The sequence below is a fragment of the Melioribacteraceae bacterium 4301-Me genome (assembly GCA_041538185.1).
Lineage (GTDB): Bacteria > Bacteroidota > Ignavibacteria > Ignavibacteriales > Melioribacteraceae > Pyranulibacter > Pyranulibacter aquaticus.
The window spans coordinates 230,686-288,356 of sequence record JBGORM010000004.1; the positions used below are offsets into that span (position 1 = coordinate 230,686).

Below are 57,671 nucleotides of genomic sequence, written 5' to 3' on the forward strand. Positions count from 1 at the left end.
TGATAGGCTTTAGTCATTGCAGTTCCTGTAACACTCGATTCTGAATGAGTATTGCCTACAAACGGACCAAAATCATTTAGGATTTTGGTTTCTATCGGCTTATACAAGCGACCGCTGGCTATCCAATCAGCATAAATAATTTTCTTTAAGCCGAATGGGGTGTAGAACTCCTGGTCTATGCCAATAATATTATTCCTAAATTGATAAAAATATTCTTCTAATTTTGTCATTTATTTTAGCTACTTTGTTGAAAATTATTCTGTAATATATAAATTTTTATCCTGTTATTAATGCAGCCTGCACTAATATTACTTTTTTAGGTAATGGACAAATACTATTTTTATTATAAAAAAGGATTAAAAAATGGCAAGACGAGCTGAAATAACTTTGTACGTAGACTTGGATGATAATCAATATCCTGAAAAAATAGCATGGAAAGCTACAGATTTACCTAATGAGTCACTCCAATCTTGCAATGCTTTTTTATTATCAATTTGGGATTCAAATCAAAGGTCTACATACAGCATTGATTTATGGACGAAGGAAATGCTAATTGACGATATGAAAGATTTTTTTGCTCAGACTTTCTTGAAATTAGCTGATACTTATTACAATTCTACTAGGGATTCACGAGGCGCTGATATGATTAAAATATTTGCAAATAATTTTAACAAGAGCATATAAAATATATTTGCTTTTGCAAATCGAAGAGATGAATGTATGTGGGACTTAATTAAAAAGGGCTTGCTAAAAGTAAGTTCATCAAGAAAATTACTTTTTTAGCAAGCCCGTATTCTATTATCCTAAGTAAGTTTTTAAATTTTTACTTCGATTGGAATGTCGTAATCTGATTAGGGCTTTCTCTTTAATTTGTCTAACGCGTTCACGGGTAAGATTAAGTTTTTCACCAATTTCTTCAAGAGTCAATGAATGTTCTTTTCCTATTCCGAAATAAAGCCTGATTACCTCAGCTTCCCTTTCAGTTAAAGTAGAAAGTGACCTTTCAATTTCCTTCTTAAGAGATTCCTTCATTAAATGATTATCTGGAGAAGGTTGGTCCTCATTAGGCATAACATCTAAAAGGCTGTTGCTGTTATCTTCACTGTGTGCAAAAGGCGCATCAACTGAAACATGTCTTCCGGCAATTTGCATTGCGTAAGTAACGTCATCCACGTTCATATCAAGTTGAGCTGCTATTTCTTCTGGATTAGGTCTTCGTTCATATTCTTGCTCTAATTGACTTAAAGCTTTACTCATCTTGTTTAGTGCGCCTACTCTATTAAGAGGAAGACGGACCATTCTTGATTGTTCAGCAATTGCCTGCATAATTGATTGCCGAATCCACCAAACTGCATAGGAGATAAATTTAAATCCTCTGGTTTCATCAAATCTTTTACCAGCTTTTATTAAGCCAAGATTTCCTTCATTAATTAAATCACCTAATGGTAAACCTTGATTTTGGTATTGTTTTGCAACACTAACAACAAATCTTAAATTTGCTTTAGTTAATTTTTCTAAAGCAGCTTGATCACCTTTTTTAATCCTTTTAGCAAGCTCTATCTCTTGCTCTGGAGTTAACAAATCGACCTTACCAATCTCTTGTAGATATTGGTCTAAAGACTTACTCTCTCGATTTGTAAATTGCTTTGTTATTTTCAATTCTATCACTCCTTTAATTTTTGATGTTTTTCAACTGATTAGATGATTAATTAGTTCCAAAAGTTGTTCCAAAGTTATCAAGGAAATTTGGAATAAAAACTTGTTCCTTTTTGATATTAATATTTTGTGCTTTTATTGGAATAGCAGCGAGGTATGTACCTTTTTTTTGTCGAATCAAGTGGCTTATAAAAATAATTTATCCACGCAAAAATACGGCATTTTTCTAAAAAATGAAAAAAAATTATAAAATTTTTTTAGTCATTTATTCTTCTCTATACCAGTTAATTAAATTATTAGGTAAATTTTATTAAAAAAGTAAAAATCTAATATTTCTTATCAGTAGTCCTTCAAAATCTCATATTTTGTTTAAGTATTTTCTTAAAATGATACGAATTAGCCTGGATTTGATGCACATTTTATATCAAGCTTAACTTTTTGTACTTAGTTGTTAGCTTTTAATTTCCCTAAGTTTGTTAGCAGTGCACTTTTTGCTAAATGATAGATTTTCTTGCTGAAAAATTCTGGATAAAATTAAACCTGTTTGCCGACATGCAGATGTGCGGCTCTATTCTATTTCTTTATTGTTCAATAAAATGCTTTCTATAGCTTCAATTAATGTTTCTTTTGGCAATGCACCTACAGCCATCTGAGGCTTATCATCTTTTGGAATAAACAAAAGAGAAGGGATACTTCTTATACCAAAAATTGCAGCAAGTTCTTGTTCTTCTTCGGTGTCGACTTTATAGACATTGATTTTGTCTTTATAAGTTTCAGAAAGTTCTTCTAAAATAGGAGCCACCATTTTACATGGTGCGCACCAGTCAGCGTAAAAATCAATTAATGCTGGCAGTTCACCTTTATAATTCCATTCAGTGTTATTTTCATAATCAAAAATTTTTTCTAAAAAATCTGCTTTTGTGATATGAGTAGTCATTTTTTACCTTTTTTATATTAAAGACTGATGTAAGATGCTTAAAAAAGAATTAGGATTCAATGTTTGCAGAATTAATTTTACTTTTTTTCTAAAAATATTTTAGTGGGACTAATTTTTATTAGTGAATATGATTAACTTTACCATAGAAATTAAATTGAAAAGAGGAAAAAATGAAAATCAAACCATTATATATTTACTTAGGATTATTTATTGTGGCAATAGCTTTGGTTATAGTGCTTGATGCGAAAAAGGGAAACGAAATAAAAAATGAGAGCTTACAGCAAAATATTCCCAATGATGAAATTCATAAAGGTCTTACGGGCGACCAAGCGCCATCGAAATCTAATTTGCGTGAAAGCGCAATAAAAAAAATGGAAGAACTAAGAAAAGCAGTAGAAGCAAATCCAAATGATACTGCAAAGGTTAAAGAATACGCAATGATGCTTGCAATGGGTCATCAACCTCAAAAAGCTATTGAACTGTTTGAAGGTATACTTGCAAAAGATTCAAAGAGAATAGACATATTGTTAACTTTATCTTTTTTGTATTATAACCAAGGAAATTTTGATAAAGCCGAACAAGCCACACAAAAGATATTGGCAATTGATAAAAACCAACAAGAAGCTAATTTTAATTTGGGAGTAATTGCGGAAGCGAAACAAGAAACACAAAGAGCTAAAGAGATATTTGAAAATGTGATAAAAAAGTTTCCCAATACAGATGTTGCTGTTCAGGCTCAACAAGCGCTTGAGCAACTTAAGGCTAAAAAATCTTCTAAATAATAAATTAGTTCGAAATTATTCTTGTGATTAGAGATTTTGGAATTTCTTCAAAGTAGAGATTTTCTATAAAGAGATGCGGATGCTCATAAGTCCAAATCTCTTTTTTATTTTTAAGTGTCTGTTCAAATTGATTTGTCATCTTGAATTTGTTTTTATCTGCTAAAACGTAGAAGGGTTTCTTGTAATATTTGCATGCAAAAGCCAAAGACTTGCTGCCCATTTTATTTACCACAGAATAATTTTTAAGTATTGCATCTGCGCCAATTAAAGCACAATCTATTTTTTTTACAACTTCAGGTATCATTGCTTCAGTAATAAGCTGAACATTGATATTCTTTTCTAATAGTTTTTTTGCTAAAATACGCCCTTCAAATTTTGGACGGGATTCTGAAATAATTACTTCTAAGTTTTTGTTTTTACCTGCATAATACTCTAAAAATGCAAGAATGGTTTTACTATTTGATATGGTGATTATAACATTATAATTCTTTAATACTCTGTAACAATTTTTAATTAGCTTAGATATTCTTTCATGAAAAATTAATTCGTAATCTTTTAATAGCTGTCCTAATTTATCCATGCTCTTTTTTTGCATTGCAAGACATTTTTTTAAGTACTGTTGAACAATTTCAAATGTTGTAAATTCTTTCAGTAGGAAAGAAATAATTTGTTTTATATTCTTACTGGAATCATACTTTTTTAATAAATAATTATTTATTGATAGCAAAATATCTGTACTACCGGAAGTCTTGTCAGAGATGATTTGCTTGAGCTGTTTATCAACTGTAAATGCCATCGGCTATTTTGGGTTATTATTAAATTGAAATCCTTTTATAGGTTCTCTTAAGGTTAGGACTGGGCAAGGAGCTTTTCTTACGACTTTTTCCGCTGTGCTGCCGAACAATAAATGTTCAACGCCGGTATGACCGTGCGTAGCAATTATAATCAAATCCACATCTTTTTCTTTGGCAGTCTCGTAAATTTCTACAAAAGGTTTGCCTGTTTTTATAATTGTTTCAACTTCTAATTCTGTACCCACGAAATTTTTAGCTAAAGAATTTAACTCCTCTTCAGCTCTTTTGTGAATATCAATATTAATAGTTGGTATTGCTACTTGTCCCATGCTAAAATCTGCTGGGTAAACTATTGGTTCAATTACGTAAATCAGATACATCTTAGCATTGAAGTATTTTGCAAAGTTTACTGCGTACTTCAATGCATTTTTGGAATAATCGGAGAAATCGATTGGGACTAAAATTTTTTTTATCATTTTTTATACCTTTTTTATTTTGCTCTAATGCTGTTATATAAATTAAAATAATCTTGGTTGAGTGTACGAAGTCTTGTTGCGATTATTTGAGTAATGCCTCTAAGTATTTGGATCCCTTCTTTTGGATGAGCTTCAATGAATTCATCTAAGTCAGGCTTAAAAATTACTGCCAATTGAGATTCCTTTAACGAGAGGGCTGAAGCAGAGCGTGTTTCTTCATCGAGCAAAGCGACCTCACCAAAAAAATCACCACTTTTTAGTAAAGCAATATCAAACCTCTCGCCATCGTCTGTCGTTTGGGTAATTAAAACTTCACCACTAATTATTATATATAAGCCAATGCCCGGGTCACCTTGATAAAAAATGTACTCATTTGCAGAATAAGCTCTATTATGGATTAGTCTCAACAAAGAGCGAATCAATTTTTGGTTTAACTTTTTAAACGGCGGCATAGAACAAATAATGCTTTCAACTTCGCTTTTTTCTGCAGGTGGCTTAAATAAGTTACTCCAAAAACTTCCAATTCTAATTGGTTCATTCATAGGACGACCATAGTTTTAGTATTATTAAGTTATTGAAATATCCCATGTTCAGCAACACGCCAAATTTTTTGACAGGGAAATTTATTTTCGTAAAGTGCTCTTCCAATGATTACAGAGTCAACATAATCTTTTGCTTCGTTTTGAAGTCTAATTAAATCGTGATAACCGCCTATACCACCAGAATGAGTTACCTTGCATTCTGAGACTTCAGCAATTCTTTTCGAAAGCTCAATATTTGGTCCGGATAACATTCCATTAGTTTTTACATCAGTAACAATAAACCTTTTTACACCATATTCTTTCAATTTAGCTGCAAATTCTTCAGGCTTTAAGCCAGTTTTATACTTTCTGCCGTAAACTACTACTTGATTATCTATCACATCAATTGCAGCTACAATTTTATTAGGTGAAAATTCTTCTAAGAGTTTTACGAATAATTTTGGATTTTCGTAAGCCATAGTACCTAATACTACTCGAAATACACCTAAACTAAAAGCTTCATGTACATCTTCCATCGTTCTTAAGCCCGCACCAAATTCAACTGGTATAATTACGGATTCACATATTTTTCTTATGATGTTAAAATTAACATGGGAATGTTCAGATGCAGAGTTGAAATCTACAACATGAATTATTTTGGCATTTTCCGCACGCCATATCATTGCCATTTCAACTGGGTCATTACAATACTCTGGACAATTTAGTTCTGGTATTCCTTGAACTACTCGAACAGTTTTACCATCTCTTATGTCAATCGATGGAATAACTAATAAGCTTGACATTTCTCCTTTACCTTTTATTACCTATTGTCATTCTAAATAATTGTTAAAATAATAATAAGAAAAAATAACTAATTGAATATATAAAGAAAATTTATTAGCCGAAGCATAGGGTTTTGAGTGGAATTAAAAATCCGCAAAATTATTGACTTTTCTTACCCTTATAAGCATATTTGAAAATATGAGTACGGACTATAATCTTATAACAACCGATGGTCAGAAAATTCAAATTACTACATTTGGCGAGGAAAATACAAATCCAAAGAATTGTCTTATATATGTTCATGGTTTTAAGGGTTTTAAGGATTGGGGTTTTGTACCGTACACCGCAAAATATTTTGCTTCAAAAAATTTTTATGTAGTTACTTTCCACGAAGTGGTGGATTCTCATAATTTTTCTCATAATGGAATTGGTGAAAATAAAACAGAACTTACCGAGTTAGAAAAGTTTGCGAACAATACAATAAGCAGAGAGATAAGCGAGCTTAATGAAGTAATTAACGCAACATTAAATGGTTTTTTGGGATTTAGCTCCATAAGAAAAATAGGATTAATAGGGCACAGTCGAGGCGGTGCAGTCGCTTTAATAGCAGCATCTCAAAGAGCCGAAATAAGTGCTGTGGCAACATGGTCAGCTATCTCCAAATTTAACCGTTATACAGATAGACAAAAAGAACAGTGGAAGAAAAATGGTTATATCGAAATCTTAAACACACGCACTAATCAATTAATGCGTTTAAATTTGAGTTTATTGGAAGACATAGAAAAAAATTCTAATGGTTTACTAAATATTCAAAGAGCTGTGGAAAATTTAAACAAGCCATTACTCATTGCGCATGGAATGCAAGACCTTACAGTTCCTATTGCCGAAGCGGAGGATTTATATAATTGGTCAAATAAATCTTTAACCGAATTTTTTACTTTAGGTGCTACAGGTCATACTTTCGATATTAAACATCCCTTTGAAGGCTCAAATGAGAAGTTTGAACAGCTCTTAAACAAAACTTACAATTTCTTTAAGCACAATTTAAGTTAAATAAGAGGTTAGCATGTTTTCTTTTGAAAATGTTAATAAAAATACTGTTAAAGAAGTTTTCTTGGCAGCAAAACAAAATAGTCTATTTCATGTTCTTAGCTTTACGCTACTTACTGCTTTGTCTGCTCAAGTTATTGTTCCTGTTGAACCAGTGCCATTTACTTTGCAAACAATGTTTGTAGTTTTATCCGGTGCATTTCTTGGCGCTAAAAATGGGTTTTTTAGCCAAAGCATATATTTAATTTTAGGAATTATTGGTTTTCCTGTCTTCGCTGGTTTTTCATTTGGACTTACAAAAATATTTGGTCCCACAGGCGGTTACTTGTTATCATTTCCTTTCGCAGCTTATCTGGTAGGTTATTTTGTAGAAAGAAATAAATCCAAATTTAATGTAGTATTTTCTATTGTACTGGCTAATATTTTAATTTTGTTTATTGGTGCTGCTTATTTGGCAGTATTTTTCGGCGGCAATTTCTCAAAAGCTCTTTTTAGCGGTGCTGTAATTTTTTCTGTATGGGATATTATTAAAATGTCTGCCGCAATAAGTATTTATTTTGCTTTTACTAAAAAATAAGCTGGTTGTTAATCTTATGGGATTAAAAAATATCATTTTCATTATTGTTTTTATTCTTTCCTTCTCTTTTTTGTTTTACAATCTAAATAGAGTAATAAAATTCCTTAAGCTGGGTCAAAAAGAAAACAGGTTCGATAACATTTATGAAAGAATTAAAAATGTTCTTAAGGTTGCATTTGGACAATCAAAATTGCTTCGTGACCCAATAGCAGGTACAATTCACTTTTTAATTTTTTGGGGATTTGTACTATTTCTCTTTGCTGTTGTCGAGTCTATTATTCAAGGATTTTACTCACCTTTTAGTTGGCAATTTTTAGGACTCTTATACTCACTTATTACTATTGTTCAGGATATATTTGGTGTATTAGTAATAATTTCTTGTCTCTATGCTTTGTTTAGAAGATTTGTTCAGAAAGTTCCCCGTCTTAACGCCGGCAAAAAAGAAAGTATTGATGCGGCAATTATTTTAGTATTAATACTATTAGTTGTGATGTCAATGTTTGGACTTAATATTTCACACATTGCAGAAAGAGGTTTTATTTTATCGAAATACGAGTTAAGACCTTTAAGTGAAATTTTAAGTCAATCTTTCTTTAAGTTAAACAGCAGCAATGCCAGTTCATGGTACGAAATTTTTTGGTGGATGCATATTTTATTTGTTTTTGGTTTTATGAATTACCTTCCTTATTCAAAACACTTTCATGTAATTACTTCTATACCGAATGTATACTTTAATAAGGTTGGCAAAGAGAAATATGTTCTCAAGAAATTAGATCTTGAGGATGAAAAAATTGAGCAATATGGTGTTTTAGATTTTGAACACCTTACATGGAAACAAATATTAGATGGCTTTGCATGTACTGAATGTGGAAGATGCACTGAAGCTTGTCCTGCTGCAAACACTGGCAAGCCACTATCACCAAGAAAAATTATTGTTGATATCAGAAAAAGGACAGAAGAAAAAGCACCACTATTGTTGAATCAAGATAATGAAAACGAAGATATTTTATCTAAGACACTTGTGCATTACTATATAAAAGATGAAGAACTTTGGTCGTGCACAACTTGTAATGCTTGTGTTTATGAATGTCCAGTTACCATTGAACACGTTGATTCAATAATTGATATGCGAAGAAATTTGGTGTTAATGGAATCCAACTTCCCAGCTGAACTAAATACTGTATTCAAAAATCTTGAAACTAATTTCACACCTTGGGCTTTTAATGCAAGCGATAGGGCAAATTGGGCAGAAGGAATGGGTGTAAAAACAATGGCAGAAGATCCAAGCTGTGAAATTTTGTTTTGGGTAGGATGCGCTGGCTCCTTTGATGCTCGTTATCAAAAAGTGACTAAATCTATTGCAAAATTACTGCAAATTGCTAATATTAATTTTAGAATACTTGGCAATGAAGAAAAATGTAACGGTGATACCGCAAGAAGACTTGGAAACGAATACCTTGCACAACTGTTAATGAAAGATAATGTTGATAAGCTAAATAGTTATAATGTTAAAAAAATAGTTACTGCTTGTCCACATTGTTACAATTCTTTGAAAAATGAATACCCGCAATTTGGTGGTAATTATGAAGTAGTTCATCATACTGAATTGATTCTTCAGTTAATAGAGGAAGGGAAGATTAAGATAAATCATAATCAGAATAAACAAAAGGTAACTTACCACGATTCCTGTTATTTGGGACGTTATAATAGTATATATGAACAGCCAAGAAAGTCGCTGAGTAAAATAAAAAATCTTGAAATTGTAGAAATGAAACGAAGCAGAGATAAAGGTTTTTGTTGTGGTGCGGGCGGAGGCAGAATGTTTTTAGAAGAAACTATAGGTACACGGATTAATATTAATCGAGCCGAAGAAGCAATTAATACCGGCTCGGATGTAGTTGCTTCGGCTTGCCCGTTTTGCATGACAATGTTGACAGATGGAATAAAATCTTTAGAAAAATCAGAAACAGTTAGTGTGAAAGATATTGCTGAAATTGTTCTTGAAAACATTAATTAATAAACCAATATTAACACAAGGAGGATTAATATGAGTCAAAAGTATCAGCAATTAGTAGAATATTTAAAATCTCTTGAAGTAGATGTTCAAAAATTCTACGAAAAGGGACAAGCAGCTGCGGGTACGAGACTCCGTAAGGGTCTAAGTGAACTTAAAAGAATGGCACAAGAAATTCGAAATGAAGTTCAAGAGATTAAAGCCCAAAGAAAAAATCAAAAATCTTCTAGTGGTGAAAATTAAAAATTATATTCACTCTGTATAAGCTTAGTGTATAGGCTGGAAGACTGGTTCTCCAGCCTAATTTTTTAAAAATTGAATTCTTAAAATAAGCACAGATAGACTACATCCCTTTAGTGCAAAATCTATAAGATGTTTTTAAAATTTATGTTTTTATAAAAAGACTTTTTCATTTGAATACAGCTTTAGATTTATTTCTTATAATTAGCCGTTCAAAATTAGCCGAGGTTTATAAACCTTTGATTTTGCTTCAACTAAAATAATCACAATAATTATCATCGTGATATTTAACTGATTTTTAAATGAAGAGAATTTTTTCAATAATACTGTTCGGATGCGTTTTCACAATATCCTCTGCTAAAAATCAATTGGATTCATTGAGTATCGTAACTATCTCAGCAGTTGGAGATTTAATGTGCCATTCGGTGCAATGCAATTATGCAAAAACTAACAACGGCTCTTTTGATTTTAATCCTATTTTTAAGTTTATCACAAAATTCATTCAAAATTCTGATTTATCTTTTGGAAATTTGGAAACTGTAATTTCTGGCAATAAAGAAAAATATTCTGGTTATCCATTATTTAATTCTCCAGTTGAATATTTGCAAGCAATTAAAAATGCAGGCTTCGATATTCTTTTTACTTCGAATAATCATTGCTTGGATAAAGGCGAAACAGGCTTAATTAATACGATTGAAAAAATTAAAGAAATTGGATTGATAAATGTGGGAACCTTTGTTAGTCAAAAAGATCGTGATTCAATTAGGCTAATTAATTTAAAAGGAATAAATATTGCCGTACTTGGTTATACTTTTAGCACAAATGGAATCCCTCTGCCAAAAAACAAGAACTTTCTCGTAAATATTATCGACACGAATTTAATTAAGAGTGATATCAATAATGCAAAAGCAAAAAAGGCCGACTTAATTTTAGTTTATTATCATTTTGGTGATGAATATTCAGGAAAGCCTTCAAAGTTTCAAGAAAAAATTGTAAAAAAGTCAATTGCCTACGGTGCAAGCATAATTTTAGGTAGTCATCCGCACGTTATACAAAAAGTTGAAAAATTTAAGTGTAATTATGGAAATATTGATACTGGTTTTGTTGCTTATTCTCTCGGGAATTTTGTTTCAAATCAAAGATGGCGATATTCTGATGCTGGTATGATTTTACAATTTACAATTGTTAAAAATTTTTCGGATGATTCAATAAAAATTGTAATGTTGTCCTATGTGCCAACTTGGGTTTATAAGGGAGAATTAAACGGTAAAAAAGAATTTGTCATTTTGCCTTGTGACAGTGCTTATTACAAACAATATGATTTTTTAAATTATTATGACTGGCATTTGCTAAAACAGAGTCTCTCCGATACGAAGAAGGCATTAAGTAACATCAGGCCACATTGATTGCTTTTTTTCACGGAAAGCTTCTGGAATAATTTTTACCGCAATTGATTCAACAATTCCTTTATTATTTTTTTATTTTTGCACAATTATTTTGAAATTTCGTATGAATAAAAAAGCGTCTCTAACAGTTATTTTCATTACAATATTCATTGACTTAATGGGTTTTGGAATACTAATTCCCATACTACCCACTTTTGCAAGTAAAAGCCTGGGGATTTCAGATTTTGGGATAGGGATCATTATTGCTTCATATTCTTTTATTCAATTTATTTTTAGTCATACTCTTGGCAGGCTTTCGGATAAAATAGGAAGAAGACGGATTATTCTTTTTTCACTTTTGTTTACAATTACCTCATATATTGTTTTTAGTTTTTCGTCCTCATTTATTTTGTTACTATTTTCTAGAGTTTTGGGTGGAATTGGAGGTAGCAATATTGGTGCTGCTCAAGCCTATATTGCTGATATTACACCAAAAGAAGAAAGAGCAAAAGGGATGGGGGTAATTGGCGCTGCTTTTGGCTTAGGTTTTGTCTTTGGTCCTTTAATAGGAGGTTTCCTCTCTGGCTATGGTTATCAAATTACCGGCTTTGCAAGTGCTTTTATGTCTTCCGTAGCTTTTCTGTATGCTTTTTTTATGTTGCCAGAACCTAAACATATTTTAGAAGCAAATCGTCTAGAGAATCATAGCTTGATTGATATCAAATTTGCAAAACAAATATTAAAACATAATATAGTTGGATTGCTAATTGTGATTTTTTTTATAATAGTTTTTTCAATGGCAAATATTTATGGGACTTTTTCATTGTTGGGATATAAGGTCTACAATTTTACTGATAGACAAATTGGTGAATTGTTTGGTATACTTGGGATTGTCAGTGCAATTGTGCAAGGTGGTTTAATGAGAATTTTGTCAAGCAAATTTTCAGAAAGATCAGTCGTATTAATTGGTGCTGTTTTTATGTCGCTCTCATTGGCACTATTGCCTTATGGAGTAAATTTTATAGGAGTTGCAGCAATAGCATGTGTTCTTGGCTTGGGCGTTGGAATCTTACAACCTACTGTTTTAAGTATGATTTCAAAATACTCTTCTGAGAAGCAGCAAGGAGCGGTTTTAGGACTTAATTCGTCGTTTTCTGCATTTGGGAGGGTACTTGGACCTTTATGGGGAGGGTTCTCCTTTAATTTTTTTGGTTATCAATTCCCATTTATAACTGGTGCCGCGTTTACTTTCGTTACTTTTTTGATTGCTTTATTCTTATTATCTTCACATAAACTTTCGCAAGCTTTAGAGCATGTTTAAAGTAGGTAAAATAAATATAGAAAAGGCAATTTTACTTGCACCGATGGAAGATGTGACCGATGTTGCATTCCGAAAAATTTGTAAAGAATATGGTGCCGATGTTGTGTATACTGAATTTGTCAATTCTGATGGGCTTGTTCGTAATAACAAAAAAACTGAGCAGAAATTAACAATTTTAGATGAAGAACGACCTATAGGAATTCAAATTTATGGCGGAAACTTACAACCTATGATTGAGGCGGCAAAAATTGCTGAATCTCGGAATCCAGATATAATTGATATTAATGCCGGCTGTTGGGTTAAGAAAGTTGCAAATAGAGGAGCTGGTGCTGGTTTATTAAAAGACCCCCCTTATATGCAAAAAATGGTTGAGGCTATTGTAAAAACTGTTAATATACCTGTCACTGTTAAAACTAGAATCGGGTGGGATAACAATTCAATTCATATTTTGGAAATTGCCAAAAGAATTGAAGATGCAGGCGCTGCTGCAATTACTATTCACGGAAGAACAAGAAGTCAAGGTCATTCTGGAGAACCTAACTGGGAAATAATTGCAAAGGTTAAAGAAAATATTTCTATACCTGTAGCTTTAAATGGCGGAGTCATGTCGGCTGAGGATGCTGTAAGAGCATTTAACCAAACTAACGTAGATGCAGTTATGATTGCGAGGGGTGCGATAGGTAACCCATGGATTTTTAGAGAAGTGAAAGAATTAATGAAAAATGGTAAAATTGTAAATTCGGTAACAGTAGAAGAAAGAATCACAACTATTCTTCGGCATCTTAAATATGCTATTGAAATTAAAGGTGTCAGGGGAGCAATTATCCCATTTAGAAAATTTTATTCGGGTTACTTAAAGGGATTATTTGGAGCAGCACAAGTTAGAAAAGAATTGATGAAAATAGAAGAATATGCTCAATTAGAAGATTTATTGCTTTCCTATCTGTCGGAGCTTAAAAATAATTTTGAACAAGTAGCATAAAGTTTATGTCTCTTAAAATAGAAATAGCCCAACTTCTTGAAAATTATTCTGATTTATTAGAGCTCAATAATGATAACCCATTTAGAATAAAGGCGTTAAGAAAAGCTTCAGAAATTATACTTTCATTAGATGATGATTTAGAGTACTACTTGAACTCAGGCGAAATTGCCAACATTAAAGGGATAGGAAAAGGTATTTTATCGATTATTGAGGAGTTCAAAAGTAAAGGGAAAGTAGAAGATTATGAAAGGCTGAAATCTAAATACCCGGCTACAATCTGGGAATTGTTCAATATCAAAGGCTTGGGAGCAAAGAAGATTAAATTGCTGTATGACCAATTAGGTGTTTCCTCTGTTGATAGTTTAGCTAAAGCGTGTGAAGAAAATCAGCTATTAAAGTTGAAAGGCTTTAGTGCCCAATCTCAAAGACATATTTTAGAAGAAATAAATAAACTGAACGAAGCTAAGAAGTATATTCTATTGGACTTGGCTACTAAATATAAAGATGAAATATTAGCCTATCTTTCAACCATTCCTGATGTAATAAAATGCGAAGTTACTGGAGAACTTCGTAGGATAAATGAAGTAATTTCTAAAATAGAAATTGTTGTTTTAGCAAAGAATATACAGAATGTTAAAAATGTACTTAGTGAGAAATTTTTACTTAACGATATTATTGATGAATCTAATTATTTAAAATTAGTCTTTAATTACGAATTTAACAAAATATGTGAAATTTATGTTATTAATAAACCGCAGACTTACACTAAAATATTGTTTGAGTCTACAGGCAGTAAAGCTTTTTTGGAAAAGCTTAATTATAGTCAAAGTAAATTAGAGTACAACTCCGAAGAAGAAATTTTTAAAACTTTAAATCATTGTTATGTAATTCCTGAAATGCGAGAGGAGCAGCTTTTTGATTATCCCGTAAAACTACAGTTAGCAACCGACCTTTCAATTGAACATTTTCAAGGTTTGCTCCATTTTCATACTAATTATTCTGATGGATTGAATTCTTTAGAAGAAATGCGTTTTCAAGCTCAGAAAATGGGTTTTAGGTATATAGCTGTTTGTGATCATAGTAAATCAGCTTTTTATGCAAATGGAATGGACGAAAAGAAAATTCTTCAGCAAAAATCCTTAATTGAAAAATTAAACCAAGCAGATGGCCCTTATATTTATCACGGTATTGAATGTGATATCCTTTCAAATGGCAAATTGGATTACGATGACCAAATCCTAAAAGTATTTGATTTTGTGGTAATATCTGTACATTCAAACTTTGGTTTAAATGAAAATGAGATGACTAATAGACTTATTAAGGCAATTGAGAATCAGTATTCTGATCTTTTGGGACATCCTTCAGGTAGACTGCTATTAGCCCGCGAACCTTACAAAGTTAGTATGTATAAGGTAATAGATGCATGCAAAGAAAATAACGTTGCAATAGAAATAAATGCTAATCCACAAAGGCTAGATTTAGATTGGAGGTTTATATTACCGGCAAGGGAAAAAGGTTGTAAGTTTTCCATTAATCCGGATGCACATTCTATAAGTTCCATAAGTGAAATAAATTATGGTATTATGGTGGCAAGGAAAGGTGGGCTGCAAGTTAATGAGGTTATCAATTGTTACAATATTAAGAAATTTGATGAATTTCTAAACAGGAAAGTTAACCGTAAAAATAAAGGGGATATTCAATGGAGTTAAAATCCTTAATTAGAACCGTACCAGATTTTCCTAAAAAGGGAATAATGTTTAGAGATATCACTACTTTGCTTAAAGATAAAAATGGCCTTAATTATGCTTTAGAAGAATTATATAATTTATCTAAAACAAAGAAGATAACAAAAGTAGTTGGTATAGAATCTCGAGGATTTATTTTAGGAGGTGCTCTGGCTATAAAATTAGGTGCTGGTTTTGTTCCTATTCGAAAACCAGGTAAATTGCCTGCCCCGTCTATTTCAGAATCTTATATTTTAGAGTATGGTGTAGATTCAATTGAAATTCATAAAGATGCTATTCAACCTGGAGATACTGTGTTGCTCCATGACGATCTTTTAGCTACTGGTGGTACAATGAATGCAGCATGTAAGCTAATTGAAAACTTAGGTGGCAAAGTAGAACAAATTTCTTTTTTAATTGAATTAGCATTTTTGAAGGGTAGAGAAAAACTAAGCAGATATGAAGTTCATTCACTTATTCAATACGATGAGGAATAAAATATAAACTTAATTACCGAATCATTATCTAAAATTTTCTTTCCATTTTTTGGGAGCAATTATAATTACAAATTCTCCTTTTATTGTTTTTAAAGAAAATTGGTTAAGAATTTCAAAAGGATAACCTCGCCAACTTTCTTCAAACATTTTAGTTAGTTCTCGCCAAACTACAATATATCTGTTAGGCATATAAACACTTAATTCTTTTAACAATTTTTCGATTCTATATACTGATTCGTACAAAACGATCGTCCTTTCTTCTTTAGATAGTTCTTTTAATTTCGTTTGTCTGCCTTTCTTTTGAGGAAGGAAACCCTCAAAGACATAAGAGTCAGTAGGTATACCTGAAATGCTAAGAGCTAATGTGGCAGCATTTGCACCTGGTATTCCTATAATTTCAATATTTCTTTTTATTGCCTCGTTTACTAAACGTATGCCCGGATCTGAAATACATGGTGTGCCTGCATCCGATATTAAAGCAATACTTTTCCCTTGTAATAGTTGTTCAATAATAAAAGGTATTTTTTTAGTTTCAGAATGTGCATTATAAGAAATCATTTCCTTTCGTATTTGATATGTATCAAGAAGAATTTTAGACTTTCGAGTGTCTTCGCAAATTATAAAGTCAACTTCATTAAGTGTATCTATTGCACGCAATGTAATGTCTTTTAAATTGCCAATTGGGGTGGCTACCACATATAGTCTACCCATTCAACTTGTCCTTATGATGTGTTTCGACCATTAAAGTAATACTTCACTAACAATATTAGCCATCAACAAGAAATTCATCCCTAATGTTTTTCCATTATTAAATATAAACTGCCAATCTTCTATCTTATACTTTTTCGTTAGCTAATTTAGATAATACATTCTTAATTTTTGAAATGCCAATATCAATTTCGCTTTCATTAACTATAAGCGGTGGTCGAAATCTTATGGTCTTAGTCCCGCAGCCGAGCATTATCACCTTTTCCTTATAAAGCTCCTTCAAAAATTTATTACGTAAATCTGTGTTGGGCATGTCAAATGAACAAAGCAGTCCTAAACCGCGGGCTTGGCTTACTAATGTTGGAAATTCAGCTTGTAATTCATATAATCTTTTTAAGAGGTGTTTACCCATATTAGCAGCATTATCAATCAATTTTTCTTCCTGAATAATTTCCAAGTATTTTTTTGAGCGCACCATATCGGCGAGATTACCGCCCCACGTCGAATTAATACGACTTGATTTATGAAAGACGTTGTCAGCTACATCATCTATCCTATTATTTACCATTATGCCGCAGACTTGAGTTTTTTTGCCAAAAGCAATTATATCAGGGTTAACAAAATACTGATGAGCCCACATTTTGCCTGTCATAGCAATTCCAGTTTGTACTTCATCAAACATCAATAAAATTTCATTCTCGTCTGCTATTTCTCTAAGCTTAATAAAAAATTCTTTTCTAAAAAAGTTATCGCCACCTTCGCATTGTATGGGCTCAATTATTATTAGAGCAATATCATCCTTATATGTTTTAATTGCATCATAAATTTCGTTTATTGCTTTTTCCTCTGCTTGTTTAATTTTATCGATGTTTTCTTCCACTGGGAAAATAATTTTTGGATTTGTTATTCGAGGCCAATTGAACTTTGGATAAAGAGCAACTTTGTTAGGGTCAGTATTGGTTAACGACATTGTATAGCCGCTTCTTCCATGAAAAGCTTCGCGGAAATGAATTACTTTTTGACCTTTTTCTTCTTTGTATCCTTTTTGAAAGTTTTTTCTAGTCTTCCAATCAAATGCTGTCTTTAATCCGTTTTCTACAGCTAAAGCACCGCCTTCAATGAAAAATAGATACTTAAAATAATTGGGCATCGCAATTTTTGAGAATGTATCTACAAAGCTTGCCATTTGAATAGTGTAAATATCTGAATTGGAAGGCTTATTCAAAGCGGCAACTGCAATTTCTTCTTTGAATTCTTTTGTATTCATTTTGGGATGATTTATCCCTACCGGAGATGAAGCAAAAAATGAAAAAAAGTCTAAGTACCTTTCTCCAGTTTTTGCGTCAATTATGTTTAGCCCTTGACTTTTTTCTAAATCGAGTACTAATTCGAAACCATCAATTAACATAAATTTTTTGAGTACTTCGTGAACTTTTTCTGCTGGGATTGCTTTCACAGTTTGATTTAAAATATGTTTATTATTAGCGGAATGCATTTTTACCTCCAATTTTTTGAAGTATAATATGATGTAAATATAAATTGGAGATGAGATTAAAAGACCTCTTCGAGGCGGGAAATAAAATAGCTCCTAAGAGTTTTTCTTCCAGTAATCTTTAAAAAATTTATAAAATGATTCATATTTATTTATCTTTGATATACAAAGTTAAGGAGTTAACTTAGCTAAATCAATTCATTAGATAAAATGACAACTTTCACTAATCAACATAGTATCTTAAAAACAGTTACAAAAGTTATTAGATACTTACTGTTTCTGTTCTCTTTTCCCTTTCTTACTAACTGTACCAAAGAGAAAAATATAAATAGTAATGATGATTTCTTAAAAATTGATACGACTCTCATTGGTGTAAAAATTTATGATAAAAATCTTGGGATAAAATTTAATACACCTAAAAACTGGCTGTTAACGCCAACCTTAGCTTCTAAAAAGGAAATATCACTTTATGGTAAAGGAATAAAAGGGCAAGAAAAATTTATCTTTACTCCGACTTATGTTTTTTTTAATACTACAACCAGTGGATTGTTAAACGTGGGGATGGTTGTTTTCGAAGATTCGGGCAGAGTATCAAATGCAAATTTTGAGTTGTACAAAAGTACACTAAGCCAAAAATTGAATCCTAATTTAAAAGCAATGGTAAATTTTACAAAAGCTGGGATGAATTTTACCTATTTCAAAGGTGAGCAGCAAAATTTTGTATGGATTACTTTAGTCTGCTCTAACTTAAAAGGCTCGGTAATTCAGTTCAATTACAATTCAGTTAAACAAAATTATGCATTGGAAGAAAATGCCATACAATCCTCAATTGCAACTATTCTACCAGTAAAGTAATTAAGTAATTAATGGAATTGTTTGTTCGGTTGTATTACTTTTTTATTCTTGTTAAATTTTATCAGCATATAGCATTATTTTTTACTCATTTATTTATATAAATAATACTTTTAAAAACAAAAATGGCAGAGGTTACAATGGATTTTTTAAAGGAACTCGGCATTAAAAAAAGAAATTTAGGAGCTTCAACAGGATTGAAATGGATTGGTTCGAAAGATGGCGGCGTAATCGATGTCTTTTCACCAGTCGATGGTAAATTAATTGCGTCTGTTTATCAAGCAACAGAAAAAGATTATGAACAAGTAATTAAGAAAGCATATGAAGCTTTTTTGTTTTGGAGGACAGTACCAGCACCAAAAAGAGGAGAGGTAGTACGTCAAATTGGGTTAAAGCTGCGCCAGTATAAAAAACCATTAGGTACGCTTGTTTCTTATGAAATGGGAAAGTCACTTCAGGAAGGATTGGGTGAAGTTCAAGAAATGATTGATATTTGTGATTTTGCAGTTGGACAGTCTCGTCAACTTTATGGCTTTACAATGCAATCTGAAAGGGAAAAACATCGAATGTATGACCAATACCATCCACTTGGTGTTGTTGGAATTATTACTGCTTTTAATTTCCCTGTTGCTGTCTGGTCGTGGAATGCAATGATAGCTACTGTATGCGGTGATACTAACTTATGGAAACCATCTTCGAAAGTTCCTTTGAGCGCAATTGCTGTTCAAAATATTCTGGGTGAGGTAATTGAAGCAAATAATTTACCGGAAGGTTTGTTTTCTATTGTTATCGGTAAGGGTTCATCGGTAGGTGAAAAATTAATCAATGATAAAAGAATTCCTTTAATTTCCATTACTGGTTCAATTGAAGTAGGAAAACATGCTGCTGAGGTAATTGCAAGAAGATTTGGCAGGTCAATTCTTGAATTGGGCGGTAACAATGCAATCATAATAACTAAAGAAGCGGATTTGAAATTAGCAATACCCGCAGTTGTTTTTGGTGCAGTTGGGACAGCAGGACAAAGGTGCACTACAACAAGAAGGTTAATTGTCCACGAAGATGTTTATGATCAAGTGAAAAATTCTTTGATAAAAGCTTATAAAAGTTTAAAAATCGGTAATCCTCTTAATGAGAAAAATCATGTCGGACCGCTTATCGATAAAGCTGCTGTGGAACTGTTTGTTGATGCATTAGAAAAAGTGAAAAAAGAAGGCGGTAAAATTTTATTTGGCGGCAAAGTGCTGAAAGGTAAAGGCTATGAATCGGGTTGTTATGTAGTACCAGCAATCGTTGAAGCAAAAAACGAATATAAAATTGTTCAGGAAGAAACATTTGCACCTATTCTATACTTGATTAAGTATAAGGGCGATGTAAAAAATGCAATTTATATCCAGAATAATGTAGTGCAAGGTTTATCATCAGCAATATTTACAAATAACCTCAAAGAAGCTGAAGAATTTCTTTCTGTTGAAGGTTCAGATTGCGGCATAGCCAATGTTAATATTGGCACCAGCGGGGCAGAAATTGGAGGTGCTTTTGGCGGGGAAAAACATACAGGTGGCGGTAGAGAATCCGGTTCAGATGCTTGGAAATTTTATATGCGTCGCCAAACAAATACTATTAATTATAGCACAAAGCTACCCTTAGCTCAAGGAATTAAATTTGAGATTTGATGGTTGATAATTTCTTTTTGTATAAAAATACTTATGCTGGGTTAACTGCAGCTAATTCTGTGTAAGTAAAAAAACTGCCAAGCACACCAACCACCCAAGTTTAATACTTACCGCTGCTTCCTTCCGGACCTGACGGGGTTGGGTACAAACTTGCCGATTGGGGCTTGGCATTTTCTTGGGTGCAAATATAAGAAAAAATCACTGCTTAATAGCATTTACATGCTTTTTTTAAAAAAAATCTAGAGAATAATTTTTTATGTTTTACTAGATAGAATTGCTTTTCTAAACTCTATACAAATTAGACTAATTTGCAATGGATGGTTAATCGGATAGTATATGACCATTTTATTTTTATTGTGTTTTTCCTCTATCGTTTTTATTTTACAAATAAACAGCTAAAGGTAAATTAATAATGGCTGAATTTTCTATAAAAGTAAATGGTGAGAAAAAAGTTTTAACTGCGGATTCCGACACCCCATTATTATGGGTACTAAGAGACATATTGAATTTAACTGGAACAAAGTACGGATGCGGCATAGGAATCTGTGGTGCATGTACTGTTCTTGTTAACGGGAAAGCCGAAAGGTCATGTTCAATTACTATCGAAGAAGTTAATGGTAAATCCATAACAACAATTGAAGGGTTGGCTGCAAATCCAAATAACCCTATCTTAAAAACATGGATTGATGTTGAAGTATCACAATGTGGTTATTGCCAACCTGGACAAATAATGAACGTGGCAGCATTAATTGCAAACAATAATAAACCGACCAAAAGGGAAATCGATGAGACAATGAATAGTGTATTATGCAGATGCGGAACTTATAATAGAATAAAGAAAGCAATTTTAAAAATAGTGGAAGATAAACAATGAAAAAGAGAACACGGCGAGAGTTTATTAAGGTCTTTAGTCTAAGCAGCACTTCTTTATTCCTTGTTTCTTACCTTCCAGCTGATAATTGGTTAGCAAAACTTGACGGTGAACCCAAAATTTTTTCACCAAGTGTATATCTCAAAATTGACTCGAATGGTATTGTTACTATAATTGTACACCGATCTGAAATGGGTCAAGGTGTCCGCACTTCACTTCCAATGTTATTAGCAGAGGAGTTAGAAGTAGATTGGGAGAAGATTAGAATTGAGCAAGCTGAAGGTGATAAGAAATATGGCAATCAAGTCACCGGCGGAAGTACAAGTATTAGAAGGTCATGGGAGCCTTTTCGAATAGCTGGTGCAACTGCTCGCGAAATGCTAATAACAGCAGCTGCGGCCAGATGGAAAGTTAAAAGTTCAGATTGCAAAGCAGAAAACGGATACGTAATAAATAAAATTAATAATAAAAAAATTAGTTATGGCGATTTGGTGGAGGATGCTTCAAAACTGCCTGTACCGAAAAATGTTAAGTTGAAAGACCCAAAAGATTTTAAAATAATAGGTAAAAGGTTGCATAGACTTGATACACCAGCAAAAGTTTATGGAAAAGCAAAATATGGAATTGATATCGTGTTGCCCGGTATGTTGTATGCAGCTGTTAGTCGTAGTCCAGTTTTCGGTGCGAAGGTAAAAAGTTTTGATGCCTCAAAAGTCAAATCAATTAATGGAATATTCGATGTAAAGGAAATTTCAAGCGGTATAGCAGTGGTTGCAGATTCAACATGGCACGCATTTAAGGGGAAAAATGCCTTGTCTGTTATTTGGGATGAAGGACCTAATGTTAATGTTGACAGCGAATCAATAAGGAATAGACTAAAGGAAAAATTGAAAGTAGACGGCGAGCTTGTAGAAAGTAAAGGGGACATAGACTTATTAACTGATGAAGGTGCTAAAAAAATAGAAGCTGTTTATGAAGTACCTTTCGAAGCTCATGCAACAATGGAGCCAATGAATTGCGTTGCAAAGGTCGAAAATAATAAGGCTGAAATTTGGGCTCCTACTCAAAGTCCACAACAAGCTAGAACTGCTGTTGCTGAAAAATTAGGTCTAGATGAAGATAATGTTACAGTTTATGTCACTTTAATGGGTGGCGGATTCGGCAGACGTTCACATACAGATTTTGTCATAGAAGCTGCTGAGATATCAAAAGCAGTAAATAAACCTGTCAAAGTTATTTGGACTAGAGAAGATGATATTAAACATGATAGATACCGCCCCGTTAGCATGCATCATTTAAAAGGAATAATCAACAAAAGAAATAAACTTCTTTTCTTTTCACATCATGTAATTGCGCCTTCTATTTGGGAACAGAATTCAGGGGTAAAATTATCTCCTAAAAGATACGATACTGTTGGAGGTGCTGTTGAGCATGACTATGAAATTCCCAACTATAAAATTACTGGCAGTATAGTGGAAGTACCAATACCAATTTGGTATTGGAGAGCTGTGTATCATTCACAAAATCCATTTGCTGCCGAAAGTTTTATTGATGAACTTGCCTATGCTGCTGGCAAAGACCCATATTTATTTAGAATGGAAATGTTACCTGATAACTCTCGATTGAAAAATGTGTTAAAAGTTGCTGCGGAAAAATCTGGATGGGGTAAAAAATTGCCCAAGGGTAAAGGAATGGGACTTGCAGTATTTTCTGGATACGATAGCTACTGTGCAGAAGTAACCGAAGTTACTGTGAACGAAAATAATGAAATTAAAGTGGATAAAGTTACATGTGCAATTGATTGTGGAATTGTTGTTAATCCAGATATTGTTGAGCAACAAGTAGATAGTGCCATTGCTTTTTCACTTTCAGCTGCGTTAAAGGGACAAATTACAATACGTAATGGCAGCGTAGTAGAAAGTAATTTTGATGATTTCCCAATATTAACTTTTTCTGAAATGCCCATAGTTGAAACACATATTATGCAAAATACATTTAGTGTGGGCGGCGTTGGTGAGGTAGCTGTAGGAGCTTGTGCGCCTTCGTTGGCAAATGCAATTTTTGCCGCTACTGGCAAGCGAATAAGAAAATTACCAATAAGTTTGTAAGGCCTATTTACTAAAATCAATTAACTTTGAATAAATTGTGTAATCTCTTTAAGATAAATATTGGTCAAAAATTCTGCATGCTTTTTTGTTTTTGCTTCTACAATACATCTAATTATTGGTTCAGTGTTTGATTTCCGGAAATTTACCCAATGATCCTCAAAATCAATTTTTAGTCCATCATCCAAATTAACTTTTTTGTCTTTATACTTCTCAGCTATTTTATTAATAATCTCATCAGGATTTTTAGAATTGAGCTTAATTTTGCTTTTAATTATATGATACTGCGGTAGTGATTTTTTTAACTCGCTCAGTCTCCCGTTAAATTCAAGAAGATGTTGTAAAGTTAATGCTGTAGCAACTAAAGCGTCTCTGCCAAAATTTACTTCAGGCAAAATTACGCCGCCACTCCCTTCACCGCCTATAATAGCTTTAACTTTTTTCATGAGTTTTACTACGTTTGCTTCACCAACAGGTGAGCGAAAAACTCTACAATTAAATTCATTTGCTATATCATCCACAGCACGAGTAGTTGAAAGATTTACTACAACATTCCCTTTCTTTTTTGATAAAATAAATTTTACAGCCTGTGTGATTGTATTTTCTTCGCCAAATGGTTCACCACTTTCGGTAATTAAAACAAGTCTGTCTACATCAGGGTCTACCACTACTCCCAAATCTACTTTGTTTTTTTTGATTGCTTTTATTGTAGACTTTAAATTTTGAGGGAGAGGTTCAGGGTTGCGAGGAAAAATTCCACTTTTATCGCAATTTATTTTAATTACCTTACAACCTAATTTTTCTAATAATCTTGGCATTGAATAGCTGCCGGCTCCATTTACACAGTCTAATAATACTCTAAACTTTCTTTTTTTGAGTTTCGCAACATCAATATAGTTCATTTTTAAAATTGAGTTTATGTGTTCATCTAAACCTTTGCTGTAATTTTCATATCTGCCGAGCTTATTCCAACTCATAAATTTTTTAATGGCAGAATCTAAAAAAGATACCATCTTTTTATTTTCATCAGGACTCAAAAATTCTCCATTTCTATTCAACAGTTTGAGTGCATTCCATTCGTTTGGATTATGACTTGCAGAAATTTGAATACCGCCAGCAGCTTTTAAATTCTTTACATTAAACAAAACCGTTGGTGTTGGTGAAATGCCTATATCAACAACATCATTCCCTTTGAATAGCAGCGTTCCAATTACAATATCTTTTATTGCCTCACCAGAAATTCTTCCATCTGTACCAACTACAATTTTTCCTTTGCCACAAAATTCTGCAAAAGCAGAAGTATATTGTATAATTACATTTGGGTCTAATCCGTCTCCAACAACTCCTCTTATTCCGGAAACACTTGCCATTAAAGTAGGCATTTAACCTCCAGTAGCTTGTTTATTTTTCTTTTGATTAAAAAAATCTTTTTATGTACACAATTTAGTATTTTTGCCTAAAAATTTTTTATGACAAACTTTTCTGCTAAAATAAACAAGATTAATAAATTATTAATAAATAAATTTGGTTTACCCAAAAGGGCTGCAACTCCTCCAGAGCCAGTTGACCTTTTAATTGCAACTATTCTTTCGCAAAACACTAACGACAACAATTCTTACAGGGCGTTCCAAAACTTAAAGAACAAGTTCCCTCAATGGATTGATTTGTTGAAAGTAAAAAGAACGGTAATTGAAAAATTAATTCGAGTTGCTGGCTTAGGTGAACAAAAATCTTTTGCAATCAAAAACTTAATTTCAAACCTTTACAAAGAAAATGGGAAAATCACTCTTGATTACCTTGCCGACTATACAAATAAAGATGCTATTGACAATTTAATTAGATTCAAAGGTGTCGGGGTTAAAACAGCAAGTTGTGTGCTTTTATTTTCGATGAATAGAAATGTGTGCCCAGTGGATACACATGTTCATCGTACCTTAAATAGATTAGGAATTGTATCAGCTACCAACCCCGATAAAACTTTTTATTTGCTAAATGAAAAGTTGCCTGAGGGTATAGCACATTCATTACATACAAATTTAATTAGACTTGGAAGAGAAATCTGTAAGCCTAAAAATCCAAGCTGCGGCGTTTGTCCGCTTAACTCAATTTGTATTTATAAATTAAAAAACATAAACAATAAAAAAGAAAATAAGAAAAGAGATTTTATGTTGTTAGATAACGTATGATTAAAAAGATGTTGATATGATTTTTGTTTTAACTTAGGTGTTTTAACAATGAAGAAATTTTAAAAAATCTAATACAATTCAATAAACTTTATTTCTGGACAAAATATGTGGGTACTCTTTGCAACTTTAAATCCTATTGCAGAAGGCTTTAGAAGCATGTTCATTAAAAAAGCTTCAAAAGAATTTGACCCAATTATAATTGCTTGGTTTAATAATATGCTCCCATTACTTTTTTTTATACCACTTTTATTTTTTATCCCGCTGAACTTAAATAAAGATTATTTACTTAGTCTCACGGCTACTTCATTAATTAATGTTATAGCAACTATCTTATACATGCATTCAATTGCTCACGATGATATTTCTAAGGTGATGCCAATGTTAAGTTTTACTCCGCTGTTTTTGCTTTTCATAGAACCTTTGATACTTGGCGAAAAACCCAGCTTTTTGGGAGTAGTAGGCGTTTTGTTAGTTGTGTTTGGGTCATATCTACTAAACTTAAATAATAATGGCACTTCATTATTATCACCGATTAAAGAGTTGTTTACTAACAAAGGAACTAGATTGATGTTTTTAGTGGCTGTACTTTGGAGTTTTTCTGCAAACTTTGACAAGATTTGCATCAATAATGCTTCAGTATACCAGCATATTATTTTTATGAACCTTTTTATTTTTATTTGTATTACATTAATTGTATTGGTATTCAAGAGAAATAAAATCCCTTCGTTTAAATTCCATAATATCAAAAGTCTTTTTAATGTAAGCATATTTACAGTCGGAACATTTATTTTTCATATGGCAGCTTTATCAATGACTTATGTGGTATACGTAGTTGCAATGAAAAGGATGTCGGGAATTTTTTCAGTATTAATTGGTGCAGGATTCTTAAAGGAATTAAATTGGAAAGAACGTATGCTGGGTTCTGTTGTAATGTTCTTAGGTGTACTCATGATAGTATTTCTATAATAATCGGAGCTTTAGTTTTTTTTAACGCTATAGATAATTATATTTATAAGTAAAATCTTATTTGAATAAGTAAATGAATCAATTAACTGAGGAATTATGGCAAAAGAATACGAAGTTGCTGTTTTGGGTGGGGGACCTGGTGGTTACGTTGCTGCAATTCGTTCGGGACAATTGGGGTTTAAGACTGTTGTAATTGATAAAGATAAGCTTGGGGGCATCTGTTTAAATTGGGGTTGTATTCCTACAAAATCTCTTTTAAAAAATGCAGAAATTTACGATTTAATGAAAAACCGCTCAGAAGATTTTGGGATTAAAGTTTCTGAACTTACATTTGATTTTAATAAAATTATTAAACGTAGCCGCGATATATCCGATAGAATTACAAATAACGTCGAATTTCTTATTAAAAAAAATAAAGTAGATAGAATAAAAGGATTTGGGAAAATTATATCTAACAATCAAATTGATGTGTTTGATAACAATGGAGAACAAGTAAGTTCAGTAAAAGCCAAAAGAATTATAATTGCAACTGGCGCTCGTCCAAAAGAACTGCCAAACATTCCAATTGATAAAAAAAATATTATCACTAGTTCTGAGGCAATGGCTTTAGATAAGCAGCCAAAAGATTTGATTATTATAGGTGCTGGTGCAATTGGAGTTGAATTTGCTTATTTCTATAATGTTTTTGGTACTAAAGTAATGATTATTGAAATGCTGAGTTCAATTTTGCCGCAGGAGGATAAAGAAATCTCTGCAGAGTTAGAAAAGAGTTTTAGAAAACGAGGAATTGAAATTTTTACTTCAACAAAAGTAATTAGTGCAAAAATTGAAAATAAGTATGTAAAAGTAACTATAGAAAAAGATGGTAAGCAGCTGGAATTGAAAGCAGAAAAAGTCTTATCAGCAGTAGGTGTAACTGGAAATGTAGAAGGTTTTGGACTTGAAGAATTGGGCATTGAAATTAATAAAGGGCATATAAAAGTTGATAAAAAAAATTATCAAACAAATATACCTAATGTATACGCAATTGGTGATGTTATTGGTCCGCCCTTGCTGGCACATGTAGCTTCTGCAGAAGGGATAAGTTGTGTAGAATCATTTAAAGGAAAAAATCATCAAATTGATTACGATTCAATTCCAGGATGTACATACTGTCAACCACAAGTTGCTAGTATAGGTTTAACTGAAGAAAAAGCTAAGGAGAAGGGGTATAAAATTAAAATTGGTAAATTCCCCTTTATGGCAAGCGGTAAAGCTTTTGCAATTGGTGAACGCAACGGTTTTGTTAAATTAATTTTTGAAGAAAAATATGGAGAACTTTTAGGTGCTCACATTATTGGCTCAGAGGCTACAGAAATGATTGCAGAATTAGGAATCGCAAAATCGCATGAAGCAACTTACGAAACCATTCTTAAAACTATACATGCACACCCAACACTCTCTGAGTCAATTATGGAAGCAGCTGCACAAGCTTATGGAGAAGCGATTCACATATAGAAGCTTAGATTATTGCAATCTTGGTTTAATTGAATATGGAATAGCATGGGACATTCAGAAGGAGATTTTTGATTTAAGATTGCAAAACAAAATAAATGATGTTCTGCTCTTGCTCGAACATCCTCATACTTATACACTTGGTAAAGTAGCCGATAAAAATAACTTGATAAGTTCTGCAGATTACTTGAAAAGAAATAATATTTCTGTTTACGAAATTGACCGCGGAGGCGATATTACTTATCACGGTCCGGGACAAATAGTTGGTTATCCTATAATTAATTTAAAAAATTGGAAACAAGATACTCATTTGTATTTAAGAGCTTTAGAAGAAGTTATTATACTTACATGCAAAGCCTTCGGAATTGATGCAGGGAGAAATCCTAAATATACTGGAGTTTGGATAAACGACCGTAAAATTGCTGCAATTGGAGTTAAAGTTAGTCGTTGGATTACAATGCACGGATTTGCATTTAATGTAAATACGGATTTATCTTACTTCAATGGTATTATACCTTGCGGAATAAAAGATAAAGAAGTAACTTCTTTAGAAAAAGAACTAAAACAAAAATTAATTATAGATGAAGTAAAAAGAACAGTATTGGAGAAATTTGTAGAAGTGTTTGGTTATGATGCTTATAACAAAAAAGAAATTGAGGAGTTAAAGTCAATTTTAGTGCAGTAACTTAATTCCATTGCATTAATTTTAACTTGAGGTGAGAAATGACAAAAAATGGGAAAATAGAAACGGCTAACTCAGCCATAAGCGAAATAAAAGCACCAACAGGTAAAATAGATTCATTTGGCGGCATGACGAAAGATGAACTAATGAATGTATTGAGACTTATGTATATGGCGCGCCAGATGGACCATAAACAAATGACATTATTGAAACAGGGGAAAGCTTTCTTCCATATTCCAGGTTCAGGACATGAAGCTACACAAGTTGCATTTGGGCTTGCAATGAAAAAAGGTCTTGACTGGGCATTCCCTTATTATCGCGATATGGCATTTATGTTGGCATTGGGTCTAACACCAGAACAGATTTGGCTTCACATGTTAGCTAAAGCTGATGATCCTTTATGTGGAGCCCGCCAAATGCCATGTCATTGGTCATCTAAGGAATTAAATGTGCCAACTCAATCAAGTCCAACAGGCACACAATTTTTGCAGGCTGTTGGGACAGCCTTAGCTCAAGTTAAAAAAAATACAGGAGCAATTGTTTATGTAAGTAGCGGCGAGGGTGCAACAAGTGAAGGTGAATTCCATGAGGCTGTCAATTGGGCAAGTAGAGATAAACTTCCTGTGGTTTTTGTTATTCAAAATAATAAATGGGCAATTTCAGTGCCTGTAGAAAACCAAACTGCTGGTAAAAATAGTTCAATTACAGAAATGATGAAAGGTTATGAAAATTTATTAAGATTAGATGTTGATGGCACCGACTACTTGGCAGTTAATGCAATTGCTCAATCGGCAGTTAAATATGCACGACAAAGAAAAGGACCTGCTCTTGTTCAAGCTCATGTTGTAAGATTGATGTCTCATTCTTCATCGGATGACCAGAAAAAATATAGGTCGAAAGAATCAATAGAAAAGGACATAAAGGAAGACCCAATAGAAAAGTTTGCTAATCTTTTAATTAAGAAAAATATATTAACGGAACTTGCTTATGCAGAATTGAAAAAAGAAATTAATAATCATATTAATGAATCGGCAGATTGGGCATTAAAACAACCAGAACCAGAACCTGAAAGCGCAATAAGATTTGTACTTGATGAATCAGACAAAAAAAATAAACTTGAATATGAAAAGACTAAAAAGGAAGGTAAACCTGTTGTAATGGTAGATGCTATCAATCATGCCTTAAGAGAAGAAATGGAACGTAATGATAAAATTTACATCTTTGGAGAAGATGTCGCTGACCCGAAAGGCGGGGTTTTTTCAGCTACAAAAGGGCTTTCAACTCAATTTGGAAACGAAAGGGTTTTTAACTCACCATTAGCCGAAGCAAGTATACTGGGCGTTGCTATTGGTATGTCTCTTACTGGATTAAAGCCATCTGTTGAAATTCAATTTGGAGACTATATTTGGCCTGCATTTATGCAAATCAGAGATGAACTTGTAATGTATCGCTACAGGTCTAATAACCTCTTCGAAGCTCCAGTTGTAATACGTGTTGCTGTGGGAGGGTTTATTCATGGTGGACTTTACCACAGCCAAAACATTGAAGGCTTTTTCTCTCATATGCCGGGTTTATTAATTGCTTACCCAAGCAATGCAGCCGATGCAAAAGGCTTATTGAAAACAGCCCTGCGTCTTAACGACCCAGTGCTTTTCCTTGAACATAAAGGATTATATAGACAAAGTTATGCAACTAAACCTGAACCCGATGCAGAATATTTAATCCCATTCGGTAAAGCTAATGTTCTAAAAAAAGGTAATGATTTAACGGTTATTACTTACGGCGCTATGGTGCACGAATCAAATTTTGCAATAAAAAAACTGGAAGAAGAAGGTTATTCCATCGAACTAATTGATATACGAACTATTGCACCGCTGGATGTTGAAACAATATATAATTCAGTTAAGAAAACTAATAAGGCTATTGTTGTTCATGAAGATACTTTAACCGCTGGCTTTGGAGCAGAAATCGCTGCACTTATAGCAGAAAATTGTTTTGAATACTTAGATGGACCGGTAAAAAGAATAGCAGCTAAAGATACTCCAATTCCATATCATCCAAAATTAGAAAGCTATATTTTACCTAACCGAAATAAAATTTATTCTGAAATTAAAAATATACTTCAATACTAAGTTTAAAAATTTTCTAAAGGGAAAATAGATGAAAGTAGAAGTCGTAATGCCTAAAATGGGCGAAAGTATTAATGAAGGAACAATAATTAAATGGCATAAAAAAAAGGGCGAAAAAGTTAAAAAGGATGAAATCTTATTTGAAATAAGTACAGATAAAGTCGATACAGAAATTCCTTCGCCTGAAGATGGGGTTCTGGCTGAAATAAAAGTTTTTGAACAAGAAACAGCTGAGGTGGGTACTGTAGTTGCTATCATTGAAACTGATAGCGAAAATATAATGGTAAAAGATGAACCTAAACCAAAAATAACAGTTGAAGAAATACCTTCAACAACTCAAGTAGGTGGAGAATTAATTGATATTGTAATGCCTAAAATGGGTGAATCTGTAATGGAAGGAACTGTAATTAAGTGGCATAAAAAGGTGGGTGATAAAGTTAAGAAGGATGAAATATTGTTTGAAATAAGTACGGATAAAGTTGATACTGAAGTACCATCACCTTTAGAAGGAACTTTGACCGAAATTTTAGTTGGTGAAAATGAAACCGCCGAAGTTGGAGCTGTTGTAGCCAGGTTAACTACCAGTAGCGGAATTGTCAAACAGCAAAAAAAAGAGAAACTAACAGAAAGTGAAACCTTAACTACTCATCAAAGAGTAGAAAAACAAGTTGCAAAGCCAACAGAAGAAAAAGTAGAAGTTAACAGATTTTATTCCCCTTTGGTCTTGAATATAGCAAAATCAGAAGGAATTGAACTTAACGAATTAGATAAAATTACTGGTACTGGTATTGGAGGAAGGGTTACTAAGAAAGATATTCTTTCTTATATTGAAAATAAAAAGCAGAGTAAAGGTAAAGTAGTTGTTACGCAAAAGGAAGAAAAAACACTTATCGAAGAAGCTCAGCAAGCTAAGATGCCAACAGAAACTGGAGTAGAAATTATTCCAATGGATAATCTGCGTCAGCGAATTATGTATCACATGGTTAATAGTCGCGATACTTCTGTTCATGTTACAGCTGTAATTGAAGTAGATATGACCAAAATACACAATTATATTTTACAAAATCGCGATTCATTTAATGAGAAAGAGGGCATTAAATTAACGTATATGCCTTTTATTTCGTATGCAGTTATAAAAGGATTGAAAGAGTATCCTTACTTAAATGCCTCTATTGACGGTAATAATATTGTGCTGAAAAAATTTATTAATCTGGGAATCGCAGTTGCTGTTGAGCCGAACGGTTTAATTGTCCCTAACATAAAAAGAGCCGATGAGAAAAATATCAGAGGTCTGGCTAAAGCAATTGCTGAGTTAGGATTTAAAGCGCGTAATAAGAAATTATTGCCAGAAGATATTATGGATGGGACTTTTACAATTACAAATTATGGCGTATTTGGTTCTTTGTTTGGTACCCCGATAATTAATCAACCTGAAGTTGGTATTCTTGGGGTCGGCGCAGTTACAAAAAAAGCCGTCGTTGTAGAAATTAATGGATTGGAGACTATTGCAATTAAACCTATGATGTATTTATCTCTTAGTCATGATCATCGTTTAATTGATGGTATGCTAGGAGGAAAATTCTTAAAGCTAATTAAAGATACCTTAGAAAATTTTGATACGGATATAATCTAAGATTCAAACCACTACAAAATACCTTTGACTAGGAGAAGTAATGAAAATTAATCAACATCAAAAAGCATTTAAAGAAATTGTGGAGCAATCAAGACCACCGCTTGGGAAAAGACCTGAATGGCTAAAGGTTCGCTTGCCAAGTGGACAGAACTATAAAGATGTTTATCAATTGATGCGCGAAAACAAACTTAATACTGTTTGCGAAGAAGCTAAGTGCCCAAATATAGCCGAATGTTGGAATAGGAGAACTGCTACTTTTATGATACTTGGTGATACTTGTACTAGGAGCTGCGGTTTTTGTAATGTTAAGCTTGGATTACCTAAAAAGCTGGATTTAGATGAACCAAGAAGAGTAGCAGAATCAGTAGCTAAATTAAATCTGAGACATGTGGTGATTACGTCTGTAAATCGCGATGAACTATACGATGGAGGAGCTTCAATTTTTAGTGAAACGGTGAAATTAATTCGCCAAAAAATGCCACTGACTACTATCGAAATACTTATTCCGGATTTTAAAGGCGAAGAGCATGCTTTTGAAATAATTATGAAAAACCCACCTGATATTCTTAATCACAACTTAGAGACTGTTAAAAGATTATACCATGCTGTAAGACCACAGGCAAAATATGAAAGGAGTTTGAGACTAATTCAATGGTTTAAACGACGCGGGTTAAGAACTAAAAGTGGAATAATGGTTGGTATCGGCGAAACAAATACTGAAGTTTTTGAATTAATGAATGACCTCTTTTCTTATGGATGTGATATTATGACTATTGGTCAATACTTGCAGCCTACAAAAAATCATTTACCAGTCGATCGTTATGTTACTCTAAATGAGTTTAAAGAATTTAAAGAATATGGACTCCGGCTTGGCTTTAAAGCTGTTGAATCCGCACCCCTTGTTCGAAGTTCTTATCATGCAGATAAACATGCAGAAGTTATTTGAATCTCATAGAATTAATGCGTTTTTTACAGGATACACTCCTTTTCTGTTTATATTTTGTTTAATAACAGGTTTTTTAGATTTATCATTTGCTCAAAATGGCCATTCGAAAAGCTACTATGCTGATGGCACTCTAAGAGCAGATATTTCATATATAAACGATATTTACGACGGTATATCATATTGGTTCTATCCGAATGGCAATCTTCAAGCTGAAAAGTCTTTTAGTCTCGGTAAGTTAAATGGTTGGGTAAGGGAGTATTATGAAAGCGGTCTACTGAAAAAAGAATATTATGTGTCAAATGGAATTATAGATGGTATTTATAAATCTTATTATAGTAACGGTCAATTAAATGAGGTCGCCGAATATAAACTTGGCAAGAGAATCTCTTACAAAAAATTTCCTTTTGATACTACCTATAAAGCTTTACCACAAGATTATTTGGCAGGCAATAGACAGTTAGAAATCTTACAAAAGAAAAATCAAACCTTAATTTGTGACGTGGATATCTGTCCTATTCCAATTGAAGGAATAAACTCAATCCAAAAAAAATTAATATATCCTGAGCATGCACTAATGTATGGTTTACAAGGAACAGTTACGCTTATTGCGACAGTAGATACAAATGGTGATGTAGTAAATACTGAGGTGATAAAGCATCTTGGCCTTGGCTGCGATGAAGCTGCTATAGAAGCTGTAAAAGAAACTAAATTTATTCCTGGGCAGCGTAAAGGTAAGATAGTTGAGTCGCATGTTACAATCAATGTTTATTTTGAATTGGATAAGCAGCAAAATACATTTGTTACAAATAACGGCGAATTAATTAATAATAAACCCGCATTTTTGTCAAATAAGCAGGGGGAACAAGAAAAAGTTGAACAAAAAAATACAATAGAAAAAAAATATTATACATGTGAAATTGACGAATGTGCTCAACCTGTAGGTGGGCTTAAATCAATTACAGATAAAATTATAGTACCAGCAATAGCAAAAAGGTTAAAACTGAAGGGCAATATTTTAGTAGAAGTTAAAGTTGACCAAAATGGCATTGTATTAGACACAAAAGTGCTTGAGGGTATCGGCTATGGCTGCGATGAAGCAGTAGAATCAGCAATTTTTGCAACTAAGTTTTTGCCTGGTAAACAAAACTTCATCGCAGTTAACTCTGTTGTTAGACTTGTAATACCTTTTAATTATGAAAATTAAGCAGAAAACTTAGATAATATTTTTTTAAACTCTTCCTCGATTGATTTCCCTTTGTCATTAGCGTACCACTTGTGTAACTCTTCTAAGTACTTTTCTTTGGGTATTCCTTCATCTCTTAACTTTGCTATTAACTCTTGCGCCTTTTTAGGGCGGGGTCCCCATTGAAAAAGTTCATTGCCATCTAAATCGAAAGAAATTAATTTGGGGATACTTCTTGAGGTGCCGGTTAAATACTGGTCCATAATATCTAAATTGCTGTCTCTAAGTAAAATTCTTAAATCTATTTTAGGATTTTGCTCGGCAAAAATTGCTATATAAGGCAATGACTGAGCTGAATCACCACACCAAGCCTCAGTAAGTACCATCCATATTTGATTTGAATTTATCCTTAAAATAATGTTTTTTAATTCGTTATCAATCTGATATATTTTATGAATTCTATTTGTCCTCTGAAAATTTAATTTTATATGTTCATCGAAATTTTCTTCTAATTTATTTTTGAAATAATCAAGGTATTCATTGTATTTCATTCCATTATGTGGTCGTCTATCTTCAAAAAATTTTTTTGGCATTTTAATCCTCCTCTATTAAAGTTTAGTTTTTATAATTCACTAATTTACCTCTGAAGAGCAAGTTTGGGTTATATTTAAGAGAACAATTACTGTTTACTAAATTAAACAATTTGTTAAAAAATATGAGAATAATAATTAAATTAAAATGCGGTTTGTGGCATTAAGATTGAATTAACTTTGATAAACTGATTGTGAGGCCATTATGAAAAAGCTAATATTAACAATTTTGCTTTTATTTGTTGCTGCTCCTAATAAATCTGAGAATTTATATAGCAATGTGACCTTCGAATATTTTTATTCAACATTGTCTCCTTACGGTGAATGGATACAAATTGATGCTAATTTATATGCCTGGCGTCCATATAATATTAGACATAGTTGGCGGCCATACATGATAGGCAGGTGGTGTTGGACTGTTAATGGTTGGTATTGGGATTCATTTGAGCCTTTTGGTTGGGCAGTTTATCATTATGGCAGATGGTATTATGATGACTTTTATGGCTGGATTTGGATACCAGATTATCAATGGGCACCAGCATGGGTTGAATGGCGATATGACGATGATTATATAGGATGGGCTCCATTACCACCTTATGCAACTTTTAGAGTGAACTTGGGAATTCATTTTTCCATTATTTGGCATTCGAGACCTTTTTATTGGAGTTTTGTACCGTATAGGTATTTTTGCAATGTTAATGTTCATAACTATCTTATAGATTATAAACTTGTCAACAGGATTTTCCCTAGAACGCGTTACAGAACTAATTATTATGATGATAGGGGCAGAATTGTTAACGGTGGAATAGATAAAGATTTTGTTGAAAGAAAAAGTGGCAGCAGGATTTACACTCGTTCTATACAAATTACTAATGATTATGACAACTATAGAAAATTTAGGGGTAATGAAAGAGCGGATAAGATAATTGAATTTACGCCATCTGAAAGAGAAATTTCAAAATACAAGAATTTTACCGATGTGCACGCAAGACGTTATTCAGAAAGAAGTAGCTTAAGGTTGGACAAAATGCTTGTCCAAAGAAACAATGTTAACGAAAGAAAACTTAATGGTGAAAAAGGTGATAGAAGTATTGGTAACAATGCTTTTGGTCTATCAAACGAGTCTGAGAAATCAAACAGGTTTGATAATAATAATAAAATTAGAAGCGAGTTTAACAGACCAAGAGGTTATGAAAATTATAATGAAGAAATTCCAATTTTCCGAAAACCTAATGGCAGAGTTGAGAGGCGGGGCAAAATTTATCCGGAAAATAGAACAAATTTAAGAAAAGAATCCCATCGACAAATTATTCCAGAATATAGAACCTTTAAGAATAGAGAGACTGTCACAAAATCTGAACGAAGAGTTGAAACAAGAAGGCGATAACTTTTTCGCCTTCTTTGAATTTTATTTTCTTTGTTAGAAAATCAACGAGCCTTGATTTTACCTTCTTGGACTAATTTAGCTATTTGGCCGGTTCCATTTTTTGAAATAGTACGGAGAGCACTTGCGGTTAATTTCACGGTAACAAATTTATTTAACTCTTTTACCCAAATTCTTTTCTTTTGAAGATTGGGCAGGAATCTTCTTTTTGTTTTATTGTGAGCATGAGAAATATTGCTACCACTTATAGGACCAACGCCAGTAATTTGACATTTTCTTGCCATTTTTTATCCCTTTTTACCTAAAAAACGAGCACAAATTTAACTAAATTATTGCTATTTAAGCAAAAATTAGTTGCTTTTAATCCAACAAATCTTTTGATAAAAGTTACTTTTTATTTTTTTCCCAGCTATTTCCTTTGCCCTAATTCTCTGTCCAACATATATAATGCGCTTTTGTTTTCACCAATCAACTTAAATTTTTCAATAATCTGGTTCACGGTGGAAACTTCCTCTACTTGTTCTTTGACAAACCATTGTAAAAATATATTTGTAGCATGATCTTGTTCGGCTATAGCCTGGTTGACTAATTTATTTATTCGGTCGGTTATGTATAGTTCATGTTTGTAAGCTTCTTGAAAAGCTTCTAATGGCGACTTCCAACTTTCTTGAGGCTTTTCAATTAATTCCAATTTAACTCTTGAATTCACTTCTATTAAATAATTGTAAATCTTCATTGCATGCCCATATTCTTCAGTGGATTGTACCTGCATCCAAGTGGCAAAGCCAGTAAAATTTATTGACTGAAAATATGCCGACATTGCTAAATACAAGTAAGAAGAATAAAACTCTGCATTAATTTGGTCATTTAATGCTTTTTCCATCTTTGCTGAAAGCATAAATCCTCCTTATTTTTTTGATTTTGTAAACATATTTATTTGATTATAATATTACAAACAGTAATTTTTAAAGACTACCTTTTACTATGTGGGTATATCGATTATGAAACAAACAATAATTCTTTTGATTTTTTTGTTGCTCATTAATTTTACATTAATTGGACAAACTTTAGAAAAAAAGTGGTTGACAGACTTTGAGAAGTCTAATTATACAGCAACATCAAATTACGATGAAACCATAAATTATCTTAAAAAATTAGAAGCAGCTTCTCCTTATATTAAACTAATTACTTTTGGACAATCACCTCAGGGCAGACAACTATATGCAGCAATTGTATCAAGGCAAAAATTGTTTAATCCCTCAGAAATAAAAAAGAAGGGACTACCTATTTTATTAATTCAAAATGGCATTCACGCTGGTGAAATTGAAGGTAAGGATGCTTGTCTACTACTCTTAAGAGATATTTTAATTACAAAAACTAAAGCTAAATATCTTGATAATTGTGTTTTAATAGTAATCCCAATTTTTAATGTTGATGGACATGAAAGAATGAGCAAATATAATAGGATTAATCAAAATGGTCCTAAAGAAATGGGGTGGCGTGCTACCGCACAGAACTTAAATTTAAATAGAGACTATATGAAAGCGGATTCGCCGGAAATGATTAACTGGCTGAAATTTTTTACAAAATGGTTACCCGATTTTTTTATTGACACTCATACGACTGATGGTGCGGATTATCAGTATACAATTACTTACAATATATCTGACGGCGAAAATCAATATCCGCAAACAATCGAATGGATTAAATCATCACTTATACCGTACTTTGAAAATAAAGTGGAAAAAGAAGGCTACTTAATTTTTCCATATGTTGCTTTTAAAGGAAGTAAACTTGAAGATGGATTAGTTGACTGGGTACCAACACCAAGGTTTTCTAACGGATATGTTCCTTTACAGAACAGGCCCGCACTTTTAATTGAAACACACATGCTTAAGTCTTATAAAGACCGTGTATATTCAACAAAATTTTTAATAGAAGCTGTGATAGAAAAAATTAATGATGATAGTCAAAAGCTTGTTAAAATGAATAAGGATGCGGACAATTGGGTAATAGAAAATTACTTTTATAAAAAAAAGCCATTACCTCTAAGTTTTTCAGTTACAGATAAAAATAAGATTATTATCTTTAAGGGTTTTAACTCAATCGAAAAAGAAAGCGGGATTACAGGTAACAAAGTTTTAGTCTATACAAATACACCAGTAGATTTTAACATCCCATTCTATTATGACTTAAACGTAAAAGATTCTGTGTATGTCCCGAAAGCTTATCTCATCCCAAAAGAGTGGAATGAAATTGTAGATAAGTTGAAACTGCATGGTGTAATAATTGATACTGTCAGAACCTCCGAACAAGCAGTTGTTGAAAAATATAAATTCTACGATGTGAAATTTTCAAACAGTTCTTTTGAGGGACACCAAAGACCAATTTATAAATACAATGTAATTATTGATACACTTAGACTTAAAAAGGGGGATTATATTATTAGAACTGACCAAAGAACACTGCAAATTATAGTAAATCTATTAGAGCCTTTAAGTCAAGACTCATTTATTGCATGGGGATTTTTTAACACAATTTTTGAAAGAAAGGAATATTTTGAAGTTTATTCGATGAATAAAATTGCTGAAGAGATGATTAGTGAAAATCCCAAGTTAAAAGAAGAGTTTTTACGTAAACTTCAGGAAGATGAAAATTTTAGGAATAATAGTTACATGAGATTGATGTATTTTTATGAAAAGTCACCTTACAGCGATAAATATTTAAACCAGTATCCTGTTTTGCGCATAATTAAAGAATTACCAAATTAATCGTGTTGAAAAGTGATTATCATTAAAAAAATTTTATTGATACTATTATTATTTGTTTCTTTTTCAGCAATTACTGTTCTTTTCTATAAATTTGTTAACCCGCCTGTTACTTCTATTATTCTACTAAAAGAAGAATTCACATTAACAAGCTTTTTATCGATAAAAAATTATAATCAAAAATGGCAGGGCATACAAAACATTTCAGCTTACGCACCTTTAGCAGTTATTGCATCAGAGGATCAAATTTTCTTTGAACATTTTGGATTTGACTTTCGCCAAATTGAAAAAGCAATAAAAGAGAATGAAAGAAGACGGAGAATAAGAGGTGCCAGCACAATCTCACAGCAAGTCGCAAAAAATTTGTTTCTATGTAACGATAAGTCAATTTTTAGAAAAGCATTTGAAGCTTATTATACTTTATTAATTGAACTTTTATGGAGCAAGAAAAGAATATTGGAAGTATATTTAAATGTTGCTGAAATGGGTGATAATATTTACGGAGTCGAGGCAGCATCAGAAATATTTTTTCATAAGTCTTCATTAAAACTAACTTCAGCAGAAGCTGCGTTTCTTGCTGCCGTTTTACCTAATCCTATTAAGAGAAAAGTATCAAGGCCATCTTCTTATTTATTAAGGAGAAAAGAACAGATTTTAACTCAAATGGAATTGATTGGTGGACTGCCTTTTATAAAAGAAAAATTGCGTTGAAGTAGTTATGTTTAATATCAGCCCATGCATTTGGAAATGACACTTCATATTTACCTATGGCTTGTTATTAAAATTCTTACTCACTCATTATTACTTACTATAGTGAATCTTGATAATATCTTATTCCATTCTTTGCTACCTTACTAATTAAAACAAAAATAAACCAAACCTTTGATTTGTCAAATGAGTTTGAAATTTTATTACCCACGAAGTCCCATATCACAAAGTCAAAAAAGTTCGAACAATCCCTTTATCTGTTAAAGCATTACAAATATTAACCGAAAGGCAATTAATTGAAATAGCAGAATTTGTTTTCACAATTAACAACAATTCAATTAATCAAAACACACTTTCACATAAGTTCCATGAATATGCTATCAAAGCAAATATAAATCCAAAGCTAAACTTTCATTCTTTGAAACATACATTTGCAAGCTGGTTAGTCCAAAAAGGTGTTTCAATTTACGAAGTCCAAAAATTCTTAGGTCATTCAAATGTTTCCGTCACTTAAATATACGCACAACTTGCAGTCTGATAACTTAAGAGCTGCAATAGAAAAATTGAATGCATTGACAAACTAAAGGGTAACATTAGACTTGAATGAATTAATTAGAAATCCTTACTATGATAGAACTATTGTTTATAAAATTGTGAGCTTTTTTCAAAAACAGCTTCAATGATTTTTTGAAGTAAACTTAGCCTTATTATGATAGCTTCTAAATTTCTCATTTTATATCTTTGTTTTAAATAAGTTTATTGAAGCATTAATGAATACTTACTTTCGAAGGGCAATTATTTTCAGGAGTTCTCCATGCCAAATTACTTCATTACAAATGAAGGAACCAAAGATTTAAGAAGAAGACTGATTCAACTTATAGGCTGTAGTAAAGAATTAAATTTTCTTATAGGTTTTTTTTACTTCTCTGGAATAAGAGAATTATACGAAGGTTTGAAAGGGAATCAAGATTTTATTCTTAAAGTTTTAGTTGGACTTGATGTAGATAAGTTATCCTATGGATTGATTGAATTTTCGAAGGACGAAAAATATTCTAATGAAGAAAGAATTAATAATTTTTTTACTTCGGTTAAAACATCAATTAACAGTGATTATTTTGATAACAAAGAATTTTATGAACAGGTTAGATATTTCATAGATTTAATAAAGAATGATAGACTAATAATTCGCAAAACATATAAACCAAATCACTCTAAACTCTACCTCTTTTATTTGGAAGAATCACAGGTTGGCAGATCAAAATTATTTATTACAGGTAGCAGCAATCTTACAAGGGCAGGATTAAGCGGACAGAATGAATTCAATGTTGAAATTTCAGATTATGGTTTTGATGAGGCAGAGAAATATTTTAATGAATTATGGGAAGATGCAGTAAAAATAAATGAAGAACCGGATTTAAAAGAAAAATTAATTCATATAATAGAGGACGAAACATTAATAAAAGAAATAACTCCATTCGAAGCTTATGCGTTAGTGCTTAAATCATATCTTGATTCATTTGAAGGGAAAGAAATTGGAACAAGCTTATTAAGAATTCTTGATGAAAAAGGATATAAAAAATATCAATATCAACTTGATGCTGTAAAATATGCTCTTTCTGTAATTGAAAAACATAATGGTGTTTTAATTGCTGATGTAGTAGGGCTCGGAAAGACAGTAATAGCTTGCATGATAGCAAAACATTTGAAATCAAGAGGCTTGGTTATATGTCCACCTGGATTAATTGGCGATGAAAATAAAACTGAAGGCTGGAAAAAATATCTAAATGAATTTCAGCTTTATGATTGGGAAGTGCGCTCACTTGGAGATTTAGAAAATACATTAGAATTCGTAAGACTTAATGATGATATTCAAGTAATAGTAGTGGACGAAGCTCATCGATTTAGAAATCAGGATACAAAAGGATATGAACAGTTAAAAAATATTTGCAGAGATAAAAAAGTTATATTGCTTACAGCAACTCCATTTAATAACAAGCCGGAAGATGTGCTTTCATTACTCAATTTATTCATAATCCCTAAAAAATCATCAATAACACTTAATGATGATTTAATAAGTGTATTTAGAACAATTAACAGATTATTTGATGATTTAGCATTTATCAAGAAGAATTATAACTCAAAAGAGAGAAAGAAATTAAACAAAGCCAAAAAACTCTATAAAGCTATTTTTGATGATGATGAGATAGATTTAACAAAAGTAAAAAGAAAATCACACTCACTTGCAAAACAAATTAGAGATGTTATTGAACCAATCACAATAAGAAGAAATCGATTGGATTTGTTAAAAAATCCAGTTTATAAAAATGAAGTGAAAGAACTCTCAGTTGTTGATAATCCACAAGAATGGTTCTATGATTTGACTGAAGAACAATCAAAATTTTATGATGAAATAATTACAAAATATTTTGCCGACCCTGATGAAGAAGGAGGCAAATTTAAAGGTGCAATTTACAGACCGTTTGAATATGAAAAAGGTTATGGAACAACACTTTTTGATGAAGAAAAAGATAAAGAAGAAAACAGAGAATATATTCAACAGCGCAACTTATTTGATATTATGCGCAGATTGATAATTAAGAGATTTGAAAGTTCATTCGGTGCTTTTGAACAAAGTATAAAGAATTTCAAACATATTACAGAAACTGTTCTAAAGTTCATAGAGAAAACAGGTAATGGAGAACCATTAAAAGGTGAATATATTCTTGACAGAGATTTACTTGAAAGAATTGTAGAGCTTGATTCTGATGAAATACAGGATAAATTAAAAGAATACGAAGACAATATTACAAAGGGAGTCTATCCAAAGAAACATAAGCGGTATAAAATTGAGAACTTCAAATCAAAGAAGAATTTTATTGATGATATAAAGTCAGACATAAAATTATTCGATGAAGTTATTAACAAGCTAAATGAATTGAAACTTATTGATAATGACCCTAAAGTTGAACGCTTACTCAATAATGTCGAGGATGAATTAAATAAACTACCCCTTAATAATGGGCCCAAGCGAAAGATAGTAATCTTTTCTGAGTATGCGGATACAGTTGAATATGTTTATGATAAAATAAGCAGACTAAAACCAGATTTAGCAAAAAGAACACTTGTTGTAACTGGTTCAATCCCTCAATCTAAGATAACAATTATAAACAAAAACTTTGATGCTTCAGCAAAAGAACAGGATAATGATTATGATATTTTGTTAAGTACTGATAAACTGAGTGAAGGATTTAATCTAAATAGAGCAGGAATGGTAATAAACTATGATATTCCCTGGAATCCTGTGCGAGTAATTCAAAGACTTGGAAGAATAAATCGCATAAGCAAAAAAGTTTTTGAAAAGTTATACATTGTTAATTTCTTTCCTACAGAACGAGGTGCAGAATTTGTTAAATCGAGAGAGATAGCACAAAATAAAATGTTTATGATTCATAATACATTGGGAGAAGATTCAAAAATATTTGATGTCGATGAAGAGCCATTTCCAGCAAAACTTTACCAGAAGTTAACTCAAAATATAGAGGAAGCTGAAGATGAAAGTCTTTTCACAAAGGTATTTAATCTTTATAATGAAATTAAAGAACAGCATCCTGAAGTAATAAAAAGATTAAATAATTTTCCTAAAAGAGTAAAAGTGATTAAGCAGTTTAATGAAGATGAAATGATAGTATGTTTTATGAAGAATAGAATGTATATCAAAGTAGGAAATGAGAATGGAATTATGGATTCATCATTGGAGTTGATTATTGATAAAATAAAATGTGACTGCAATGAAAAACCTCTTCCAATTGATGATGATTTCTGGAATTTGTATGAAAGCGTTAAAGAGAATAAAGAAAAAAGTATTTCTCCTAAGTCACAAATCAGCAATGAAAAGAAAGCATTGAATAATATTGATAATTTAATCCGCAGGAATGGAAATGAAAGACTATTAATAATAAAGAATTTTTTAAGAACAATAAGAGAAGATTTAATTGATTACGGGACATTACCAGATTATACGATTAGAAGACTTGCATCATTAAAGCTAAAAGAAGATGATTTGCAGAGTGCTATTGAAGAAATAGAATCTATAAAAAATGAACTTGGGGAAGATTATCTTGAAAAAGAAAAGAAGAAATTACAGAAAGCAGATAAAGAAATAATAATTGCCATAATGAACAAAAAACCATAGCACCTTTTCGTCCTTAGCGTGCTTAGCGGTTTCAATATAACATAACCGCAGAGAACGCAGAGAAGGCGCAGAGAAAAAACTTATACAACTTAGTGACTTTGCAACTTGGCGAGAAATAAATAAAAAAAACTTAGCTTATTAACGAAAAACAAAATGGAAGAATTATGGAAATTAAAGACATCCTAAAATCTTTAACAGAAAAATTCAACTTTAAAGACTTATCAAGATTATTCCGCAATAAAACCAGAACATTTCGAGAAATTGACGAACCATTGAGCTACCTGAACGATGAAAATTTTTCTGATTGTAAATTGTTTGGTGAATTTAAATTAGAAAATTCTGATGAAATGGTAATAGTAACCACAAAAGTAAACAAACCACTTTCCGAACGCACTGGCAAAAAAGCACAATACACACTTGGCAAAAAATTCCTAAAAGATACACAGCGTTATGTTGGCGGCTTTTTTATTTTCTACGATGACAAAGGCGATTTTAGATTCTCACTTATCTACGATATTCCACTTGCAACAGGTAAAAGAGACTGGAGTAATTTCAGAAGATACACTTACTTTGTAAGTAAAGAACAAACCAACAAAACCTTCATTCAACAGATGAAGGAAGCAAAATTCTCATCACTTGATTCAATAATTGAAGCATTTAGCGTCGAAAAAGTTACAAAAGAATTCTATCAAGAAATTGCTAACTGGTATTTCTGGGCAATGGATAAAGTTCAGTTTCCTGATGATGAAGAAAAAGATAAAGAAAAACGTAATGCTAAAAACCTTATAAGATTAATTACACGAATTATCTTTATCTGGTTTATGAAGGAAAAAGAATTAGTCCCTCCAACTTTGTTTGATAAATCATTTATTGATAAGATAATTAACTATAAGGATAAAACCGGCAGTACTTACTACAAAGCTATTCTTCAAAATCTATTTTTTGCTACACTAAATACTTATATGAAGAAAGATAATAAAGAAAGTAGAATTTTTGTAGAAGAAGCTGAAAAGAAGGGTTATCTAAACGACGCTTATTTGCAGCAAGGATATTATCGGTATAGCAGATTTATTAAAGATAAAAAATTATTCCTCGAACAATTTGAAAATGTCCCGTTCCTCAACGGTGGATTGTTTGAATGTCTTGATAAGAAAATTGATGGAAAAGAAATAAGAATTGATTGCTTCTCTGATAATCCTAAAAATGAAACACGATTAAAAGTGCCTGATGAACTTTTCTTTCTTGAAGAAGAAACAGAAACAGATTTATCTAACTATCTTGAAAAAGGAAAGAATAAAAAAGTAACCGGGCTTCTCACTATTCTAAAACGATATAATTTTACAATTGACGAAAACACACCGATTGATCAGGATGTTGCACTTGATCCTGAATTACTTGGTAAAGTGTTTGAAAATCTTTTAGCATCTTATAATCCCGAAACTGCCACCACTGCCCGTAAAGCAACAGGAAGCTATTATACTCCAAGAGAAATTGTCGAGTATATGGTTAATGAATCTTTAGTCGCTCATCTAAAGACAGTATTGAATAATGATAATCAGGAAATTGAGCAAAAATTAAGAATGCTTTTTGATTATGCATCTGAGGAAAATCCTTTTGATGCGCAGACAACTTTGAAATTAATTGATGCTATTGAAAAGATAAAAATTCTGGATCCTGCTTGTGGTAGTGGCGCTTTTCCAATGGGAGTTTTGCATAAACTTGTGCTTGCACTTCACAAACTTGACCCAGATAATAGAATTTGGAAGCAAAGAGTACTCGATAGAGTTCCTCCTGAAATTAGAAGTGAAACCGAGCAGTCTTTACAAAATAAATCTATAGATTATATAAGAAAATTGGGATTAATTGAACATTGTATTTATGGAGTTGATATACAGGAGATTGCAATTCAGATTAGCAAATTAAGATTTTTCATTTCATTACTCGTTGAACAGCGAATTGATGATACAAAACCAAATCGTGATATTCGTGCTTTGCCAAATCTTGAAACAAAATTTGTTGCTGCAAATACATTAATTGGGTTAGAACGACCAGAACAATTAAATTTAATTCCTGGCGAGGTTGAGGAACTTGAAAAGCAGTTATTTAAAGTGAGGGAAGAAATATTTTATACAAACAGCCGCAAAGAAAAATTAGAATTACAGAGAAAGGAAAAGCAATTAAGAGAAAAACTAAAAATTGCATTAAATCATAATGGCTTTCAGAATGATGTCGCAGAAAAAATTACAAGCTGGGACCCATTTGATCAGAACACACATGCTGATTGGTTTGACCCGGAGTGGATGTTCGGAGTAAAAGACAGTTTTGATATTGTGATTGGAAATCCGCCGTACATAAAAGAATATACTCGTAGAGAAGCATTCGATGGTCTAAGGAGTTCACCCTATTATCAAGGCAAAATGGATATATGGTATTTATTCGCTTGCATAGGCATCGATTTATTAAAACAAAATGGTATTCTGACTTTTATTGCGCAAAACAATTGGGTTACAAGCTTCGGTGCATCCAAGTTAAGAAAAAAGGTTATTACAGAGACTGTCATCAGACAACTAATTGATTTTAATGACTATAAAATTTTTGAAAATGCTGGGATTCAAACAATGATTATGATTTTTCAGAAAGATAATTCAAGTGATAATTACAAAATTGATTATAGAAAAATATTAAGTCAGGAACCGACATTTAAAGATGTAATAGACATTTTACAAAAAAACAAAAATGAAAATATCCAATTCTTGATATCAGTAATTCATAGAGAAAGTTACATTGGGAGATCGCTAACATTTAATGACAATAGCACTGAAAAAATTCTTCATAAAATTTACAGTATAACAGAAGACCATCTTAAAGAAAATGAAATTACACAAGGAATTGTTTGCCCTCAAGATTATGTTATAAAAACTACTTTAAAAATTTTAGGAAAAGGTTATCAAATTGGGGATGGAATATTTGTTCTAAGTGATAATGAGAAAGAGAAAATTCCTTTTAATCGAGAAGAGTTGAAGCTATTAAAACCTTATTACACAACAAAGGAATTAGATAGATACTATGCAGTAAGAAAAAATTCAGAATGGATTATATACACTGGTTCACAATTTAAGGACCCTAAAAACATTAGACCATACCCAAATATTAAAAAGCATCTTGATAAATTTCAAAATGTTATTACATCTGATAATAAACCTTATGGATTGCATAGAGCACGTGATGAGAAATTCTTTAAGGGTGAAAAAATTATTGCTGTTCGTAAATGCATAAGACCAACTTTCACTTATACAGATTTTGAATGTTATGTTTCTGCTGCTTTTTACATTATTAAAACAAGCAGATTTAACTTGAAGTATCTAACTGGATTACTGAATTCAAGATTAATAGAATTTTGGCTAAAACATAAAGGCAAAATGCAAGGAAATAATTACCAGATAGATAAAGAACCTTTATTAAATATTCCGCTTCCTTCAATCACTACTGCTAACCAGTCCATGGTTCAGCAAATAGAGGTACTAGTAGATAAAATCCTTGCTGCCAAAAAACAAAACCCGCAGGCAGATACAAGTGCTTGGGAAAAAGAAATAGACAATTTAGTTTACCAGCTTTACGAATTAACTCCGGAAGAAATAGAAATAATAGAATGGGGGAAATGAGTACAGCCGAAAAAAATAATTCAGAAAATTGTTTGAGAATTTGAAAAAATTTAATAGCCACGACTTTTGGCAGAGCCATTCCTTCGGAACAACTCGTGGACAAAGAATAAAAACAAAACAAACCGGCTTCAGCCGAAACGAAGTAGAACATATTTTGGCTAAAGCCAATAACTCTTAAAAATCATTTAATCCACAAACTAAAGTTCGTGGCAAATAGGAAATTAGAGATAGAATGCGAATTTAACTCCGGAAGAAATTGAAATAATAGCAGGGGGAGAGAAAGTTAGAAGAAGAAATAATTTTTAAAGATAGTTTGAGAGATTTGAGTTACAATAAAAAATTGTTTTATTTTTACATGAAATCTTTGTTTAATTACATTAGCATTATGCTTACAGATGAATTAATAAATAAACTTATTACAGAAGAAAAAATTATAACAGAGCCACCTAAGAGAGATTTCAAAGAAGAAAATCAGCATCTTAGGAATGACTTTCAGTTGACTTCATCTGATGGTGTGAGAAAGTATTCTGTTTTTATTAGAAAGCACATTCAATTTTGGGAAAATTTTTCTATAGGTTTGATTTTTCACTCAGAGGAAGGAACAAGCTACAATCTTTTTAGATGTAATGGTAATCACGGTGAAGTATTGGTTGATATTCTAAATCCAACACCACATTTTGGCTATCATATTCATAAATTGACATCGAAAGAGATTGAAAATAATATTTTTGATCCTAAATTGAGCGAGTTGACAAAAGAATATGCTTCTTATGAACAAGCTCTTAATTACTTTTGTAGGTATGTAAACATTAAAGATGCTGACAAATATTTCCCAAACATAAATCAACCGAATTTATTTGAATAACTGAAATGTTGATACAAGAGTACATAAATAGTCTGAAAGAACAGTTTAATAATTTCTTTTACCTTAAAGAAAAAAGAGAAAACATTTTCCAGGTATATGCTCCATTATATCATTCTGATGGTGATATGATGGATATTTTTCTTACCGAAATTCCTGAGAAAGGACTTGTAAGAATCAGCGATTTTGGACTAACATTAATGAGATTGTCATATTCCTTCGATATTGATACCCCCAACAAAGAAAAAATCTTTAACAAAATTCTGGCAGAAAATTCTATTCAAAATAATAGTGGCAATCTATTTATAGATGTTAAACCTGAATATATTTATCACGGACTTATGCAATTTGCACAAGCTGTAAGCAAAATAACTAATATGAGATTATACAAAAGAGAAGTGATACACAGCTTGTTTTTTGAAATGCTCGATGAATTCATAATGACTAAACTGCAAAAATATAATCCACAAAAGAGATTTTATCCTATTCCCGATCACGAAGAATATGAAGTAGATTATTGTTTCAATCATCGGAGAAGACCAATATATTTGTTTGGGGTGAACAATGCTGCTAATGCACGACTTACAACCATCAGTTGTCAGAAATTTATAGCAGAAAAATTGACTTTTAGAAGTCTTGTAGTTTTAGAAAACCTTGATGTAATCGGGAAAAAAGATCAAGCAAGATTAATGTCTGCTGCCGATAAACAATTTCCTTCACTTGAAGAATTTCAAAAACACGCTGAAGAATTCATTGAGAGAGAAAGTCAACTAAATTAAAGCATCTCTTTCCAGTTGAACTTTACAAAAACAAACCACGAAGTGGTGAATTCTCATGAAAACCACTAAAATCGAATGGACAGAAAAAGTTTGGAATCCATCAATTGGGTGTGATAAAGTTTCTGCAGGTTGTAAGTTTTGTTACGCAGAAGTGTTTGCCAAACGATTAAAAGCAATTGGAATTGAAGATTATAAAGATGGATTCACTTTTAAGATATTACCTCACCGGCTCGAAGAACCAGTAAGAATTAAAAAGCCGACAAAGTTTTTTGTTAACTCGATGAGCGATTTATTTCACGAAGAAATGCCGTTTGAATATCTCGATATGATTTTTGATATTATCAGAAAAACTCCTCATCATATCTACCAAATTCTCACTAAACGAGATAAAATTATGCTTGAATATTTTTCAGACAATAAAGCGCCATCAAATGTCTGGCTTGGTGTAAGCGTAGAAAATTCAACATTCAAAAAAAGAATAGATACACTCAGAAAAATAAATGCTCAAGTAAGATTCATTTCTTTTGAGCCACTTATTGGTGCAGTTGGTAGTTTGGATTTAAGGGGTATTCATTGGGCGATAGTTGGTGGAGAATCAGGAAGAAAAGCAAGGCCAATAAAAAAAGAATGGGTTGAAGAAATTTTTAATCAATGTAAAGAGCAAGGAGTTGCATTTTTCTTTAAACAGTGGGGAACTTGGGGAGCAGATGAAGTTAAGAGAAACAAAAAATTAAATGGAAGAATGTTTAAGGGTAAAGTGTGGGATGAATATCCCATAATTTCAGCACTTTAAAGCCAGATAATGAACAAACCAGAAAATGAAATGATTATTTTAATAGATGAGTATAAGATATTGGAATTGATTAATTGCCACAAGTTATAACTCGTGGACAAGATGTATTATAAATGTGCTATATTTGAAGTATGAAAATGGAAATAAAAATAAATAACGACATTCTTTTATGGGCGGTTGATAGGGCTGGTTTGAGTTTAGATGAGATTAGTCAGAAGATACCTTCTTTTATTTCCTGGCTTAAAGGGGAAAAAATTCCAACGCTTAAACAGCTTCAATCTTTTGCACAAAAAGTATATTTACCATTCGGCTATTTGTTTTTAGAAAGACCACCAGAAGAAAAACTTCCCATTCCATTTTTCAGAACTAATCCCAAAGGGACTAGTCAAACGAATCAAGATAAAATTCCTATAAATGTTTTTGATACAATACTGATTGTACAGCAAAGACAAGAATGGTTATCTAATTATCTAAAAGAAAATGATTATGACAGACTTAACTTTGTTGGAAAATTTAGGAATAAGAGTTTTCAGATAGAAGAAGTTGTCGCCGATATAAAAAACACACTAAAGCTTAAAGAGGACTGGGCAAGAGAATTATCTACTTGGGAAAATGCAAAAAATTATTTAGCTGAAAAAATTGAAGAATCCGGTATTATGGTAAATTTCAATAGTGTAGTTGGTAATAATACACGAAGAAAAATAAAAGTAGATGATTGTCGTGGTTTTGTTCTAATTGATGAATATGCACCATTTTTATTTGTCAATTCTGCGGATAGTAAATCCGCACAAATGTTTACTCTTGCACACGAATTAGCTCACATTTGGCTCGGAGAAAGTGCTGGATTTGATTTTAGAAACTTACAGCCAGCTGATAATCCAACAGAAATTTTATGTGATAAAATAGCAGCTGAATTTTTAGTACCAGAAAGTGAGCTTAAATCTGTTTTAGCCTATGATTACAGCATTGAAAAAATTGCCAGAACATTTAAGGTAAGTCAAATAGTTATAGCAAGAAGATTATTTGATATTGGTGAAATGAGTAAAAACAAATTTCTGGAATTTTATAATGAATACATAAAGCGTGATTTCAAGAAAAAAGAAGAACAAGAAGGCGGTGGTGATTTCTATAAAACACAACGTAAACGACTGAGTACTCGGTTCCTGAGCTATGTAAATCAAGCCGTACTAACAAATAAATTATTAATTCGAGAAGCATATCAGTTAACAGGTTTGAAAGGTGATACCTACAATAAATTTATGAGGGAGCACCTTTACTGATGTCGCTTTTTATATTAGACACAAATTTCTTTATTCAATCCCACCGAATTACATATCCGTTAGATGTCGCTACTACTTTCTGGCAAAAAATAAAAAAGTTGTGTCTCGAGAATAAAATAATCAGTATAGATAAAGTAAGAGACGAGATTTTTAAGAATGATGATGAACTAAAAAAATGGATTGAACAAAATATACCAGAAGAATTTTTCAAATCAACTGAAACACTGCAAGTAATATCTGAATATCAAAAAGTTGTTCAATGGGCTAATTCCAAATCAAATCATTATGTTCAAAAAGCAATAAATGATTTTTTAAGATATGAAAATGCAGATGCCTGGATAGTTGCTTATGCAATTTCTTTTAATGACAATTGTCAAATAGTTACACAAGAAAAAAGTGAACCTAATAGAAAAAATAAAATTAAAATCCCGGAAGTCTGCGATGCATTTAATATTCAATACAAGAATATTATAGAGATGTTTAGATTATTAGGTGAAACATTTTAATTGAGTTAATGATTTTCGTAAGTATCCATCAACAGCAAAATTAAATTCCACTAAAATCGAATTGACAGAAAAAGTTTGGAATCCTTCAATTGGATGTGATAAAGTTTCTGCAGGTTGTAAGTTTTGCTATGCAGAAGTGTTTGCCAAATGATTGAACGCTATGGGAGTTGAAGATTATAAAGACGGCTTTACTTTCCACGAAGTGAAGAATACTCATAAAATATTACCTCACCGGCTTGAAGAGCCATTAAAAATTAAAAAACCAGCAAAGTTTTTTGTTAACTTGATGCTTGCCTGCGGCAAGCAGGTTTGAATATCTTGATATGATATTTGATATAATTAGAAAAACTCCGCAGCACATTTACCAAATACTTACAAAGCGTGATAAAATTATGCTCAAATATTTTTTAAATAGAGAAGTACCATCAAATGTTTGGCTTGGTGTTAGTGTTGAAAGTGTGGCATTCAAAAAAAGAAAAGTTAATATTGCATCTGTCGAACCAAAGGAAATACTTTTTGATTGAAACCAATTACGAAACTATTAAAAACTCCGTATCAGTTTAAGACTGATTAATAAAGTAAAGAGAAAGGGGATGACTAAAGAAAAATTAGCTGATAGAATAAAACAACTTATTAATATTTCATATACTCTTATTTCTTTTTCAGAAAGATTACAAAAGTTACATGATAAATATCTACCAAAAACAGCTTTACATAGACACGAATATAAAATATCAAAAATACCGATGTTGATAAGATTTTTTACATTGCACTACTTGGTGGTTGTGGAGAATAGTTTACTTGAAAAAGCCGTTCAGAGTTTTAGGGGAGCCAAGCCCCAAATTTTTCTGAGCAGATTTTCCATTTAATAAAACGTTCTTTGAATCAGTGAAAAATCAAGTTTATAGTTACCGAAAAAGTGATGACAAAATTGATGACTTTTTATAACATTGGATTGAACTTAAGAGAAGTTGAGTTTAAATAGGCTCTCAAAAAAAATTTAATTTTGCGGAAAGGGGGGGATTCGAACCCCCGTGGCGCAAAACTGCACCAAACGGTTTTCGAGACCGCCGCATTCAACCACTCTGCCACCTTTCCATTTGTTCTATTGTAAATTTATAAAATCCTCTATTTATTTCACAAAAAGATGAAAAATAAATGAATTTCTACTCTCGAAAAATTTATACTGAATTATGAATTATATATATTTGCACATTCATTAAATACTAATATTTACTTTAGCTTAAGATTGTAACAGATTCAAAAAACAAACGGAGAGATGCAGGAGTGGTTGAACTGGCACGCCTGGAGAGCGTGTTGGCGCTAAAAGCGCCACGTGGGTTCGAATCCCACTCTCTCCGCTTCTAACAAATACCCTCTAAAGATTAATTAAATTATATGCGTTTATGGTCTATTCACCCCAAATATTTGGATACTAAAGGATTGGTTGCAGTGTGGCGTGAGGCACTTTTAGCAAAAAAAGTGCTTGAAGGAAATACTAAAGGCTACAAAAATCATCCTCAACTAGTTCGCTTTAAAAATTATTCTAAACCATTAAAAGCTATTAACGCTTACTTATTTTTTATTTGGCAGGAATCAAATAAAAGAGGTTATAATTTCTCTTCGCACAAAATAATTAAATCATCTTTGCTGCCAATAATAAAGGTAACAAATGGTCAAATTGAATTTGAGTTTCTCCATCTGTTGGAAAAACTAAAGACAAGAGATAAAGGGAAGTTTAACAGCTTAAAAAATTTGTCCTTAGAATTAGTAGAAACTCACCCAATCTTTAAAAAAGTCTCAGGTAAAATTGAAAAGTGGGAAAAGTCAGGAAAAATTCCATTGAAAACTTGATAATTCATAAGCTAATATACTTAATATCCTTATCTCAATATTCTTCAAGTTTTCTCGAAATATTTAAGCTGATTTCTATTAGCAAAAGACCACTATAAGGTGCAAGCTTTTACTAATTATTAAACTAAATTAAGAAGGACCCATTGAATTATGAAATATTTTTATAATTAATTTTGGACATGGAAACAAAATAAGAAAAGTCAAATTTTTCTTTTTATGAAATTAGTTTATTAAATATCTTTACAAGTCATGAAATTTTTTTCCTTAACATCCGAGCAAAATTACATATTAAAATTAGCATTACCTGCTATAGCAGGTTTATCCACTCAAATGTTAGTTTCGCTGGTAGATGCCGCTATGGTGGGTCGCTTGCCAAATGCAGAATACTATTTAGCGGCTATGGGATTGGGTGTATTAGCCACTTGGGCTGTTGTTAGTTTATTCTCTTCGTTAGCCACAGGCACACATGTTTTAACTGCCAGAAGATATGGTGAAAAAAATTACGAAGGAATAGGGGAAGTATTAAATACTTCGCTTATACTTTCTTTGGTGATTGGGATTGTAGTTTCGTTGATAGTTGTTTTTTTCTCCTTTGACATAGCTGATTTTTTTGCGGTTGATAGCAGAGTCGGATTTTATGCAGGGGAATACCTTCATTATCGGTTTATGGGAATTCCATTTTTTCTAATGACAGTTTCATATCGCGGATTTTATTTTGGAATAGGCAAAACTAAAATTTTTATGTACTCAGGTGTGCTTGCAAATTTTTTGAACATAATCTTTAATTATATTTTTATTTATGGTGCATTTGGTATAAAAGGGATGGGATTGGCTGGTGCTGGGGTTGGCTCTACTTTTGCAACATTCTTTGACTGGCTTTTTTATTTTGCTGTTTCGCTGCTACCTAGCTATAGAAAAAAATATCGAATGTTTCATAATTTTAGATTCTTAAAGAGCGTGGCTAATTCAATAATAAAAATTTCTACACCCGTATCTCTTCAAAATATTTTTATACTAATAGGCTTTTTAAGCTTTATTGCAATAACTGGTTTTATTAGCACAACAGCGCAGGCAGCAAGCAATGTAGTTTTTTCAGCTTTATTAATTTCACTAATGCCATGCTTTGGATTTGGTATCGCAGTGCAAACCTTAGTGGGTAATAGTTTAGGAAAAGGTAATATTTTACTTGCCAAACACTTAGGGTATGAAACTAGTAAGTTGGCAACTTTTTACACTATTCTAGTTGGCTTAATTTTTATATTATTACCGAGGTTGATCTTAATTTTAATTACAAATGATAAGCATGTTATAGAAACAGCAGTGCCGGCACTTAGAATTGCTGGTTTTGGACAAATATTTTATTCTGTTGGAGTTGTGTTAGCCAATGGATTACAAGCTGCTGGAAAAACTTTCTATGTGATGATGTCCGAAGTAATTGTTAATTGGTTCGTTTTTGTACCCATTGCTTACCTTTTTGGTGTATTGCTTAAATTTGGATTAACTGGTGCGTGGCTTTCTCTACCTTTTTATGTTATTATTTACTCGGGGGTAATTTTCTTAAAGTTTAACTTTGGCGACTGGACTAAATTTAAAAAGGTATAATCCCTTCATCGGCAAATAAAGTAAGCTAAGTTTTTAGTAAAATAATAAACTTACAAAACCAGAAAAAGCAATTATTAATAAAGACTTTGGTAATTCATTGTGCAAATTAAAATCTACTTATCTGATTAAGGAATTGCTAAAATAGTGATGTTCGTGATTTCATGAGCTTACTTTTTATCTGTTTTAACATAAATTTAACTTGGTAATTGTTTGTCAAAAGCAATAAATACTTGATAATTATGTCTATTAAAAATATATTATCACTATGAAAATCAAATCAATATTTAAAACATTTATAACATTAATAGTCTTTTCAAGTTTATTATTCGCTGGTGCTGAAATAATTAATTTCACTGTCCGTAGTGAAAATGAAAATGTTATTATTTCTTGGCAGTCGATAAGCGAAAATAATTTAAAATATTATGTAATTGAAAGGAGCACTTTCAAAGGTAACTTTGCTGAGATCGCAATCATTTATCCTAACGAAAATAAAACTTATGAGTATGTAGATGCATCTGCCTATAAAGATGCTGATGCGTTATACATTTATCGCCTTAAGATTGTCGATAATGATGGTACAGTTACATATTCAAAAGCAGTTTCCGTTTCTCATAATGTGTCGAGTGTTAAACGTACATGGGGCAGCATAAAAGCATTGTTCAAATAATTTTCTCAGCTGCCTGTGAGCTTTATCTCTCTCAATAAAATTCCATCATATATTTAATGGTAAATTCTACAATCCCAATTTTTTTAGCTAGTAAATCGCCTCGTAGAAAGAAAATCTTATCATTAATTGGAATAAGGTTTAAGACATTATCAATTAAAACTTCTGAAGAGGTGAATGATGGTGAACATCCTGCTCAATTAGTTAAGAGAATTGCAAACGAAAAAATGAATGCTGCGATTACTAAGGTAAAGAGTGGAATAATAATTACTGCGGATACTATTGTAGTTATTGATAAAAAAATAATGGGCAAACCTAAGAATAAAAAGCAAGCATTTGAATTTCTGAAGATTTTAAGCGGTAGAACGCATACAGTCTACACAGGATATGTAGTTTTTAACACAATAAACGGTAAAAAAATAACAGGCTGTGAAAAAACTTACGTTACTTTTAGAGATATAAGTGATAGTGAAATTAAAAAATACATTGCTGCAGGTACACCTTTTGACAAAGCAGGTGCTTATGGTATTCAGGATGACTTTGGAGCTGTTTTTATTGAAAAAATTAAAGGCTGTTATTACAATGTGGTTGGATTACCATTATCTAAAATTTATCTCGCTCTCAAAAAAGTCTCTTAGTTACAATCTTTTAGTCTATAGTAAAAATAATTGTCTTATTAACAACAATTTGTTTTTCAGATTTGATTTGTTTTGTTTAATTTTCTTAACGAAATTTTATTGTGAAAAGTAAGATGAAAAGCCTAATGAGAAAATAAATTAAGGGAGAAAACATGCCTAAATTCAAAAAAATTATTGTTCCAACTGAAGGTGAAAAAATAACAATTCAAGATGAAAAATTAGTAGTACCCGATTCACCAATAATTCCTTTCATTGAAGGCGATGGTACAGGTCCAGATATCTGGCGTGCTTCTAAAATTGTATTTGATGCTGCAGTTCAAAAGGCATTTAATGGTAAAAAGAAAATTGTGTGGATGGAAATTTACGCTGGTCAAAAAGCTGTTGACACTTACGGAAAAAACAAATGGCTGCCAGATGAAACAGTGGAAGCCATTAAAGAATTTGTTGTTGCAATCAAAGGTCCGCTAACCACTCCAGTTGGAGGTGGAATTAGAAGCCTGAACGTGACACTCCGCCAAAAATTAGATTTGTTTGCTTGTGTTAGACCTGTAAAATACTACAAAGGTACACCCAGTCCAGTTAAAAGGCCACAAGATCTGGACGTAGTTATTTTTAGGGAAAACACTGAAGATGTCTATGCAGGTATAGAATTTAAAAGTGGGACAAATGAAGCTGTTAGTTTAATTAAGTATATCAATAAAAAATTTGATAAGAATATTAGACAAGATTC

Annotated in this window: 56 protein-coding genes, 2 tRNA genes and 1 other RNA gene (2 of these 59 only partly in view); 44 read left to right on the forward strand and 15 right to left on the reverse strand. The window is 32.0% G+C overall.

Annotated elements, in window-relative coordinates; all coding sequences use genetic code 11:
* Positions 1-230, reverse strand: partial view of an aminotransferase class V-fold PLP-dependent enzyme gene (locus tag ABRY23_08790; protein MFA3783145.1) — the 5' portion only. It extends 1,267 nt beyond the left edge of the window; only the first 230 of its 1,497 coding nucleotides appear in the window; it begins with the start codon at positions 228-230; its stop codon lies beyond the left edge, outside the window.
* A gap of 133 nt (positions 231-363) precedes the next feature.
* Here ABRY23_08790 and ABRY23_08795 point away from each other — a divergent pair, with 133 nt between their 5' ends.
* On the forward strand, positions 364-684 hold the full coding sequence (locus ABRY23_08795; GenBank protein MFA3783146.1) for a gliding motility protein GldC: 321 nt from the start codon (positions 364-366) through the stop codon (positions 682-684).
* A 114-nt stretch (positions 685-798) separates the two neighbouring features.
* Here the strand turns inward: ABRY23_08795 and ABRY23_08800 are convergent, their stop codons facing one another.
* The gene (locus ABRY23_08800; protein MFA3783147.1) at positions 799-1,668 is read right to left on the reverse strand and encodes an RNA polymerase sigma factor RpoD/SigA; all 870 of its coding nucleotides are present in this window, start codon (positions 1,666-1,668) and stop codon (positions 799-801) included.
* Between the two features lie 556 nt (positions 1,669-2,224).
* Positions 2,225-2,593, reverse strand: coding sequence for a thioredoxin (gene trxA / locus ABRY23_08805; GenBank protein ID MFA3783148.1), 369 nt, complete (start codon positions 2,591-2,593; stop codon positions 2,225-2,227).
* A gap of 170 nt (positions 2,594-2,763) precedes the next feature.
* Between trxA and ABRY23_08810 the strand changes: the two genes are divergently transcribed.
* Positions 2,764-3,375, forward strand: a complete 612-nt coding sequence (locus ABRY23_08810) for a tetratricopeptide repeat protein (GenBank protein ID MFA3783149.1) — start codon at positions 2,764-2,766, stop codon at positions 3,373-3,375.
* A 4-nt stretch (positions 3,376-3,379) separates the two neighbouring features.
* Here ABRY23_08810 and ABRY23_08815 read toward each other — a convergent pair whose 3' ends face one another.
* From ABRY23_08815 to ABRY23_08830, 4 genes are read right to left on the reverse strand one after another with little or no spacing between them, the layout of a single operon-like run.
* Complete coding sequence (locus ABRY23_08815) at positions 3,380-4,171, reverse strand: hypothetical protein (protein ID MFA3783150.1); 792 nt, start codon at positions 4,169-4,171, stop codon at positions 3,380-3,382.
* A gap of 3 nt (positions 4,172-4,174) precedes the next feature.
* On the reverse strand, positions 4,175-4,645 hold the full coding sequence (locus ABRY23_08820) for a universal stress protein (GenBank protein ID MFA3783151.1): 471 nt from the start codon (positions 4,643-4,645) through the stop codon (positions 4,175-4,177).
* A gap of 14 nt (positions 4,646-4,659) precedes the next feature.
* Positions 4,660-5,187 (reverse strand): cyclic nucleotide-binding domain-containing protein, encoded by a 528-nt coding sequence (locus ABRY23_08825; GenBank protein ID MFA3783152.1) that lies wholly within the window; start codon positions 5,185-5,187, stop codon positions 4,660-4,662.
* Between the two features lie 29 nt (positions 5,188-5,216).
* Positions 5,217-5,969, reverse strand: a complete 753-nt coding sequence (locus ABRY23_08830) for a HisA/HisF-related TIM barrel protein (GenBank protein MFA3783153.1) — start codon at positions 5,967-5,969, stop codon at positions 5,217-5,219.
* A 178-nt stretch (positions 5,970-6,147) separates the two neighbouring features.
* On the opposite strand from ABRY23_08830, the gene ABRY23_08835 reads away from it, so the two are divergent.
* From ABRY23_08835 to ABRY23_08875, 9 genes are all read left to right on the forward strand, one after another.
* Complete coding sequence (locus ABRY23_08835; protein MFA3783154.1) at positions 6,148-7,002, forward strand: alpha/beta hydrolase family protein; 855 nt, start codon at positions 6,148-6,150, stop codon at positions 7,000-7,002.
* Between the two features lie 13 nt (positions 7,003-7,015).
* Complete coding sequence (locus ABRY23_08840) at positions 7,016-7,576, forward strand: biotin transporter BioY (protein MFA3783155.1); 561 nt, start codon at positions 7,016-7,018, stop codon at positions 7,574-7,576.
* Between the two features lie 16 nt (positions 7,577-7,592).
* Positions 7,593-9,593, forward strand: a complete 2,001-nt coding sequence (locus tag ABRY23_08845) for a (Fe-S)-binding protein (protein MFA3783156.1) — start codon at positions 7,593-7,595, stop codon at positions 9,591-9,593.
* Positions 9,594-9,623: 30 nt separating this feature from the next.
* Positions 9,624-9,833 carry a histone H1 gene (locus tag ABRY23_08850; GenBank protein ID MFA3783157.1) on the forward strand — a complete coding sequence of 70 codons (210 nt, stop codon included), beginning with the start codon at positions 9,624-9,626 and terminating at the stop codon, positions 9,831-9,833.
* A 299-nt stretch (positions 9,834-10,132) separates the two neighbouring features.
* Positions 10,133-11,236 carry a CapA family protein gene (locus tag ABRY23_08855; GenBank protein ID MFA3783158.1) on the forward strand — a complete coding sequence of 368 codons (1,104 nt, stop codon included), beginning with the start codon at positions 10,133-10,135 and terminating at the stop codon, positions 11,234-11,236.
* Positions 11,237-11,339: 103 nt separating this feature from the next.
* Positions 11,340-12,536 carry an MFS transporter gene (locus ABRY23_08860; GenBank protein MFA3783159.1) on the forward strand — a complete coding sequence of 399 codons (1,197 nt, stop codon included), beginning with the start codon at positions 11,340-11,342 and terminating at the stop codon, positions 12,534-12,536.
* Positions 12,529-13,518 (forward strand): tRNA dihydrouridine synthase DusB, encoded by a 990-nt coding sequence (gene dusB, locus ABRY23_08865; GenBank protein MFA3783160.1) that lies wholly within the window; start codon positions 12,529-12,531, stop codon positions 13,516-13,518. The genes ABRY23_08860 and dusB overlap by 8 nt, the downstream gene beginning before the upstream one ends.
* A gap of 5 nt (positions 13,519-13,523) precedes the next feature.
* Positions 13,524-15,227, forward strand: a complete 1,704-nt coding sequence (locus ABRY23_08870; GenBank protein ID MFA3783161.1) for a PHP domain-containing protein — start codon at positions 13,524-13,526, stop codon at positions 15,225-15,227.
* Positions 15,218-15,739, forward strand: a complete 522-nt coding sequence (locus tag ABRY23_08875; protein ID MFA3783162.1) for an adenine phosphoribosyltransferase — start codon at positions 15,218-15,220, stop codon at positions 15,737-15,739. The genes ABRY23_08870 and ABRY23_08875 overlap by 10 nt, the downstream gene beginning before the upstream one ends.
* Before the next feature lie 24 nt (positions 15,740-15,763).
* Here the strand turns inward: ABRY23_08875 and rsmI are convergent, their stop codons facing one another.
* Together rsmI and lat are read right to left on the reverse strand one after the other, a co-directional pair.
* Positions 15,764-16,450: a 16S rRNA (cytidine(1402)-2'-O)-methyltransferase gene (gene rsmI, locus ABRY23_08880; protein ID MFA3783163.1), complete on the reverse strand. Its 687-nt coding sequence runs from the start codon at positions 16,448-16,450 to the stop codon at positions 15,764-15,766.
* 124 nt (positions 16,451-16,574) lie between these two features.
* Positions 16,575-17,942 carry an L-lysine 6-transaminase gene (lat, locus tag ABRY23_08885; GenBank protein ID MFA3783164.1) on the reverse strand — a complete coding sequence of 456 codons (1,368 nt, stop codon included), beginning with the start codon at positions 17,940-17,942 and terminating at the stop codon, positions 16,575-16,577.
* A gap of 207 nt (positions 17,943-18,149) precedes the next feature.
* Between lat and ABRY23_08890 the strand changes: the two genes are divergently transcribed.
* On the forward strand, positions 18,150-18,794 hold the full coding sequence (locus tag ABRY23_08890) for a hypothetical protein (protein MFA3783165.1): 645 nt from the start codon (positions 18,150-18,152) through the stop codon (positions 18,792-18,794).
* Positions 18,795-18,931: 137 nt separating this feature from the next.
* Complete coding sequence (locus ABRY23_08895) at positions 18,932-20,464, forward strand: aldehyde dehydrogenase family protein (GenBank protein MFA3783166.1); 1,533 nt, start codon at positions 18,932-18,934, stop codon at positions 20,462-20,464.
* A 72-nt stretch (positions 20,465-20,536) separates the two neighbouring features.
* Here ABRY23_08895 and ffs read toward each other — a convergent pair.
* An RNA gene (gene ffs, locus ABRY23_08900) (signal recognition particle sRNA small type) lies at positions 20,537-20,634 on the reverse strand.
* A 242-nt stretch (positions 20,635-20,876) separates the two neighbouring features.
* On the opposite strand from ffs, the gene ABRY23_08905 reads away from it, so the two are divergent.
* Together ABRY23_08905 and ABRY23_08910 are read left to right on the forward strand one after the other, a co-directional pair.
* On the forward strand, positions 20,877-21,338 hold the full coding sequence (locus tag ABRY23_08905) for a (2Fe-2S)-binding protein (GenBank protein MFA3783167.1): 462 nt from the start codon (positions 20,877-20,879) through the stop codon (positions 21,336-21,338).
* Entirely contained in the window at positions 21,335-23,443 is a 2,109-nt protein-coding gene (locus ABRY23_08910) for a molybdopterin cofactor-binding domain-containing protein (GenBank protein MFA3783168.1), read from the forward strand. Before ABRY23_08905 ends, ABRY23_08910 begins: the two co-directional genes overlap by 4 nt.
* 20 nt (positions 23,444-23,463) lie before the next feature.
* Here ABRY23_08910 and glmM read toward each other — a convergent pair whose 3' ends face one another.
* Entirely contained in the window at positions 23,464-24,822 is a 1,359-nt protein-coding gene (gene glmM / locus ABRY23_08915) for a phosphoglucosamine mutase (protein MFA3783169.1), read from the reverse strand.
* A gap of 87 nt (positions 24,823-24,909) precedes the next feature.
* Here glmM and nth point away from each other — a divergent pair, with 87 nt between their 5' ends.
* From nth to ABRY23_08955, 8 genes are all read left to right on the forward strand, one after another.
* Positions 24,910-25,626, forward strand: a complete 717-nt coding sequence (nth, locus tag ABRY23_08920; GenBank protein ID MFA3783170.1) for an endonuclease III — start codon at positions 24,910-24,912, stop codon at positions 25,624-25,626.
* A gap of 105 nt (positions 25,627-25,731) precedes the next feature.
* On the forward strand, positions 25,732-26,592 hold the full coding sequence (locus tag ABRY23_08925; protein ID MFA3783171.1) for an EamA family transporter: 861 nt from the start codon (positions 25,732-25,734) through the stop codon (positions 26,590-26,592).
* Positions 26,593-26,688: 96 nt separating this feature from the next.
* Positions 26,689-28,089, forward strand: a complete 1,401-nt coding sequence (gene lpdA / locus ABRY23_08930) for a dihydrolipoyl dehydrogenase (GenBank protein MFA3783172.1) — start codon at positions 26,689-26,691, stop codon at positions 28,087-28,089.
* Positions 28,067-28,771, forward strand: a complete 705-nt coding sequence (gene lipB / locus ABRY23_08935; protein MFA3783173.1) for a lipoyl(octanoyl) transferase LipB — start codon at positions 28,067-28,069, stop codon at positions 28,769-28,771. The genes lpdA and lipB overlap by 23 nt, the downstream gene beginning before the upstream one ends.
* Before the next feature lie 38 nt (positions 28,772-28,809).
* On the forward strand, positions 28,810-30,900 hold the full coding sequence (locus ABRY23_08940; GenBank protein MFA3783174.1) for a thiamine pyrophosphate-dependent enzyme: 2,091 nt from the start codon (positions 28,810-28,812) through the stop codon (positions 30,898-30,900).
* 28 nt (positions 30,901-30,928) lie between these two features.
* Positions 30,929-32,530, forward strand: a complete 1,602-nt coding sequence (gene sucB / locus ABRY23_08945) for a 2-oxoglutarate dehydrogenase, E2 component, dihydrolipoamide succinyltransferase (protein MFA3783175.1) — start codon at positions 30,929-30,931, stop codon at positions 32,528-32,530.
* 40 nt (positions 32,531-32,570) lie between these two features.
* Positions 32,571-33,476, forward strand: coding sequence for a lipoyl synthase (gene lipA / locus ABRY23_08950; GenBank protein ID MFA3783176.1), 906 nt, complete (start codon positions 32,571-32,573; stop codon positions 33,474-33,476).
* Positions 33,460-34,680 (forward strand): TonB family protein, encoded by a 1,221-nt coding sequence (locus ABRY23_08955; GenBank protein MFA3783177.1) that lies wholly within the window; start codon positions 33,460-33,462, stop codon positions 34,678-34,680. The genes lipA and ABRY23_08955 overlap by 17 nt, the downstream gene beginning before the upstream one ends.
* Here ABRY23_08955 and ABRY23_08960 read toward each other — a convergent pair.
* Complete coding sequence (locus ABRY23_08960; GenBank protein ID MFA3783178.1) at positions 34,677-35,252, reverse strand: thioredoxin family protein; 576 nt, start codon at positions 35,250-35,252, stop codon at positions 34,677-34,679. The two genes, ABRY23_08955 and ABRY23_08960, sit on opposite strands and share 4 nt — an antisense overlap.
* 202 nt (positions 35,253-35,454) lie before the next feature.
* Between ABRY23_08960 and ABRY23_08965 the strand changes: the two genes are divergently transcribed.
* Entirely contained in the window at positions 35,455-36,636 is a 1,182-nt protein-coding gene (locus tag ABRY23_08965) for a DUF6600 domain-containing protein (protein ID MFA3783179.1), read from the forward strand.
* A gap of 41 nt (positions 36,637-36,677) precedes the next feature.
* On the opposite strand, the gene rpmB is transcribed toward ABRY23_08965, so the two are convergent.
* Complete coding sequence (gene rpmB / locus ABRY23_08970; GenBank protein MFA3783180.1) at positions 36,678-36,917, reverse strand: 50S ribosomal protein L28; 240 nt, start codon at positions 36,915-36,917, stop codon at positions 36,678-36,680.
* 125 nt (positions 36,918-37,042) lie between these two features.
* Complete coding sequence (locus ABRY23_08975; protein ID MFA3783181.1) at positions 37,043-37,531, reverse strand: ferritin; 489 nt, start codon at positions 37,529-37,531, stop codon at positions 37,043-37,045.
* A 103-nt stretch (positions 37,532-37,634) separates the two neighbouring features.
* Between ABRY23_08975 and ABRY23_08980 the strand changes: the two genes are divergently transcribed.
* The 14 genes from ABRY23_08980 (at position 37,635) to ABRY23_09045 (ending at position 53,052) form a co-directional block, all read left to right on the forward strand.
* Positions 37,635-39,404, forward strand: coding sequence for a M14 family metallopeptidase (locus ABRY23_08980; protein ID MFA3783182.1), 1,770 nt, complete (start codon positions 37,635-37,637; stop codon positions 39,402-39,404).
* Positions 39,405-39,416: 12 nt separating this feature from the next.
* Positions 39,417-40,112 (forward strand): monofunctional biosynthetic peptidoglycan transglycosylase, encoded by a 696-nt coding sequence (gene mtgA, locus ABRY23_08985; protein ID MFA3783183.1) that lies wholly within the window; start codon positions 39,417-39,419, stop codon positions 40,110-40,112.
* A gap of 199 nt (positions 40,113-40,311) precedes the next feature.
* Positions 40,312-40,623, forward strand: a complete 312-nt coding sequence (locus ABRY23_08990) for a tyrosine-type recombinase/integrase (GenBank protein ID MFA3783184.1) — start codon at positions 40,312-40,314, stop codon at positions 40,621-40,623.
* Positions 40,624-40,923: 300 nt separating this feature from the next.
* Positions 40,924-44,301 carry a helicase-related protein gene (locus ABRY23_08995; GenBank protein MFA3783185.1) on the forward strand — a complete coding sequence of 1,126 codons (3,378 nt, stop codon included), beginning with the start codon at positions 40,924-40,926 and terminating at the stop codon, positions 44,299-44,301.
* Positions 44,302-44,465: 164 nt separating this feature from the next.
* Entirely contained in the window at positions 44,466-47,963 is a 3,498-nt protein-coding gene (locus ABRY23_09000; protein ID MFA3783186.1) for an Eco57I restriction-modification methylase domain-containing protein, read from the forward strand.
* 322 nt (positions 47,964-48,285) lie between these two features.
* Entirely contained in the window at positions 48,286-48,828 is a 543-nt protein-coding gene (locus tag ABRY23_09005) for a hypothetical protein (GenBank protein ID MFA3783187.1), read from the forward strand.
* A gap of 5 nt (positions 48,829-48,833) precedes the next feature.
* Positions 48,834-49,604, forward strand: coding sequence for a DUF1828 domain-containing protein (locus ABRY23_09010; GenBank protein ID MFA3783188.1), 771 nt, complete (start codon positions 48,834-48,836; stop codon positions 49,602-49,604).
* A gap of 55 nt (positions 49,605-49,659) precedes the next feature.
* Positions 49,660-50,397, forward strand: a complete 738-nt coding sequence (locus ABRY23_09015; GenBank protein ID MFA3783189.1) for a DUF5131 family protein — start codon at positions 49,660-49,662, stop codon at positions 50,395-50,397.
* Between the two features lie 137 nt (positions 50,398-50,534).
* Complete coding sequence (locus ABRY23_09020; GenBank protein ID MFA3783190.1) at positions 50,535-51,677, forward strand: ImmA/IrrE family metallo-endopeptidase; 1,143 nt, start codon at positions 50,535-50,537, stop codon at positions 51,675-51,677.
* Positions 51,677-52,183, forward strand: coding sequence for a DUF4411 family protein (locus ABRY23_09025; protein MFA3783191.1), 507 nt, complete (start codon positions 51,677-51,679; stop codon positions 52,181-52,183). Before ABRY23_09020 ends, ABRY23_09025 begins: the two co-directional genes overlap by 1 nt.
* Positions 52,184-52,244: 61 nt before the next feature.
* Positions 52,245-52,334, forward strand: coding sequence for a DUF5131 family protein (locus ABRY23_09030; GenBank protein MFA3783192.1), 90 nt, complete (start codon positions 52,245-52,247; stop codon positions 52,332-52,334).
* A 9-nt stretch (positions 52,335-52,343) separates the two neighbouring features.
* Positions 52,344-52,496: a hypothetical protein gene (locus ABRY23_09035; protein ID MFA3783193.1), complete on the forward strand. Its 153-nt coding sequence runs from the start codon at positions 52,344-52,346 to the stop codon at positions 52,494-52,496.
* Between the two features lie 10 nt (positions 52,497-52,506).
* Positions 52,507-52,707: a DUF5131 family protein gene (locus ABRY23_09040; protein MFA3783194.1), complete on the forward strand. Its 201-nt coding sequence runs from the start codon at positions 52,507-52,509 to the stop codon at positions 52,705-52,707.
* A 69-nt stretch (positions 52,708-52,776) separates the two neighbouring features.
* A complete protein-coding gene (locus tag ABRY23_09045; GenBank protein MFA3783195.1) occupies positions 52,777-53,052 on the forward strand; it encodes a hypothetical protein in 276 nt (91 codons plus the stop codon).
* A 140-nt stretch (positions 53,053-53,192) separates the two neighbouring features.
* On the opposite strand, the gene ABRY23_09050 is transcribed toward ABRY23_09045, so the two are convergent.
* Positions 53,193-53,281: transfer RNA gene (locus ABRY23_09050), tRNA-Ser, on the reverse strand.
* Positions 53,282-53,456: 175 nt separating this feature from the next.
* Here ABRY23_09050 and ABRY23_09055 point away from each other — a divergent pair.
* The 6 genes from ABRY23_09055 to icd form a co-directional block, all read left to right on the forward strand.
* Positions 53,457-53,544 (forward strand) — tRNA-Ser (locus tag ABRY23_09055).
* Positions 53,545-53,581: 37 nt separating this feature from the next.
* Entirely contained in the window at positions 53,582-54,037 is a 456-nt protein-coding gene (locus ABRY23_09060) for a pyrimidine dimer DNA glycosylase/endonuclease V (GenBank protein ID MFA3783196.1), read from the forward strand.
* A gap of 249 nt (positions 54,038-54,286) precedes the next feature.
* Complete coding sequence (locus ABRY23_09065) at positions 54,287-55,639, forward strand: MATE family efflux transporter (GenBank protein MFA3783197.1); 1,353 nt, start codon at positions 54,287-54,289, stop codon at positions 55,637-55,639.
* A gap of 265 nt (positions 55,640-55,904) precedes the next feature.
* On the forward strand, positions 55,905-56,306 hold the full coding sequence (locus tag ABRY23_09070; GenBank protein MFA3783198.1) for a hypothetical protein: 402 nt from the start codon (positions 55,905-55,907) through the stop codon (positions 56,304-56,306).
* A gap of 56 nt (positions 56,307-56,362) precedes the next feature.
* A complete protein-coding gene (locus ABRY23_09075) occupies positions 56,363-56,941 on the forward strand; it encodes a nucleoside triphosphate pyrophosphatase (GenBank protein ID MFA3783199.1) in 579 nt (192 codons plus the stop codon).
* A 152-nt stretch (positions 56,942-57,093) separates the two neighbouring features.
* On the forward strand, positions 57,094-57,671 hold the 5' portion of the coding sequence (gene icd / locus ABRY23_09080) for an isocitrate dehydrogenase (NADP(+)) (GenBank protein ID MFA3783200.1). It continues 676 nt past the right edge of the window; the window shows 578 of its 1,254 coding nt (coding positions 1-578); it begins with the start codon at positions 57,094-57,096; its stop codon lies off the right edge, out of view.

Bases quoted from the DNA above. Each gene is read 5' to 3' on its own strand.
- ABRY23_08795 (MFA3783146.1), top strand. From the start codon at position 364: ATGGCAAGACGAGCTGAAATAACTTTGTACGTAGACTTGGATGATAAT.
- trxA (MFA3783148.1), bottom strand. From the start codon at position 2,593: ATGACTACTCATATCACAAAAGCAGATTTTTTAGAAAAAATTTTTGAT.
- ABRY23_08810 (MFA3783149.1), top strand. From the start codon at position 2,764: ATGAAAATCAAACCATTATATATTTACTTAGGATTATTTATTGTGGCA.
- ABRY23_08815 (MFA3783150.1), bottom strand. From the start codon at position 4,171: ATGGCATTTACAGTTGATAAACAGCTCAAGCAAATCATCTCTGACAAG.
- ABRY23_08820 (MFA3783151.1), bottom strand. From the start codon at position 4,645: ATGATAAAAAAAATTTTAGTCCCAATCGATTTCTCCGATTATTCCAAA.
- ABRY23_08825 (MFA3783152.1), bottom strand. From the start codon at position 5,187: ATGAATGAACCAATTAGAATTGGAAGTTTTTGGAGTAACTTATTTAAG.
- ABRY23_08830 (MFA3783153.1), bottom strand. From the start codon at position 5,969: ATGTCAAGCTTATTAGTTATTCCATCGATTGACATAAGAGATGGTAAA.
- ABRY23_08835 (MFA3783154.1), top strand. From the start codon at position 6,148: ATGAGTACGGACTATAATCTTATAACAACCGATGGTCAGAAAATTCAA.
- ABRY23_08840 (MFA3783155.1), top strand. From the start codon at position 7,016: ATGTTTTCTTTTGAAAATGTTAATAAAAATACTGTTAAAGAAGTTTTC.
- ABRY23_08845 (MFA3783156.1), top strand. From the start codon at position 7,593: ATGGGATTAAAAAATATCATTTTCATTATTGTTTTTATTCTTTCCTTC.
- ABRY23_08850 (MFA3783157.1), top strand. From the start codon at position 9,624: ATGAGTCAAAAGTATCAGCAATTAGTAGAATATTTAAAATCTCTTGAA.
- ABRY23_08855 (MFA3783158.1), top strand. From the start codon at position 10,133: ATGAAGAGAATTTTTTCAATAATACTGTTCGGATGCGTTTTCACAATA.
- ABRY23_08860 (MFA3783159.1), top strand. From the start codon at position 11,340: ATGAATAAAAAAGCGTCTCTAACAGTTATTTTCATTACAATATTCATT.
- dusB (MFA3783160.1), top strand. From the start codon at position 12,529: ATGTTTAAAGTAGGTAAAATAAATATAGAAAAGGCAATTTTACTTGCA.
- ABRY23_08870 (MFA3783161.1), top strand. From the start codon at position 13,524: ATGTCTCTTAAAATAGAAATAGCCCAACTTCTTGAAAATTATTCTGAT.
- ABRY23_08875 (MFA3783162.1), top strand. From the start codon at position 15,218: ATGGAGTTAAAATCCTTAATTAGAACCGTACCAGATTTTCCTAAAAAG.
- rsmI (MFA3783163.1), bottom strand. From the start codon at position 16,450: ATGGGTAGACTATATGTGGTAGCCACCCCAATTGGCAATTTAAAAGAC.
- lat (MFA3783164.1), bottom strand. From the start codon at position 17,942: ATGCATTCCGCTAATAATAAACATATTTTAAATCAAACTGTGAAAGCA.
- ABRY23_08890 (MFA3783165.1), top strand. From the start codon at position 18,150: ATGACAACTTTCACTAATCAACATAGTATCTTAAAAACAGTTACAAAA.
- ABRY23_08895 (MFA3783166.1), top strand. From the start codon at position 18,932: ATGGATTTTTTAAAGGAACTCGGCATTAAAAAAAGAAATTTAGGAGCT.
- ABRY23_08905 (MFA3783167.1), top strand. From the start codon at position 20,877: ATGGCTGAATTTTCTATAAAAGTAAATGGTGAGAAAAAAGTTTTAACT.
- ABRY23_08910 (MFA3783168.1), top strand. From the start codon at position 21,335: ATGAAAAAGAGAACACGGCGAGAGTTTATTAAGGTCTTTAGTCTAAGC.
- glmM (MFA3783169.1), bottom strand. From the start codon at position 24,822: ATGCCTACTTTAATGGCAAGTGTTTCCGGAATAAGAGGAGTTGTTGGA.
- nth (MFA3783170.1), top strand. From the start codon at position 24,910: ATGACAAACTTTTCTGCTAAAATAAACAAGATTAATAAATTATTAATA.
- ABRY23_08925 (MFA3783171.1), top strand. From the start codon at position 25,732: ATGTGGGTACTCTTTGCAACTTTAAATCCTATTGCAGAAGGCTTTAGA.
- lpdA (MFA3783172.1), top strand. From the start codon at position 26,689: ATGGCAAAAGAATACGAAGTTGCTGTTTTGGGTGGGGGACCTGGTGGT.
- lipB (MFA3783173.1), top strand. From the start codon at position 28,067: ATGGAGAAGCGATTCACATATAGAAGCTTAGATTATTGCAATCTTGGT.
- ABRY23_08940 (MFA3783174.1), top strand. From the start codon at position 28,810: ATGACAAAAAATGGGAAAATAGAAACGGCTAACTCAGCCATAAGCGAA.
- sucB (MFA3783175.1), top strand. From the start codon at position 30,929: ATGAAAGTAGAAGTCGTAATGCCTAAAATGGGCGAAAGTATTAATGAA.
- lipA (MFA3783176.1), top strand. From the start codon at position 32,571: ATGAAAATTAATCAACATCAAAAAGCATTTAAAGAAATTGTGGAGCAA.
- ABRY23_08955 (MFA3783177.1), top strand. From the start codon at position 33,460: ATGCAGAAGTTATTTGAATCTCATAGAATTAATGCGTTTTTTACAGGA.
- ABRY23_08960 (MFA3783178.1), bottom strand. From the start codon at position 35,252: ATGCCAAAAAAATTTTTTGAAGATAGACGACCACATAATGGAATGAAA.
- ABRY23_08965 (MFA3783179.1), top strand. From the start codon at position 35,455: ATGAAAAAGCTAATATTAACAATTTTGCTTTTATTTGTTGCTGCTCCT.
- rpmB (MFA3783180.1), bottom strand. From the start codon at position 36,917: ATGGCAAGAAAATGTCAAATTACTGGCGTTGGTCCTATAAGTGGTAGC.
- ABRY23_08975 (MFA3783181.1), bottom strand. From the start codon at position 37,531: ATGCTTTCAGCAAAGATGGAAAAAGCATTAAATGACCAAATTAATGCA.
- ABRY23_08980 (MFA3783182.1), top strand. From the start codon at position 37,635: ATGAAACAAACAATAATTCTTTTGATTTTTTTGTTGCTCATTAATTTT.
- ABRY23_08995 (MFA3783185.1), top strand. From the start codon at position 40,924: ATGCCAAATTACTTCATTACAAATGAAGGAACCAAAGATTTAAGAAGA.
- ABRY23_09000 (MFA3783186.1), top strand. From the start codon at position 44,466: ATGGAAATTAAAGACATCCTAAAATCTTTAACAGAAAAATTCAACTTT.
- ABRY23_09010 (MFA3783188.1), top strand. From the start codon at position 48,834: ATGTTGATACAAGAGTACATAAATAGTCTGAAAGAACAGTTTAATAAT.
- ABRY23_09015 (MFA3783189.1), top strand. From the start codon at position 49,660: ATGAAAACCACTAAAATCGAATGGACAGAAAAAGTTTGGAATCCATCA.
- ABRY23_09020 (MFA3783190.1), top strand. From the start codon at position 50,535: ATGGAAATAAAAATAAATAACGACATTCTTTTATGGGCGGTTGATAGG.
- ABRY23_09025 (MFA3783191.1), top strand. From the start codon at position 51,677: ATGTCGCTTTTTATATTAGACACAAATTTCTTTATTCAATCCCACCGA.
- ABRY23_09035 (MFA3783193.1), top strand. From the start codon at position 52,344: ATGGGAGTTGAAGATTATAAAGACGGCTTTACTTTCCACGAAGTGAAG.
- ABRY23_09040 (MFA3783194.1), top strand. From the start codon at position 52,507: ATGATATTTGATATAATTAGAAAAACTCCGCAGCACATTTACCAAATA.
- ABRY23_09045 (MFA3783195.1), top strand. From the start codon at position 52,777: ATGACTAAAGAAAAATTAGCTGATAGAATAAAACAACTTATTAATATT.
- ABRY23_09060 (MFA3783196.1), top strand. From the start codon at position 53,582: ATGCGTTTATGGTCTATTCACCCCAAATATTTGGATACTAAAGGATTG.
- ABRY23_09065 (MFA3783197.1), top strand. From the start codon at position 54,287: ATGAAATTTTTTTCCTTAACATCCGAGCAAAATTACATATTAAAATTA.
- ABRY23_09070 (MFA3783198.1), top strand. From the start codon at position 55,905: ATGAAAATCAAATCAATATTTAAAACATTTATAACATTAATAGTCTTT.
- ABRY23_09075 (MFA3783199.1), top strand. From the start codon at position 56,363: ATGGTAAATTCTACAATCCCAATTTTTTTAGCTAGTAAATCGCCTCGT.